Origin of the sequence: Nostoc sp. ChiQUE02, from assembly GCF_034531305.2 — a bacterium.
Lineage (GTDB): Bacteria > Cyanobacteriota > Cyanobacteriia > Cyanobacteriales > Nostocaceae > Nostoc.
Map to the genome: position 1 here is coordinate 1 of NZ_JAVRBN020000044.1, position 53658 is coordinate 53658.

Below are 53658 nucleotides of genomic sequence, written 5' to 3' on the forward strand. Positions count from 1 at the left end.
TAAAAAGTATGAGCAAGTAATTTTGACAATTTGTGGACTAGTCAGATTGCGAATTGGAGCGTTAATATTGCCAACAACAATAGCTCCTTTGCCATCAAGCTAAAATCAACGTATATAACTACATATTTTTGCCTCGTTATTATCAAGAAATATCTCAAAGCCTTATTTTATCGTATAGACTAGCTAGTTAGCGAGCCTTGCGCTTGGATATTATGAGCTAGTCACAGCAAAGCTTTGATAGTTTTTGGAGATGTCTAATAATTATGAATTATGGTTACTCCAAAAAAATAAATTACTCAATTCCTCTATCTAAGACGACTATCAGATATCTTCTTCCCCTGCTCCCCCTGCTCACTCCACGATTGATTATTTTTTTATTTGAAAGTCCCTATCTTGGTGGGTAATACTGGGGATTCATAACTGGAGATTGATAACCGTTTGTGGGTACAGTACTTCCCATACCGTTGGGTACAGGACTCACAACAGGAGACTGATAACCACTGATGGGCACTGTGCCTGTTGTAGCGTTGGGTAAAGCAGGACTCACAACCTGGGGCTGATAACCATTTGCGGGTATAGTGCTTGTGGTACTGTTGGGTGTGACAGCATTCTGGCTAAACTCTTGGTAGGCAGCACGAGAAATTGAGCTAATCAATTTTTCGGCGCGAGGGTCGTTATTTGGACGTTGTACCATGACAGCAGCTACATAGCGTTTGCCAGTCGGAACAACAATTAAACCTGCATCTGCCAACATTGTGCCAATATCGCCCGTTTTGTGGTATACTCTGGCGCCTGTTCCCAAACCCGATGGCAGCAAAGTGTCTCTCTGGGTGCGACGCAAGATATCGAGCATGAGATCGCGTGATGGCATACTTACTAAATTTCCCTGACTCACGATCGCCATCAAATTCCCTAGTTCCTTGGGACTAGTGGTGTTTGTGCCTTGCAAATCTGGGAGTTGATTGCGAATTATGGTGGCTGTCAATCCCCAATTACGGAAACGCTGGTTTAAAGCATCGATGCCTCCCAGTCGGGCAATCAGCATATTTGTCGCCGTGTTGTCGCTGATGGTAATCATTTTAGTGACAACTTCCAAAGCAGCGTACTGGGTTCCAGCTGGTTTGTATTGCAGATTTCCTGAACCGCCTGCTACCATATCCTGTTGCATGGTCAGCATTTCATCCAGGCGAATTTTCCCTGCGTCCACATCCTGGAAAAAGGCAATCAGAATCGGCACTTTAATTGTGCTAGCCGCCGGAAAACTGGTAGAGCCATTGACATCTACATAATTACCAGTATCCAAATCTACTAAGAAAACTCCAGGTGTAAGATTTGGGTTGGTAGCCGCCAAATTTTGCACGGCATTTTTCAAAGGGGTAATTTCCTGGGATAAATACAGACTCGAAGTTGCAACTGTAGGAGTTTGAGTAGGTTGTGGCTGCGATCGCGCCACGTTACTATTAGATTGCGGTGCCGAATTGGTGCTGATGCGATTAGCCGGGTCTAATACTGACAACGCCGTACCGACAATTGCACCCATCCCAACACCTACAATCAATAACCGCACAACATACAATATGGTTTTGGCCATTGGCTTTAACCGCGTCTTCCGCGATGAGCGCCTGCCTGTTTTTGGCTTTTCCATTCGCACTGTTTTGACCATCACAGCACCTGGCCGGAAGGGAGGAATTTTTCCTTTCACACTAGGTGTTGGTTTTACTGCCGCTGGCATGACTAACCCTGATTTTACCCTACGTGTACCACCAGGGATTGGGGGAGGACTGATTTGATTTTTTGGGCGTGTTAGCGCTGCTTGTCGTCCATTTGCAGCTTGCTGCTGGCTATTAGCTTTAACTTTCTTTTGTACCACTTTTTGAACTTTTTGTGGCCGCTGGCGGCGATTTAAGGGTTGACGCCGCGAGAAAGCTGTTAGTTCGTCACTTGACTCTGACACCGTTACTCCTTGTGACCCACTTGACTGTTTTCTTGCAGACTCCTGACCCCAAACTTAGTCTTTAAGCAATATTAATACTCAAATTCCACTTTGCCACTAAGTAGCATTTTTGTGTTTAGTTTAAGCCATATTAATCATTTTGGGGGGATGATTGCGTACATATTAAACGAATAATTACAAGTTTTCACTATTCTTCTGGTTTTTAAGGGCCCATTCTACCTGCTGTAAAATCCCTCGCAGCATGGCGACCTCCCCAGTTTTCAAGTGAGCGCGATTATACAATTGGCGAAATTTTCCCATACGACTAGCTGCCGTATGGGGATATACATAACCAATTTTCAGTAATAGTGATTCTAATTGCTGGTAGTATCCTTCCACAACATCTAAGGGTGCAAGTTCAGTTTGGGGTAAGGTCTGAGTGTCAGTTTGTTGAGTACATTGTGACAATTCATAACAACAGATTGCTACGGCAGTAGCCAAATTTAGGGCTACATAATCTTGACTAGTGGGAATGCCAACAAACCGCTGTGCATAATTTAATTCTTCATTGCTTAATCCCCGGTCTTCCCTGCCAAAAATCAGTGCTGCGGGTTTTTCTGGTTCCTCCAGTAACCAGGGTAGTGCAGTGCGGGGATTTTCTAAGGGTGTTTCCCAACTGCGAACGCGACCAGTTGTAGCGATCGCCCTGACACATCCATGCAATGCTTCTGGTAAGGTCGCCACTAATACCGCAGATTCTAAAATTTCCTTAGCATGAACAGCCATCATCAAAGCTTCCTCTGATAGCGGATCGCATTTGGGATTCACTAATACTAAATGATATAGCCCGAAATTTTTCATTACCCTGGCGATCGCGCCGATATTGATGGGCCCAGCTGGTTCTACCAACACAATTCTTAATCCAGCCAAGCTCATGTTTTGCCTCCTGCGATCGCACCAGATAATACTTACAGGCTAATTTTCAGCGTTGCGGTTCTGCTGAAGAGTTTCCTTAAAATCATTTTAGCTGTGTAAGTGAATGCCTGCGTCAGGTCTGAACAGTTCAGCGCAATCTCCGCCGTTCAGCTAGTCGTTCGTCGCTATTTATTTGTAGTAATCTAATCGTTGTAAGTCCTGTAGGCGTTAATCCCAGCAGATACAGTTCTAAAAAGGTGAAGTGTTCAGCCCATTTCTGGGTGCGTGGGTTGAAGAGAAAACTAAGAGCAACTGTTTCTGGATCAAAAGATCCTAAGTACCTTTATGACGATTACATCGCCAGCAGGTTAGGGCTAAATTATCAGCATTTGTTACACCGCCGTGCTTTTGAGCAATAACATGATCAATCTCATGGGCAAAAAAAGCAACTCCTGCGGGTAACTGGCAATATTCGCATCTGTAGTTTGCGCGTTCTTCTACGAGTCGGCGAAGAACAATCGGAATATAGTTTACACTCACGGTCAGCTTGTCAAATAAGATAAGTTACCTGCTTTAATCATCACAACTAAGTGTTCAATACGTTCATATTCATCTAGTTCTTTCAACTCCGTGGGTGTGAGTTCACCTGCGCTACTGCGTGTTAGCAAGGTACGCAAACGTTCTTGCATTTCGGGAGTAGGTTTAAATTCAGCAATTTGTTCAGGAGTGGGGTTGCTGGCCAAAAAATCTAAGATATATCGGTAAACTTGTGCTGGTACAGCTGGTTGTTGGAGGCTCAAAGCAAGCAGTTCGGGTAAGCGATCGCCTACTTGTGCTAGTTGTTGAGATAATTCCTCTGATACTTCTAGGGTGATTCTTGGCATGGGGATTGCATTGGCAATTTACTTATTATTAAATGATATATCTCGAAATTTTTCATTCCCCTAGCGATCGCGCCGACATTTATCGGCCCAGCTACCTCTACCAACACAATTCTTAATCCAGCCAAGCTCATTTTTGGCCCCCTGCCTGGTTGTTGAGCGTAGTCGAAACACTACCTCACTTCGACTAAGCTCAGTGACCACCTGCCTTCTGCCTTTCTTCGCAATAACAGACTAACAAAATATGTCTCACATTCTTGTCGAAAATCTCAGCAAGACTTTCTTTGTGTCTGAACGTTCCTCTGGGCTTTTCGGTTCAATACGAGGGCTTGTGCAGCGAAAAACTAGACAAGTTTATGCCCTCAAAGGAGTTTCGTTTTCGCTGGAGCGGGGAGAACTTGTAGGATACATTGGCCCAAATGGAGCTGGTAAATCGACTACGATTAAAATTTTAAGTGGTATTCTCGTACCTTCCAGTGGAAAATGCATAATTGGCGGCCGAACTCCTTGGAAAGATAGAATCGGGCACGTTAATCGTATCGGTGTAGTGTTTGGTCAAAGAACGCAACTCTGGTGGGATCTGCCAGTGATTGAGTCTTTCGATTTGCTACGGGATATTTATCGCGTTCCCCAATCAGAGTATCGCCAGACACGCGAAGAAATGATTGATTTGCTTGGTCTTGCAAGTTTTCTCTCGACTCCGGTGAGGCAGTTAAGCCTTGGTCAAAGGATGCGATGTGACTTTGCAGCAGCAATGCTTCACAGACCGGAAATTCTTTTTCTTGATGAACCTACCATCGGGCTTGATGCAGTTTCAAAGCTTGCAGTCAGAAAATTTATCAAAGCGCTGAATAAAACTCATCAAGTAACTACCATCCTGACTACCCATGATATGGATGATATCGAGGCATTGTGCGATCGCATAATTATTATTGGTGGAGGTGAGATCCTTTGTGATGGAACTCTAGCAGCACTGCGTTCTCAAGTTTCCTCGCGTCGGTACTTAAGAATTGACCTAGCAAACGATGATTTCTTCTTTGAAGAAGAAGGAGTCAGTATTATCTCTAAAGAAGGTCGCACCGTAACTCTGGCCTTCGATCCCACAAAGCTTTCTGCTGCGTCTTTGATTAGCCAAGTTACCTCACAACATGAAGTAGAGGATCTTTTTGTAGAAAATCCACCTATTGAAGAGATAGTTGCTGAACTTTATGCAATTTCAGCAGGAATTGTCCCATGAAAGCATATTGGTCACTCTTTGTTGCTAGATTTACACTGCTGTTGCAATACCGTACTGCTGCTTTGGCAGGCGTTGTAACTCAGCTTTTTTGGGGGTTCGTGAAAGTAATGGTTTTACAGGCATTCTTTACTCATGCAACCTCTGCTCAACCTATGACTTTTCAACAGGCTGTAGGATATGTGTGGCTGGGACAGGCGTTTCTGATGGCAATTGTCCCTTGGGGAGGTGATAGAGATATTCAAGAACTCATCCGATCTGGTGCCGTAGGATACGATCTTCTCCGACCCACAGACCTTTATAATTTTTGGTTGACTCGCGCTTTGGCACTTCGCACAACGCCCCTGATACTTCGTGCTATTCCGCTTCTTTGTGTGACAATTTTTCTTTTTCCCCTTTTGGGGCTTGATGAATGGTCGCTTTCTTTTCCACCATCCTTTGCTTCTCTTGTTGCCTTTTTTCTCTCTTTTCTTGGTGCAATTTTACTTTCGTCTGCATTAACTATGCTTTTCACTGTATCAATGATGTGGACGATTTCTGGCGAGGGAATTAATAGTATCCTGCCTACTCTAATTATTATATTTTCTGGAATGATTGTTCCTTTGCCACTTTTTCCTGAGTGGAGCAAGCCTTTTCTGAATGCACTTCCTTTTTCAGGACTAATCGACAAACCCTTTCGTCTTTTTACTGGTAATCTTCAACCAAATGCCCTGTTTCATGTTTTGCTCCATCAAACTTTATGGATAGTTGTCATCGTTATCCTTGGGCGTGTTCTTGTGAAATATGGCATAAGAAAGCTTGTAATTCAGGGGGGATGAATGAGGAGGCAGGAGACAGGAGGTAAACCCCATAAATAAATTTACAGTATGAACGATTTTTTACTTTACCTTCGATATATTTCTGTATCTTTCAAGTCGCAAATGCAGTACAAAGTTTCCTTCTGGCTGCAAGTCATAGGGCAGCTTTTAGGAACTGCTGTTGAATTTTTTGGAGTCTGGGCACTTTTTACTCGTTTTAATAGTATTGGTACGTGGACTTTGAATGAAGTTGCTCTCTTTTATGGAATAGTTAATATTTCCTTCGCCTGTGCTGATGCCCTTGGAAAAGGGTTTGACTCATTTTCAACAATAATTAAAAGCGGAGACTTCGACCGTTTACTTCTTCGTCCACGCACCACAGCACTTCAACTTTTAGGTAAAGAGTTTACTTTGAAACGAATCGGAAGATTTTCTCAAGGAATTGTTGTTATGGGGTGGTCACTTTCATCTCTCCACATCCCTTTAACTTTTAAAAATTTCTGGCTTTTAGGCACTTCATTTTTTGGTGGGGTTGCACTCTTTGTTGGCATTGTCATTATGCAAGCAACCCTCACATTCTGGACTATTGAATCTCTCGAAATTATGAATATCCTCACTTATGGAGGAGTAGAAACAGCTCAGTACCCTCTTGCAATTTATAGCAAGTGGTTTCAGCGATTCTTTACTTTCTTGATACCGCTTGCTTGCGTCAGCTATTTTCCTTTGCTTGCAGTACTTGAAAAAGAAGATGCTTTTTTAGTGCCTTTGTGGTTTTGTTATGTTTCGCCAATCGCAGGCATTCTCTTTCTGATGGTTGCACTCAAGCTTTGGAAAATAGGAGAGCGATACTATTGTTCTACTGGCAGCTAGGACAACAAAATTTTAGCTGTGTAATCAGGCGCTTTTAAATGGGCAGATCGCACTTTTCTGAAGATTTTGATTAAATACCTTGTAGTATTGTCTGATTTCACTAAACAATGCCACGGGAAGCTCAAATGAAAAACTCCAGGAAAGGTTGGTTACGTAAAAGACTTAGAATTACTCTGATTTTCCTGTTAGTGCTAGGGCTATTGTTAGTGGGATTTGCCACCTACACTGTGCGCCAATCCTTTCCGCAAGAAAGTGGCACAATTCAACTACCTGAACTGAAGGCTGAAGTTAAAGTCCAGCGCGATAAATGGGGAATTCCCCATATTTATGCTGCCAACTCCCACGATTTATTTATGGCGCAAGGTTATATCCACGCCCAAGACCGCTTTTGGCAAATGGATTTTTGGCGACACATTGGTTCTGGGCGACTCTCAGAAATGTTTGGTTCTTCTCAAGTTGACACTGATAAATATCTGCGGACAATGGGTTGGGCGAGGGTGGCGCAGCAAGAAATTCAGGAAATTAATGCAGAGATGAAGGCATACCTGGAAGCTTATGCAGATGGTGTCAATGCCTATCTGGCAGAGCATCAAGGCAGCGCCCTGAGTCTAGAATACGCTGTGCTCAAGTTCCTCAATCCTGGGTATCAGCCAGAACCTTGGCAAATACTGCATTCCCTGACTTGGGGGAAGGTAATGGCTTACGATTTGGGCAGAAATTTCCAGAGCGAAATTGAACGTGCCATTCTGCTCAAAACCCTTGCCCCAACTCAAGTAGAGGAACTTTTTCCACCATACCCTAAAGACCTGCCAGTGATTTTGCCTGAGTTCCAGAAGAAAAAGGACACGGAGACAAGGGGACAGGGGGACAAGGAGAGTTATTTCCCCCCATCTTCTTCACTTCTCGACTCTCCAGATATATTACCTGCTTTAGAGTCAATTACTAAGCCAATGATGGCTTTGGAACAACTTATAGGACCCACAGGAATAGGTATTGGCTCGAATAACTGGGTGATATCTGGTCAGCGGACAGCTACAGGTAAGCCAATTTTGGCGAATGACCCCCACTTAGGTGTGCAAATACCTTCTATCTGGTATGAGGTCGGTTTGCATTGCACACCCAAGAGTGCAGAATGTCCCTACAACGTTACTGGCTTTTCTTTTGCAGGAATGATTGGGGTAATTATCGGTCATAGCGATCGCATTGCCTGGGGTGTCACCAATGTACAATCTGATGTGATGGATTTATACATTGAGAAAATCAATCCAAAAAACCCCAATCAGTATGAGGTAAATGGCAAATGGGTTGATATGCAACTCGTGCAAGAGACGATTCAAGTAGCCAGAAATCAGCCAATTGTGCAAACGGTACGCTACACCCGACATGGGCCGATTCTCTCTGATGTTTCGCCCAATCTGAAGGGGTTCAAACCAAGTCAGTCCTTAGAATTACCGCAAAACTACGCCGTAGCCCTGCGCTGGACAGCCCTAGCACCTTCCAAACTAGGGTATGCTATTCCCCAAATCAATCGCGCCCAAAACTGGCAGGAATTCCGCACTGCTGCCAGTAACTATGATGTCCCTGCTCAAAATTTGGTCTACGCTGACATTGATGGCAATATTGGCTACCAAATGCCTGGTAAATTCCCTATCCGCGCTAAGGGAGATGGGCGTTATCCCGTCCCTGGTTGGACGGATGAATATGAATGGCAAGGCTATATTGACTTTGAACAGTTGCCCAAAAGTTTCAATCCATCCCAAGGTTATATTGCTACTGCCAATAATTTAGTCGCGCGTGAATATCCTTATTTAATTACCGCCGACTGGGTTTATGGCTATCGGGCAAAGCGCATCGTTGAAATAATTTCACAACAAACGCAACTGATTTCTGTAAAGGATGTGCAGCAGATACAGGGTGACGATCGCAATCTCAATGCCCAAACACTAGTACCACTATTACAATCTATCACTGTTGATACACCCCGCTTGCAAGCAGCCCAAAAACTACTACAAGATTGGAATTTGCAGTTAGGAATGACATCGCCCGCTGCTGCCTTATTTGAAGTCTTCTGGAAACACTTGTTAGCAGATACGTTCCACGATCAGTTGCCTGAAAAGTACTATCCTAATGGAGGCGATCGCTGGTATGCTGTGGTAGCAAATCTGGTAAACCAGCCCAATAGTTCTTGGTGGGATAATCGCAACACCCCAAAAGTTGAGAACCGCGACCAAATCCTGCGACAATCCTTCACAAAAGCGGTGGATGAATTAGAACGTATTCAAAGCAAAGACCCGAAAAACTGGAATTGGGGCAAGCTGCATACTATTACTTTTCGTAATGCCACTTTGGGTAAATCTGGGGTTGCACCGATTGAAGCTTTATTTAATCGTGGTGCATTTGCCACGCCTGGTAACGGCGAAACAGTGAATGCTAACCGCTGGAGAGCAAACAAATCCTTTGAGGTGACTGATATTCCTTCACTGCGGATGATTGTAGATTTGGGAAATTTGGATAACTCGGTAGCGATTCACACCCCTGGACAATCAGGACATGCTTTCCATAGGCACTACAACGATATGGTTGACTCCTGGCGCAAGATTGAATATCACCAGATGCTATGGGAACAAAAGAATGTTACAGGTAATACTGCGATATTAAAGTTAGTTACAAAATTGGCAGAGTAGAAGGCAAAACAACTATAAAATTTAAAATTTATTTATTTAAGTGAAATTACATACACGTTGTGGCAAAAATGAATTATAAAGTAGCAGGGATAAAAGAAATTCAGCAGCAGAAATAGAGATTCTTTTGAGAAAAAAGTATTTTTGCCTCAATCTCCTTTGTCTAACTTTTGCCAAACATAGTCGGAGAAAATAGAACGTATGCAAAGCATATTTAAACAAAGTTTTATGATTTCAGCAACTACTGCGATCGCATTATTATTTGCAGGTTGTGGAGAAAGTAAAGTTGCCCAATGTAACAAAGTCATCAAGGTTGCCAACCAGGCATCTACTCTAGGTCAAGAATTTGCTAAAAATCCCAATCCGGCAAAAGGTTCTAAAGCTTTAACTGAACTAGCTGGTAAGATAGACCCACTTGCCAAACAGATGAAAGCACTGGAAATTAAGGATGAAAAGTTACAAGGTTTCCAAGGACGCTTTCTCACACTCTATCAGAACATCAGCAAGGAATTGAATAATGCAGCAACAGCCATAGATAAAAAGAATCTACCAGCAGCAAAGGGCTTTTTGGTATCTCTGCAAAAGAGTAGTACCGAAGAAAGTTCAATAGTTAAGGAAATTAATAGTTATTGCTCTGGCAAATAGCCAATTTTGAACGAAATCCTGATAACAAAGATAGCAGTTAAACTTAGATTCAATACAATTTCACCGTAATCGCTAAAGTAATTTTATGCCCTTGATGTATTGCAGTCAAGTAGAAACTGCTCTCTTTGATCTACTGCTTTAATATTTTATTGCTCAGAATTAAAAACTCTCCAAATGTTCATTATTTAATTTTTAATAAAGGTAGTACTTTCTGTTTTAAAAACTCAATTAAAGCTGGTTCCATATACTCATATTCATCTGGTATAGCTAAACAGATAATTTTTTTATCTTTAAAAAATGGCTGAAAGTTTTTGGATAGCTTCTTTTTATGGGGTTTTTCCATCACAAAGATAATATTAGCCCATTGAATAGCCTCTGTTGAAACTGGTACTTGGGCATAGCGATCTAAACCTGCCGGGTCCGTTTCAAGTCCTTCATATTCAGAAAATACAGCCTCAGCAGTAGGACTTCGCAATTTATGTTGACTACAGATAAATAAAAGCTTTTTCACTAACTAATTTTACAGAATATCTGACTTTCTGTCGAAGCGATCGCTGTTAAATTCGGAATTATAAAACCGCAGATTTTGCCTAAGATACTTTTCTAGCTGGTAAGGTTTCTTTTTTATCAATAATTTTTTAGGCGCTGCTGAGTGTTAAGTATGAATTCACCTCATGCAGAGAGAAGTTTGAAATATAGAATTTTTGAATTTCATACTCATATTCAGCAACGCCCCAATTAGACACTCAGAGGGTATTAATGGGGAAACACTTCTTCTCAAGTCAAGCCCAAGCATGAAGACTTTCCCAGATCACACTATAGCTTACTACTTGATAATCTCCAGAGAACCACTGCTTGACGTACCGAGACTAGCATAGCTAGTAGGCAGATTCGCAAAATTTGTCCCATCTAAGATAACGCTGCCCGAAACCTGTGCATCGCGAGAGGAACCAGTATAGCGATAACTTGATGTGTAGCCTGGACTTTGATAGCGGCTTTGGGATTTACCACGGTAGGTATCACCTGTGCCCGTCCAGGTCAAATTGACTGTTGCAGTTTTGGAAGTCCCCAAATAGTAATCGTAAACTGTGAAGCTGCCATTCAAAGTAGCTGAGTTGAGCTTATTACTGGTGAAGGTAACGTTTTCACTAAAGCCGTCACCATACGACTGCGTTCCGGTGCAGTAATTATAGCTTGAATAGTAGAAGTAAGCCCCTGTCTGGGAAGTAGGAGCGCCAGGCCCGCTTTTAGTGACATTATCAAAAGCAGAAACAGAAACGTCAGTATAGCTGCAATCATCAGATTGGGAAAAAGAGGCATAAGCATTCTGCCCCTTGAATTGGTATTTAGTAGCTGTAGCAGCTAGGGCTGGGACAGTGCTTAGACTCAATAGTGTCAAAGCGGTTGCAATTGCTGTTGCAGTTTTCATCGTTTATTCTCCATTGGTGTTTGCTTTTCACAACATTTGGACTTATACACAGCACAAATTGACATTCCATGAGTAATGGAACTCGCTCGCTTGAGACTAATGAGATCACCTTCAGGCATTTATTTACTTGTACAAGCAAGTAAATAATCAAACATTAATACCTGAAAAATACTGCATTATTCTTAAGTATTTGTAGTACTCTGTAAACCCAAAAGATGTTTTTTTAAACGGAATTGGTTGAATGTTAAGGATGTGCTTACTATTTAAGTTCATAGCACAAGATTAAAAATCGGCTGTAGTGCTTATACAGGAAGACTTTTGCTGATTAGAAAAAGTTTTAAAGCTGTATGCCGAGACTAATTACCAAATATATCAGCCTCCTTCTAACTTGATTGATGATACTTGATAAAAGTATAGTACCATACTACTTGCAGGATAAAATATGCAAAATACATAATTTGTAATCAGCATGTAATCAGCAATTTTACAAAGAAAGGCAGAGGGCAGTTCTTGCAAAAGGCACTAAAGAATAAGTATTAATAGAAACTGTAGTTGTAAGTATATAGCCGGGCTAGTAAAAAATCGTATCGAAACGCCCTCTTCCGTGATGCAAAGCGTCGACAGCCTAAGTAAAGATCAGTTGCGCGTGGTTACCCCCAGCCTCCTGAATGTCAATCTCACCGCTCACAATAACCCTCTTTAATGACTCTGGCTAGAGAATAAAACAGGCTCAACATTTCAGCAAAATCCAGAAAACACTGTTTTTCAAACGATGTATCAAAGCGCAAAAGCGCTAAGAAATCTTTGCCTCTTAGCGCCTTTGTGTGAGATATTTTCTCTAACTTGCTACACCATCTCAGACGAAGCCTGCATCATTGGCTGCGGTTGTGGCTGGAACATAAACAACGAGTACACTACATCTCGGCGAATGTTAACCATCATATCCAAGAAGAGTTCGTAACCCTCGCTCTTGTATTCAATCAGCGGATCTTTTTGTCCGTAACCACGCAATCCTACCGATTCGCGCAAGGCATCCATTTGTTGCAGGTGTTCCCGCCACAGGGTATCAATGCGTTGCAAGATAAAGAAACGTTCAGCTTGGCGCATAAGTCCAGGTTGAACTTGGTCAATCTGCGCTTCTTTGAGATCGTAAGCAATTCGCACCTGTTCGTGGAGGAAGGCTTTAATCTCAGTAACAGACATATCCTCTAATTGATTTGGCTGTAAGTCTGCTAGCAGATAGACGAATTCTTTGACTTTCTCAACCAACTTTTCTAACTCCCACTCTTCCGAGGGCAAGTCTACGTTGATGTAGTAGTCAACGATGTCATCCATCGTTTTTTCAGCGTACTTGATTACCTGTTCTTTTAAGTCTTGACCTTCTAACACCCGGCGGCGTTCAGCATAAATAGCACGACGTTGATTATTCATCACCTCGTCATACTCAAATACCTGCTTACGGATATCGTAGTAGTAGGTTTCAACTTTTTTCTGTGCGCCTTCCAAACTGCGGGTGAGCATCCCAGATTCGATGGGCATATCTTCTTCCACTTGGAAGGCATTCATTAACCCAGCAACGCGATCGCCACCAAAAATCCGCAGTAGGTTATCCTCTAAACTGAGGAAGAATCTCGTGGTTCCAGGGTCACCTTGTCTTCCTGCACGTCCGCGCAACTGGTTATCAATCCGCCGCGATTCGTGGCGTTCTGTACCAATTACGTGCAAACCACCGATTCCCACTACCTCATCATGTTCGCGGGTAGTAAATTGTTCGTATTCGTGCTTAACGCGGTTGTAAGCTTCGCGCAGTTTCTGAATCACAGGGTCGTCGATGGGAGCTTTTTCTGCTGCTACAGCTACCTTTTCTTCAGCTTCCAATTCTGGTAAACTGCGATCGCCATACTCACGCACTGCAATTTCTACTGCGTCTTTGAGTAGTTTTTCTGTTTCTTTTGTTAATTGGGTCGGGAAAATTTCTGGTGAAGCCCGCCAAGTTTTGACTTTTTTACCAGGGACAAAGCCTTGACCACCACCGTGTCCTGTTGGTAATCCGGCTGGTCTTTGAACGCTAAATGCATCTTCATCTTCTGGCATGACGATTCGGGGCATGAAGTATTCCCGCAGCTTCAGACGCGCCATGTATTCGGAGTTCCCACCCAAAATGATGTCTGTGCCTCTACCAGCCATGTTAGTAGCAATGGTAACAGCACCTTTTCGCCCGGCTTGGGCGACGATTTCTGCCTCACGTTCGACGTTTTCCGGTCGGGCGTTGAGTAATTCGTGGGGAATTTCTAGTTGCTTCAGCAGCCGACTGAGAAGTTCGGATTTTTCTACACTAGTGGTTCCTACTAATACAGGTCTGCCGAGTTCGTGCATTTCGGCACATTCTCTAGCGATCGCACCCCACTTGCCTGGTTCTGTCTTAAAGACCATATCAGACAAATCTTCGCGTCTGCGATCGCGGTTGGTGGGAATTACCGCAACTTCCAATTTGTAAATTTTTTCAAATTCCGGTTCTTCGGTTTTTGCCGTTCCGGTCATTCCACCAAGTTTTGGATACAGCAAAAACAGGTTTTGATAAGTAATTGTCGCTAGAGTTTGAGTTTCTGGCTGAATATCTACGTGTTCTTTGGCTTCAATAGCCTGGTGCAGTCCATCGCTCCAACGCCGTCCAGGTAGCACCCGACCAGTAAATTCATCTACAATTACCACTTCGCCATTGCGGACGATGTAATTTACATCCTTGAGGAAAAGTTCTTTGGCTTTAATCGCATTGAAAACGAAGTGCGCCCAAGGATCTTCGGGGTCAAATAAATCTGTGACTCCCAAAAGATTTTCGGCTTCAGCAAAGCCTTCATCTGTCAATAGCACGTTACGAGCTTTTTCATCCACATCATAATGCTCGTCTTTTTTGAGTGTGAATGCGATTTCAGCGGCTTGCAGATACTTTTCTGTAGGTCTTTCCACCTGCCCGGAAATAATCAGCGGTGTCCGCGCCTCATCAATTAAAATCGAGTCTACCTCGTCAATTACACAATAATTGAATGGGCGTTGTACCACATCTGCCATTGATGTCGCCATGTTATCCCGCAGGTAGTCAAAACCGACTTCGCTGTTGGTAACATAAGTGATGTCGCACTCGTAGTTTTTCTGGCGTTCGCTGGGAGTCATGCTTGACTGGATTAGCCCCACACTCAGCCCCAAGAACCGATGCACCTGTCCCATCCATTCAGCATCCCGACGAGCCAGGTAATCGTTCACGGTGACAACGTGTACACCTTTACCAGTCAGGGCATTTAAGTAACTTGGCAAGGTGGCGACTAGTGTTTTACCCTCGCCGGTTTTCATTTCGGCAATTTGCCCTACGTGCAAAATGATCCCGCCAAGGAGTTGGACATCAAAGTGCCGCAAGCCTAAGACTCGTCGTCCTGCTTCCCGAACAACGGCATAAGCTTCTGGCAATATGTCATCCAGGGTTTCGCCTTTGGCGAGCCGTTGTTTAAATTCGACGGTTTTACCTTTTAACTCATCATCGGAAAGAGCCTTAATTTCTTCCTCTAAAAGGTTAATTTCAGTAACAGAAGGTTGGTATTTTTTAAGCTTACGAGCGTTGGGGTCACCCAACAAAAGTTTTAGCATGGCAGATTATAGAACTGAATCAAGGGGGATGGGAATTAAAGGGTTGGCATTGATTATAAACATTTAACCCAGCCCAACCGTCTTGGTCATGGATGGGTGTGAAAGGAGAATTAACTCAAAAACAGGAGAAAAACTAGACAATCAGTTTACTAAATGATTGGTTTTAACTCTTATCTTATATTTAGTCTTTCTTCATAGTATCATTTTGCCCCCAGATGGGGCCAGAGAAGGGGTGGGGGAATAAAGTGAGGAGTTATGAGTTAAGAGTTATGAATTTTTTAACTCCTAACTTCTCACTCCTAATTCACTTCCACTCTGGTGTCAGGCGGCGGAAATTGTAATCACTAGCACTGGGATGACAGCTGACACAACTGCCAAGCTGGACGGGACGTGGTAACTTAACTCCTGGATGCAAAGCTTTGAAATAACGTGAGTCGTTAAGGCGATAGGGTGTTTCTTCGTCATCTAGCTGGACACGGGAAAAAGTTGAAAGATATTTCCACACCAAGATGCGCGGTGGATCGACTAAAGGCTTGAGTTGTGCGCCGTAGTGCTGGGAGTCTTGCAAGAGATTTTTCCAAGTTTGGGTGGGTAAAACTGCTGGTGGTAAGCCGATGTGGCATGTGGAGCAGTTTTCCAAATACAGTTCTTGCCCCAGTTGGTACTGTGCAGGCACTACGTCAACTGTGCCAATTTCAGCGGTAGGAGTAGCACTCTGGGCGTTAGTTGCCAAGGCTAAAAGCCAGCCCATAGCTAAACTCCACGTTACAATTACCAAAAGTAAACCGAAAAATTGGCGTTTGAATTCACGTTCGGCGTTTTGCTGTAGCACTTGGCGATTGCCTAATAGCGATCGCTTTTCGCCATTGCGGGATTTGCGCTTAACAAAAATTGACATTCCTCACATTCCCAGATATTTAGAAGTAGCGCTTGTGCTAATCATAAGACTTACGCAGTATTAGAAGTGTTTCAGATTGTGCGTAAGTATTTTCGGCAAGCAATATAGCGATGCCTATTGGCAAGCCTCTCTGCATCTACATCTCTCTAACATGCATAACAGTAAAGTCTTAATTTTCTAAGCACTTTAGTGTTTACTACAAACCCTCAAAACTAACTTGACAAAATATTAAATTTGTGAATTAATTTGCCTGACTACCGTTAGCGCTGAATAACTCACCCCAGCAGTACCTTCACCTGGATGGGTAGAGTCACCAACTAACCACAGATGCTGGATGGGTGTGCGATTGGCAAAGCCAAAGGGGCCAAAAGTGGGTATTCTTTGACCTATGCCACCGACTATACCGCGATCGCGCCCTGTGAAATGGGCAAATGTGCGGGGTGTTGCCGCTTCTTGATAAATAATAGTTTCTGGTTTGAGATAAAAGTATTCAGCAAGACGAGCGATCGCTTCTTGGGTAAACTTTTGTTTTAGCCCTTCATAATCATCAGTCTGCCACCACTGTGCAGGATCGACAAATGAAGAAGCGATAATTGTTGCTTTCCCCTCCGGTGCGCGACCGTCTCCAGGATGACTGACGGAAACAAATAGGGAATTATTCTCGCCAATCGGGCCATCAGCATCGTACAGAAATTGGAGATGGGGAGGACATCCAGGCGGAATAGCACTGGCGTCTACACCCAAATACACCACAAAAGCACCCGATGCTTGGGGTAGTTTTTCCACTCTGTTTTTATAACCAGATGGCGCTTGTTCTCCCAATAACTGCACCAAGTTTTGCACAGTGACGTTGCTAACTATGTGGTCGGCTGTTTCTGTCCAGACTTCGCCAGTTTTCTGATTTCTAATGACAACAGCACTGGCTTTGCCGTTTTCTACTTTGATTTTTTCTACAGTGTGGCGCATCAATAATTTGCCGCCATCTCTTTCTAGGGATTGTACCAAGCGATCGCTTAATACTTGCATACTTCCCTGGAGGTGAAACAATCCTTGGGGCAGTTGGGATACACTCAACGCTGTGGCGGCGTAAAGTAATGCTGTTTCTTCTGCATTTACTTGGGAATACAACTTCAGTTGCAAATCTAAAAAAGTTCTTAGTCGTCGGTTATTACCCAGTCCACATAACCGTAAAGCATCTCCGACTGTAAACAAAGTGAAGGGTACGGTAATTAATGTACTGGGACGCACCGCCTGAGTTAGCTGCCACAAATCCCATAAATTACGCGGCGGTAGAACCGGATCGCGTCCTTGAAATTCCCAACTGGCATCGAATAAAGTTGCCATCAACTGCCAAAAGGGTTCGCTACCAGGAAATTGTTTTTGCTGTTCCTCTTGCCATTTCTCTTGGTCGCGCCAAACATTAATTGGTGTACTTTCCCCAGGTAAATACACTGCACAAGCAGGATCGCAAGGTGTTGCTTCTGGTAAATCTATTTCCAATTCTGAGAAAATGCGGTGGTGAATTCCCCCTGGTTCTAAGCCTGCAACTTGAGTTGCTCCTACATCAAAGGTAAATCCCTGACGTTTAAACGTCGAAGCACAGCCTCCTGGTACAAGGGCTTGGTCTAGAATGAGGATGCTGTAACCTCTATGAGCTAATAATGCTCCAGCAGTCAGTCCACCTATTCCTGCACCAATGACCACTACACGAGATTTACTTTTGTCAATAGAAGTGCTGGACATTGATATTTATTTTTATAATTCTTAACATTGCTATTCATAATTTTACAGCGTTATCGACATTAATGAATTCATCGTTAAAGAAAGTAGTCAGCATACGGTGATGTGGGGACACGGGCAGTGTTACGGAAGCTGCAACCAAGTGAAAACTAAACCGTATATATTAGAGTGACTTTATACAAAGTACTGAATTTTGTTATCCGTCGGAAATTAGAGACTTTAAGAATGAATATAACTATGTATTTCTGTGGTTATCCACTATGAAAACAGAAAAGACGCAAGATAAGAAGAAGCAGGGCTGGCTTGCAAAAAAGCACAAATTACTAATAGGACTTGCTATTGTTGGAGTTATTGCGATTCTATATCGAATTGATGGGGCGGGGTTTGGATCAGACTTGAATATATCAGTGACTACAAAGAAAGTAGTAAATCCCAAAGATGGAAAAATCATCGATCTCACAGAGACAACTGAGCATTTTCAATCAGCCAAAACACTTTGGGACTGGTTGGGACTGGCTGGTACACTTGCAATTCCGATTGTGCTATATCAGTTTCAGCGTAGTGAAAAAGAACAGGATGATACTATTTCACGTGAAGAAGCTTTGCTGGCTTACTTTAAGCATATATCGGAGCTATTAATTGATAAAAAATTGAAAATATTGATTAATCAAAAATTAGAAACTACAGACCCTGACTACTCCATGCTAGATGCAGCACTAGATGTAGCACGCGCATGTACGTTGTCAGTACTACGAAGACTAGATAAAGATGGGGAACGTAAAGGGCGTGTTATTCGCTTTTTAAGCGATACGGAGCTTGTAAGTGAGTTGGACTTGGAGTTGGCTGACTTAAGTTATGCAAACCTGAGTAATGTCAAGCTAAAAGGTGCTAATTTGGGTTATGCAAACTTGAGCAACGCCGACTTGAGTTTGAGCGATGAGCGCATTACAAAGAAAATAAAAAGGGAGTTCGCATCATTGCGCCCAGCTATCAAAAATATTGACCCAGAAGCTTTTTGCTCCTATAGCGATCCAAATCAAAATGTTAACCTGAGTGATGACCAGAAAGCTTCATTAGAATTTGTTGATAGCGGAATAAAACTATACTGTGCAAATTTGAAAAATGCTAACCTCAGCGATCGCTTCTTACTAAATGCCTGCCTAAAATATGCCATCCTAAGAGATGCCAACTTAACAAATGTCAAACTGAACAGTGCCAACTTGAGCTATGCCGACCTGAGAAATGCTAACTTGAGCGATGCCGACCTCAGCGATGCCGACCTCAGCGGTGCTGACTTAAGCGGTGCTGACCTCAGCGGTGCCAACTTGACTAACGCTACTCTACCAAACGGCAAAAAATACGAATGTCCAGAACAGCTTAAGCAATCTGGAATTGAAGCTAACTACTTGCCAAAACTGCCAGACGCACCCGAACCAGTGTCAACAGAACCGCTGTGTCAAAGTTCTGTTATTACATAGAGTCGGAATAATACCCTTACGTTCCGCTCCCAATTGCTTCTAAATTTCTCAGCGTTCTGTGTTAAAAGTGGTCACTGTGCCAACTCCGATAGAAAATTCGCTACTTTTCTCAGAGTGTTCATACCAATAAAATCGTCATGTCTCTAAACTAAACAGTTTAATTTGCCCCTGGTCGCAGTTTCCGTTACACTACCCCGATATGGGAAAATTCTTCTTTGGGTTCTCTTCTTGATGCGTTCGCCCTACAGCCCTTCAGGCATCCTACGGTAGGCGTTCGCGTTGGCGGAGCCTCTGGTAGAGAAGCGATCGCAGTGCTTATTTTAAGTCGCAGATAAGATAAAGGAGTAACATCGCTCCTCACACACAAGTAGCAATGACCTCAACCCTGCGGAAATTTCCCCGTCTTAATGCTCCGACGCTGCACCACTTGCCCAATGGTTTGACAATCATTGCCGAGCAAATGCCAGTTGAAGCCGTAAACCTCAATTTGTGGATTAAAGTTGGCTCCGCTGTAGAACCTGATGCCATTAACGGTATGGCTCACTTTTTAGAACACATGATTTTTAAGGGAACAGAACGACTAGCTAGCGGCGAATTTGAACGTCGAATAGAAGAGCGGGGTGCTGTTACCAATGCCGCTACTAGCCAGGACTATACTCATTACTATATAACCACTGCGCCCAAAGATTTTGCTGATCTTGCGCCACTACAAATAGATGTAGTATCTAATGCGAGTATTCCTGATGATGCCTTTGAACGTGAGCGATTGGTAGTTTTGGAAGAAATTAAGCGTTCAGAGGATAATCCCCAACGGCGGACATTTCGGCGGGCGATGGAAACAGCCTTTGATCAGCTACCCTATCGCCGTGCGGTATTGGGGCCAGAATCGGTGATTGCCGAACTTAAACCCCAACAGATGCGAGATTTTCATACTAATTGGTATCAACCCCAGTCAATTACTGCTGTAGCTGTGGGCAATTTGCCCGTGGAAGAACTAATCGCAACTGTTGCTGAAGGATTTACAAAAGCGACTAAAACTCAGCACTCCCCACTCCCCAGTACAGACGCGATTAATCGCGTCTCTGCCCACTCCTCACTCAGCCCTGAGTCACCATTTACAGAAATTGTCCGTCGAGAATTTATCGATGAAAGTCTGCAACAAGCAAGACTAGTGATGGTTTGGCGAGTTCCAGGAATGACGCAGTTAGATCGCACCTATGGACTGGATGTTTTAGCAGGAATTTTGGGACACGGACGGACATCAAGACTGGTGAGGGATTTACGGGAAGAACGGGGATTGGTTTCTTCAATTTCTGTGAGCAACATGAGCAATCAGCTGCAAGGGATATTTTATATTTCAGCTAAATGTGCAGTGGAAAATTTACCAGTTGTAGAGGATGCGATCGCTCAACACATTGGCAAAATACAAACAGAGTTGGTCACAGAATCAGAAATTGCTCGTGTGCAGCGACGAGTAGCTAACAGATTTATATTTGGTAACGAAACACCAAGCGATCGCTCTGGGTTGTATGGTTATTATCAATCTTTGGTGGGAGATTTGGAACCCGCCTTTAACTACCCAGCGATAATTCAGAGCCAACATACAACAGACTTGATGCAAGCAGCCAAAGAGTATCTATCTCCAGATGCTTATGGTGTAGTTGTCCTCAAGCCGTAAATTAAGTATGGGGAATGGGGCATTGAGCATGGCGAAGAGGAAAATAATTAATAACCAGTATCCAATGCCCAGTTACTAATCCAAAATCTAAAATCCAAAATCCAAAATTGCATGATGTGGACTCAAATCGACGCGCATATTAGCCAGGTGACTGGCGAAAAATTTCAGAGTCAGCAACGGCGATCGGTTGGTGGCGGCTGTATCAACCAAGGTTATGCTGTCTCTAATGGTGAGATAACCTACTTCGTCAAACTTAACCAAGCCTTCCAAGTTGCGATGTTTGAAGCTGAAGCGTTGGGTTTAGAGCAAATGCTGGCAACAGCTAGTATTCGCGTCCCCAAACCAATTTGCTGGGGTACTGCTGATAATTCTAGCTACATCGTCCTGGAATGGTTGGAACTTAGTAGCGGTAACAGCAATTCGTCGGAAGAGATGGGGCGCAAGTTGGCGACAATGCATAAAGCTAGCAGCAGTCAAGGATTTGGTTGGAAAATTAACAATACTATTGGTTTCACACCCCAAATCAATACTTGGACAGCAGACTGGGCAGAATTTTATATTAAACATCGCCTGGATTATCAATTTCAGTTGGCAAGGCGGCGGGGAGGTAATTTCCCTAAAGAAGATAAGTTATTAGCGGCGATTCCTGAACTATTGGCGGATCATCAGGTGCAACCTTCGTTGGTACATGGCGATTTATGGGGCGGAAATGCTGGGTGTACTGCGTCGGGAGAACCAGTGATATTTGATCCAGCAACTTATTTTGCAGATAGAGAAGTTGATATCGCCATGACAGAATTGTTTGGTGGGTTCCCAGCAGCGTTTTATAAAGGTTACAACGAGGTGTTTCCGTTAGATGCAGGCTATGAGCAGAGAAAAACGCTTTATAACCTCTATCACATTTTGAATCACTTCAATTTATTTGGGAGTAGTTACGATTCGCAAGCCAATAGGATGATTGACCAGATTTTACGATAAGGGATGCGGATTGTGGTTGATTGGCTTTTTTGGTTGATTACTTTGTCCTGGTGTCACAGACTCGATTGCGAGATTAATGGTAGTTTATTTTTGCACAAACTCCTTTATCCCAATCGCGATACAAGCTATGACACTCAATTTATATTTACTGCGACATGGAGAAACTACTTTTAGTCAAAGTGGTAATTTCTGCGGTGAAACTGATGCGGAGTTGACAACAGAGGGGATGGAGATGGCATCCGCTTTTGCCGATGTTTATCAACAATTGAAGTGGGAAGGGGTTTATGTTAGCCCAATGAAGCGCACAATTGCAACTGCCAAGCCATTTTGTGATGCTATCGGTATGGATATGCAGTTGCGTGACGGACTTAGAGAAGGTAGTTACGGCGAATGGGAAACTAAGAGTAAATCGTTTGCTCAAGAGAATTACGCAGAAAACTATGTAAAATGGGTGACAGAGCCAGCGTGGAATGCACCCAAAGGTGGAGAAACTGCGGTAGATATTGCTAACCGTTCTATGCCTGTAATTGCTGAAATTCAAGAAAAACATCCCCAAGGTAATGTTTTAGTAGTTTCTCATAAAGCTACGATTCGGATTATGCTTTGCAGTTTACTGGGAATTGATTTGGGACGCTATCGCTATCGGGTGAATATTTTGGTCGCGTCGGTAAGTATGGTTAAATTTGACGTTAATGGCCCTTTGTTAGAAATATTAGGCGATCGCCATCATATACCCGATCGTATTCGCTCTCGTCCGGGAACATAATAGTCTCTTAGGGACTTGCAAAAAATAAATTATCCCAAATTATTTCTAGATTTATAGGGGCGGTAAGGCCTTGCGCCCCTACAATTGGATTATTTTTTAACTGGAAGGCGCTGCTTCGCCTGCTTTAAGAGCGATGGCGTAACCGCCCGCGGTAGGCGATCGCGTGGGTTGACAAAGCCCTCAGTAAATAGGAAATTAATTTGATCGGGTATGAGGATTTATGCCCTGCCGAACCGATTTATTCTCATAGGTTCTAGCCTATATTAGGCAAGATGCCTATCCCACAAGACTTAACTCCTGGTTTCGATATCGTATAACTGGCATAGGGTGAGGAGTTTTTGTTTAAGGCGATCGCGCACATTCTCCGGCGATATCACTATACAATCTGGCGCATATTGCATAACTTCGCGGCTAAACCAAAATGTACTAGATACTCGCCTAACAACTCGCCGGACTCTTGCTTTATCTAATAACCATTCATTGATATCATCTTCTGGTTTAGCTTGATAGGCAAAAGCCAAGCCAGCAAATAAGTGCATCTCGACTTCGATCCGATCTAAACTTGAGTGCCATTCTCCCTCAATTGGTACGATTGCTGCTTCAGGGATGCGGTCTAGACGTAAGCACCAATTATGAATCAGTTCTGGTAAGTCCTGATTACCTTCCGTCTCATCACACCAACAGTCTAAATATTGTCGTCGCTCGTGCAAGGTAATTTGAGCATAACGAATACTGAAGCTCCAAAAGCGATCAGCAGCATCGTGGTAGGAAATCTGAAAGGGTTGCTGACGAAGGATATAACGCTCAATTTCCAGCCGCCAAGGTGGAGGCGGAGTTTTTAAGAAACGTTCTATTTCTTTTCGTAGAGGAAGAGAAACTTCACTACGTTCTAAGAGCAAACTAGCAATGACTTGGGCCTCTTCAAGCTGTCCTGTATCCGTTAAGGTTTGGATAGCTTGGGCTAATACTCGAATACGGCTTTCTGACCAGTTGTTATTTGGGGCAACTAGAAATTGCTGACGAGCGATCGCTTCTACCAATGCAGAAATATTCGGGCGCTCACCCCGCATCACACCTAACTCACGGGCGATCGCTTCAAGCTGAGATTTGTCTTCGTCAGAAATAGACAAAGTAATAGACTGACCTTTGCGGCTCATTAGCACTCCTTTTGCCTCCTACACGGACAATTTTATATTTTGCCCTTGTCATTTTTTATTTTGTCTGCAATATTAGGTAAATAAGTTTAATACGGATAAACAAATTTTTTACACGGACAAAAGCATGGAATCTAAATATCGTATTACTCTCAAGCCTGTTTACTCGCAAACCGTCCCGACACCTGACGGGGTGAAATTGCCTAAAGATTGGTTACTTTCTTGGCATCAAGCCGCAACTTTAGAAGCGTTGCGCGATCCAAATATTGATGTCGTGTTCAACACTGCGATGACTGGCGATGGTAAAAGTCTAGCGGCTTACCTAGAAGTTCTTCAGGGCGAATTTTCTGCGATCGGACTTTACCCAACCAATGAACTCGCCCGCGATCAAGAAACGCAGATTAAAGGATATGTTGAGAAATTTCAGCCAAAAAATCAGCCGCGTGTAGTGCGACTCAGTGGGGCTGATTTAGAGATTTATGCTGAAAATGAAGGATTGAAAAAAGGAGCTGCGATCGCAACTCTCACTAATCAGAGAGAAGCATTATTAACTAACCCTGATATTTTTCACTACCTACATCGAGGTGCTTATATAATTCACGGCGATAGCCCAGATAAGTTATGGGGCAGAATTGATAAAGATTTCGACTTATTTATTTTTGATGAATTTCACGTTTTCGCTGCTCCACAAATTGCTAGCGTGATTAACACAATGTTGTTAATTCGCTGTACCAATCGCCGTAAGAAATTTCTGTTTCTCTCAGCCACACCAGATACAAACTTAATTGAGCGATTAGAAAAAGCCGGATTTCGTTGTAAAGAAATTGATCCTCTAAAACAAAAAAAATATAAATTCCCTGATACACCTGAACAAGGGCAGCAACTGCAAACACAGGGCTGGAGGCAGGTAGCACGAACAATTACGCTGAATTTTATTCCTTTGGAACCATCGTTTAAAGCTTCGGAAACCTGGCTAAAAGAAAATAGTGATTTAATTTTGGCTCAGTTTCAGCAGTATCCAGGAAGTAAAGGCGCAATCATCCTTAACTCAATTGCAGCAGTCAAACGCCTCACTCAATTTTTTCGGGAAATATTACAGCCTTACGGCTTGAAAGTTGGAGAGAATACAGGGCTATCGGGAAAAGGAGAAAAGGAGCGAAGTCTTTCTGCTGACTTGATTATCGGTACTAGCACAATTGATGTTGGAGTTGATTTCAAAATCAATTTTCTAATTTTTGAATCATCCGATGCAGGTAACTTTATCCAACGTTTAGGACGCTTAGGAAGACATGACGAATATGACAAAGATGGCCAGATAGTTAAGTTTGAGAATTTTACAGCTTTTTCTCTAGTTCCTAACTTTTTGGTAGAGCGATTGTTTAAGGGGGATACTCCACCGTTAGAAGTGAATAGTATTTGCGATCGCCCCTTTTTTCACAATACAATTACTGAGAATTATCGACAAATCAACGATTTTCGTGGTTATTATCGTCGTTGGGGGGTTGTGCAATCATTTTGGCTGTTTTATCAGTTGAGCGATCGCACAATTAAACAACAGTATGCACAAAGCCGAGACAAGTTTCAAGAAGCCTGTGAACAAGTATTTGAAACTAGTCTGAAGTCACAAGCTGGACGTATTCAAGGATGGGCGAAAGATTGGCAAGCACTTTCAGGTAAATCAGCAAATCCTATTGCTGAGGATGCTGCTAGTTTTCGAGGTTCAAGTCCTTTGCAATGTGGTTTATACGACTTAATGGAAGAAAACGAGGCAGATAGGTTTAAAACCTACGATTTACCGGGTATTTTGGGCAATTTAGAAATTGAAATGTGGACGGAAGCGGCATTTATACGGACACTCAAAGAAACCGCAGAACGCACGGGACAACCCATAGCCAAAGGCAGATTTGCTCATTGTCTAGCATTTATGAAGTTGCGTTCCTACCGAGAGGAACGGCTGAACTGGAAGTTTACCTATTTTGGAAACTTGCAGCCAATTGCTGACGCTTGGAAAGTTCAGGTTTTGACTGGTGTGGAAATTTGGCAACCTGACAACTATTGGGTTGGGGAAATTAACAAACGCTTAAAAAAGGAAGGTTTGGTTTGTTACGTGATTCGCCGTCCTCTTGCTGAAGTGTGGATGCGGCTAAGGCTACCGATGAATTTTCAGATTTATGGCATCAGCGATCAGTATAGCTTTCATGATGCTACTGCGCCCTATGCGATCGCTTTTGGTCACTCGGCACTGCTGCTGGATACGCTTGCTTATAAGTTTAAAAGCAAAGGAGATGAGATATGGGTTGCTTGAAGTTTCAATCCCTGATAGGGATTTTGGTTACTGATTTACAGTAGGAGGGCGTAAGCCTTCAAGTGCAGAAAAGGAGATTTCAATCCCTGATAGGGATTCTAGTTTGCTCAATACTTTATCGCTCTCCACCCTCAATGATATAGGAGAATTCACAAGAATTTTATAAGGTCTTTGAATTTATTGTCAGAAAACTTTCATGTGCTATTCTTTACTTGTTGGTGTCAGCCTACAAGGACAGAGAAGGAGATTCGTTGTACCGATGCTTGCATCCGTCTGACGCTATGCTTCTCCCGTAGTTGAACTGATAATTACAGCCGTCCAACTAATGTTTCGCTTCTTTATGAAGCAAGCAGAAGCCCAAAATCTAAATGGAGGTTCTGACGTAATAAAAGACCTTTTAAATCTCATTTTCTTGAGAAAACATTCCTAAAAATTAAGTGGAGGTTCTAACTGATGGACAACTATGTTCAGTTGGAACTCTTTGACCTGCAACCTTACACCTCAGAACAACCTTCTGTAACTGAGGATGTACCGGAATTGGTTGAAGAGATTCAGCAATCAAGCAAGTATGAGCAACTTGAACTTAATCTATTCCCGCAGCAAATCTGTATTACTCCTCTTGAGTTTATGAAATTGGCTGCTTAGTTAGTTAAGGAGTTAGTAAATAATAATTTATTTGTTTACCAATCTCCTTAATTTCAGACTTTATGAATATCTATTAGGGCAGGCATTCTGCCTTAATAGATAGTAGAAATTCTTATATCTAATTACAAACAAGTTAATAAAAATAGAATTTAGGAACTTCTATAAATTGGAGTTAAGTATGAGTAACCCCATTTCAGACAATTACAGAGATTTGCTCATGGAAATAAAACAGCGTATTCGTTCAGCCCAGTACGAAGCACTAAAAGCAGTTAATCGGGAAATGATTAACCTCTACTGGGACATTGGACAGATAATTGTTACTCAACAACAGGGCGCTACTTGGGGAAAATCCGTAGTAGAACAGTTAGCAAAAGACTTACAAGCAGAGTTTCCAGGAATTAGCGGATTTTCTGCTGCTAATCTCTGGCGGATGAGACTTTTTTATGAATCTTATGTCAACAATGAAAAACTCGCACCAATAGTGCGAGAAATTGGATGGACTCACAATCTGGTCATTGTAGAGAAGTGCAAAGATGACCTAGAACGAGAATTCTATATCAGAATGACTCGTAAATTTGGCTGGACAAAGAATGTTTTGATTCACCAAATTGAAAATCAAACCTATGAAAAGACTCTGTTGAATCAGACTAACTTTGATAAAACTGTTCCAGCAGAGATCCGTAACCAATTAAAACTAGCCGTCAAAGATGAATATACTTTTGATTTCTTGGAACTAGCAGATGAACACAGTGAACGACAGCTAGAACAGGCGATTTTGGCAAGAGTTGAACCATTCTTACAAGAAATGGGTGGGCGGTTTACTTTTGTTGGCAGTCAGTATCGCTTAGAAGTTGGCGATAAAGAATTTTTTATTGACCTGTTGCTGTATCACCGCCAATTAAAATGTCTAGTTGCGATTGAGTTAAAAACTGGAGAGTTCCTACCTGAGTATGTGGGAAAAATGCAATTTTATCTGGCGGCTTTAGATGATTTATCTCGATTCCCAGACGAAAATCTCTCAATCGGAATTATTCTTTGCAAATCCAAGGATAAAACTATTGTTGAGTATGCACTGAGAGAATCGAATAAACCAATTGGTATAGCAACTTATAAACTGTTTTCTACGTTGCCTCAAGAACTAAAAAATCAGCTTCCGGCTCCAGAGCAAGTTGCCAAGTTGCTAGAAGGCGTGGAGTAAAAAAATGGAGTTTGAAAATGTCTAATGATGATTGGTTATCAGGTGATTTTGGTTTTGATGGTGATTCTTCAGACCATACTATTGAAACTGAAGGTGAGTTATTAACACTCAAGTTATTACGAGAAGCAATTCAAGCTCAAAATCCAGATGATAAGGTAATGGCAGACTTTGCCGAGTATGTTTTACCAAATCTGTTGCGGATAGCCATTGGTGTAACGGCGAAAGGCGGTAAGTTTTTTGATGAAATTGACCAGCAGCGAGAAGCTGAAGGGAAAACTAAAGTCAGACGAGATAACGCTGCTGACCAATCACTGAATACTCATTTACTCAATGGATTATTCCCAGCTAATTTAATTGAGAAACGTTTAGAAAAACTCAATACCACAGTGCAGCGAGTGGTGAAAGAGCGAGAGCGTAGGTTAGTAATTGCTGGCTTTATTTTACATGATTTTGAAAAGTTTCCTGATGTCCCTGAAAACTGCCGCAAGTTGCCGTTAATAGAACATCGTAAAATTATTGATAAAAAAGTTCACCAGTTAGGACTAGATAACTTTATAAATCCAGAAAATCCTAAAGCTTATCAAGAGTATCTAGATGATTTGTTGTGCATGGCTTACAATGCTCAACGTCGCTGGGATACTAACTGGAATTTTTCTGAATTTGGGTTAAATCCTATTCTCAAAGACCGCACCCTTCGCAGTCTATCTGATTTAACTTGTTTGGCTGATTCTCTCGCCTCAATTGTTAAACATCCTCAGGACGCAGAACATCCTAGACTCAAAGAAATCATCCACAGCCTCAGTGATGGACAGTTGAAATTTACCTATCACAGTATTGCTGAGAATCGTGGTGTTTTAACTAATGTGGTGAATAATGCTTTAATTCAGGCTCATACTAGTCTCAATACTGATGAACATACCTACTATGAACCTTTGTTATATCTGCCAACAGGTGTAATTTACCTGGCTTCGCGCAATGCTCCAGCTATCTCGCCGGAACATTTACCAGACCGTGTAGTTGACAGTATTAAATTGCTTTGTGCAGGTCAATTACGCCTCAGACAAACAGGATTTGGTAGAGATGGCAAAGGCATGAAATATGCCGAATATTACAACTTATTTTTTAATGACATAGGCTTGATGAAAGTAGCCTTAGATGCAACATTACGCATCTTAAACCCTAATAAAGGCTCTGTTGCTAAAAGTCGCAGCGAAAATCTAAATAAGTTTCAGCAACAAAATGTTTTATCTGCTGATTATGATTTCAAATTTGAAGACGATATCCGTATTGACCAAATAGCAGAGTTTGGTGATTTAGTTAGCCGGAAGATTTGGGAAGAAACAGTTAATCGCGTTGATTATGCTCGTAAAAAAGATAAAAAGCTGCCAGCAGTTCCCGATTTTGATTTAACTCACAAAGTTGCAGAATTTTGGAATTTAGCAGAATGTTTACCCCAAATTAGAGAAATTCAACACATTAACGAAAGTCTCAAACAAAATAAGTTAAAGGGAAATACGGGAGGAGTACCTTATGAATGGTATTATCTGGCGGCGAAATATTTAGAACATCATCCAGGAATTGAAGATGTACGCGAACCTTGTCAGCAAGTCATTAACTATTTGACAACCTTAATTTCTCCGATAATTTCTCAGTATGAATTACCTGATGGTTGGGATGATTTAAGGCTTTGGGTAAAACGAGTTGTGATGTTACCAGGCACTAATCAAGAGCCATCTGTTAAAACTCAAGTTGAAACATTTCTAAATGAGTTAGACAATTACAATGCTGCGAAAAAAGCAGGGCGAGGGAAACAATTAATCTGCTCAATTTCTCATTCTGCTTACACGGTTACTGAGCAAATGGAATCAGCAGTTTTATTTACGCCACAAGTTTATACAAACAAGCAAATGTTAGGAGGTTCTAACGCTAAACGCAATATCTCCAGTATTGCAGGTGTAGAGATGATGCTAAGGCAAATCTTGATGAATCAAACTCAAGCTGTAGGTAAGCGATTTGAAGATGGTAAATATCGCTATCTCTACTTTTATCCTACTTATTACTTTACTCCAGAGACTAATAAATTTTTGCAGAAAGCATACAATGGTATTGCTCAAACTCGCTTTGATACCAGCGTTCGCAATCATTTTATCAGTAAAGATTTACAGGCGGATTTGGGGCGCGATCGCTACCAAAGTGTAGATAGTTTCTTAATTGATGAAAACCTCCAGCGTTACCAAGACCGCACCTTTAAGCTTTCCTATCCTGAAGACCAGCCTTTAACATTTTACTTCATGGCGCTCCCGCCAGGAAGAGATAGCACCGATACAGAATCTTGGGTAATGCCAACTTGGTTAGCGTTTGCTTTCCCGATGATTTTAGATGTTAAAACTGTGGTTTCAGAGTCACCAATTCCACCTTTTAATGATGGGGCTGAATTTGAGGAAAGCGTTTTCCTTGATAGTGCGCCTCATGCTTTCCGTGCATTAGTAAGGCGCGATCGCTTCCGTCTTGACTACATCCTCGAAGGTTGGAACGAAAACGGTATCCAATACCCAGCCCCTTTAAATGTGCTTACCGCCGCTTATGCCATTCATTTAGATGTGAATGCGCGACAAGGTAAGTCTGGTTACGATGCCAATTGGGGAAGATTTACAGAACTGGCTAAAGATTTTGAAACCAGTCCCCTGTACGTTTTTTCTTACCTTAATCGCTGGGTGCGTAACCAGGGTTCGGAAACAGCGCGAATTGAAAAAATCCGGCTTTATGCCTATCATTTTTACCCTTGTTTTGACCCTTATGTGAAATATGACACTAATATGGAGCAATTAATTGTGGGAGAAGCATCAAGTCTGAATCATCCTAAGAAATTAACAGATTTATACCGCAGATTTTACCGAGCTAATAAGCGTTATAATCCTAAGTCTAATGCTGTGTTGAAACCAGTTGATATTGCGGCTGAAACTATACTCAAAGCTGAGTCAAGTGTGTTTCAGGGAGAAACATTAGTTGTGGCTGTTGCAGCAGAAGTTTTTAAACTCATGGATCGTGTGCATTCTTCTACTGCTGAAGGACGCTGGATTATGAGCAAACGAGAAGAAGAACGGCAAGCTGTTCTCGATTTTGCAAAGTATTTTGTAGTGGAGGTATTTGATAACTCATTTGCAGGCGATCGCGCTCGTTTAGCTGGTCGTCAACTCAACTTAATTCGTGATACTTGCGAATTTCTTTATCGTCTTGAAGATGACAAAGAAAATGCAGGAAAAAATGAAAATATTCCTGTAATAGATGATCTTAATGAACCAGAATAAGTTCTTCCTCTAGAAGTAAACAAGTAGTAAACAATTTTTTGGAGAAAATCATGGCAATTTTAAAAACTATTCAATCCAAATTTTTTCAAGCTGAGATTCCTTACAAACCAATGGGTAAATATGTTCATTTTTTAACTATTCGCATTACTGAATCTTACCCACTATTTCAGACAGATGCAGAACTGAATAAAGCACGGGTAAGAGCAGGAGTTAAAGACAAAACCACAATTAGCCGTTTGTCAATGTTCAAGCGCAAACAGTCTACTCCAGAACGTTTAGTTGGTCGGGAATTACTGCGTAACTATGGCTTAATGACGGCTGAAGAATGCGAATACAATGTGAATTTTGCAATGGATAATCCTGATTGCATCATTTACGGATTTGCTATTGGTGACTCTGGCTCTGAAAAATCGAAAGTTGTAGTAGACACGGCATTTTCAATTACAGCTTTTGATGAATCACACGAAACATTCACCCTCAACGCTCCTTATGAAAATGGCACAATGGCTTCCAAAGGTGAAAATGGTTCTAAACCTGGTGAAGTTACCAGTCGAATTAACCAGCAAGACCATATTAGACCGCAAGTTTTCTTTCCTAGTATTGTTACCTTAAAAGATCCCACTGAAGCTAGCTTCCTTTACGTTTTTAATAACATTCTGCGAACTCGTCATTATGGAGCGCAAACCACCCGTACAGGTCGCGTAAGAAATGAGTTAATTGGTGTTGTATTTGCGGATGGAGAAATTACCAGTAATCTGCGTTGGACTCAAGCAATATATGACCAAATGAAGGCTAACAATACTTTAAACAGTACTTTAAATCCACCTCAACCCTTGGATGAAGATGATGTAATTAGTGCTGCAAAAAATGCTATTGAGGCGTTAATGGCTGATGAGTTTATTGTTCACACAGATTTCATTGGTGATGCTTTTACATCCCTAATTAATGAAGTCAAAACTTTAACAGGAAGTGAGAAAGGTATTCAGACAATTTTGCAGAAGGCTGATGCAGAAGCTAAGGATTATGCCAAGAAGCATATCAGCAAAAAGAAAACTGCTGCTAAAGCGGGGAAAGAGTAATGGTGTTTATTTATCGCTGTCAATTAGAGTTGCACGACAGCCTATATTTTGCAACTCGTGAAATCGGGCGATTGTATGAAACAGAGCCAATAATTCACAATTATGCTCTTTGTTATGCACTGGGTTTAGTTGATAGCCAAATCTACTCTACTACCGTTGCTGAAGAACATTCCTATCGCTATTTTTGCCCCGAACAAGTGCCAAAATATGAGGAGCATCTAACACCACTCAATCAACAGCAAATTTACGTAACTCCGGCGCGATCGCTCAATCATTCTTCCATCCTCAACACCTGGAAGTATGCTAACAATAACTACCATGTTGAAATGGAGAAAACACAGAAAAATATTCCCAGTTTTGGCAGAGCAAAAGAAATAGCAGCAGAAAGTAGATTTGAGTTTTTTGTTATATCTCAAAAAGAACTCAAACTACCAAAGTGGATTCGCTTGGGTAAATGGATGAGTAAGGCTGAAGTGACGGTAAAACAATTACCAAAACATAAAATTTCTGAAGGTATATTCACTTGTACACATCCATTAAATCCTTTAGATGTCATGTTCACGAATCAAGTGATTAGCTATGATGTTGTGAATATGCCTCCAGTCAGTCTAATTCAGAATGTCCAAATGCGAGGTCAATACTATCAATTTGATGGCATTCAAAACTTAAAAATCCCAGTTTGGATAGAATATCGTTTTCGGAGTTAATTACTTCCCAAAGCCTTTACCACGTTTTTTCTTTTTCGCAGGTTCTAGCGTCCAGCCACAAATTACGTTATAATTTTTAGCCCCTGTTAGTTCTGTACGCTCCCCACACTCATCGTGAAACACTATCAACAACAATCCAACGCCTTCCCCAGTGATTACCTAAACAACTTGTGGGGAGAAATCCAAGCTTGTCCTTACTTTGCTATCAACAACCTCAACCGCGATTTTGTCGCCACTAAAGGATTTTCTGTAGTATTTCAGCGTTCTGGATTAGCAAAAGTAGAACAGCAGTTTCCTTACTTCAAACCTTACCTGGATTTGGCTCTCCAGCCCAATTGTAATGCTTTTTACCTGAATCCTTTACAGCTAAAGGAAGGCTCCCGCGTCGATCCGCATATCGATCGCTCCTTACGTTCCTACTCCAAAACCATTGAACCGCCTGCGGTTGTCAGTGTTCTCTATGTGCGCGTACCTGCGGATATGGAAGGGGGAGAACTGGTATTGCGATCGCACAAACGCCAACTTGGGCAAATTAAGCCCCAATTCAATACTTTAGTTTATTTTCAAGGTGATTTAACCCATTCGGTTAACGCTGTCAAAACCCCAGGAAATCGCCTAAGTCTCGTTTGTGAGCAGTATAGTTTGAGTGATACTGAACTCCAGGAAATCCCTGAGTTTACTGTAGAGTCAAGAAGCACTCAGTCTACAACCAAAAAGAGAAAGTATGCCTCATAGTTTAGTGTTGAATTTGCTACCTCAATCGCCCATTCCACCACAATATCTCACAGGTAGACATCTCCACGCCTTATTTTTAACCCTCGTTAGTTCTGTAGATAGCACATTAGGCGATCGCTTGCACGATTCCACTGCTGACAAAGCTTTCACCCTCTCCCCTCTACAAATTAGTAATACAAACTCTCCCCTTTTGAAAGGTGGTAAAGGGGGATCTAAATTGCAATACTCACATCAACAACCCATTCCCGCCGGAACTCCTTGTTGGTGGCGCATCTCTTTATTAGATGACACTCTATTTGGCAAACTTACCCAACTTTGGCTAAATCTTAATCCCAATCGCCCTTGGCATCTTGGCCCGGCTGACTTGTATATTACCAGCATTCAAGGCACGCCCCAATCTATTCAACCTTGGGCAAATGCCACTACTTATGCTCAATTATACGAAGAAGCTAGCGATGTCTGCGACGGGCTACGCCTACGCAATTCTTCCATTAATCTTACTTTTTCCACGCCTACCGCCTTCCGTCAAGGACAGTATGATACTACTCTTCCTACCAGAGAATCTGTTTTTAATTCCCTACTTTCGCGGTGGAATAAGTACAGTGGCATAGAATTCCCTCAGATTGCGATCGAGTCAATATTTCCCTCATTTGTCAATATTCACACAGAAATATTAGCTGATTCTCGCAGCAAATTTATTGGCATTATTGGCGAAGTTACCTATAAGATTTTAGGGGCAGTTGAACCAATACAAATTAAGCGAATTAACGCTTTAGGTGACTTTGCTTTATATAGCGGTGTTGGGAGAAAAACAACTATGGGTATGGGGATGATGCGGCGGCTGTATTCTCCATGATTTCAAACATCATTTAAAAACCACCTCAGTTATGAATCAAACCGAATATATTTCCATTGCGGCATTGAATCAATATGCCCATTGTCCGCATCGCTGTTGGCGGATGTTTTGTGCAGGCGAATTTAGCGATAATCAATACACAATTGAAGGCACAACTTTACACGATCGCGTCCACACCACAAGCGATGTACAGCGAGGAGAAACTTGGCAACTTCGGGCAATTTGGCTGAAGTCAGAGCAATATAAACTCATCGGCAAATCTGATTTAATTGAAGCAGAATCTGGTCAAGTTTATCCAGTCGAATACAAACGGGGACGTAAAGGTGAATGGGATAACGATGAGTTGCAAGTTTGCGCCCAAGCCTTATGTTTAGAAGAGATGACAGGACAACCAGTTAACACTGGATATATCTATTATGCCCACTCACATCAACGGCAATTAGTAGAGATAAATGAAGAGTTACGGAAAAGTGCGATCGCTACCATTGAAGCTGTAACAAATCTATTAGAAACAGGCATTATCCCAAAAGCATTTTATAGTAAACGCTGCAAAGGATGTAGCCTTTATTCACAATGTTTACCCAAGGCATCAGAGAAAGTGAGAACTTATCAAGAGTCTAACTAATTTCTGAACTTTCGCTTTTTAAAATCCGTGCATTATTCTGGCTAATTAGTCCACACAAGTCAATACGCTTGGGTTAAGAAGAATTGTAGGTTGGATTGAACGAAGTGAAACCCAACAAAGCCTTGAAAATGTTGGGTTTCGTTCCTCAACCCAACCTACACCAGTTTTATTTTTTAGCCTTAACTGAACCGTATTGCCACAGAAGTAGACTTTATTTTAGAGCCAGCGACTTTTTTTTAGTTTGAAACAATGTTGTTAATTTAGAGATAAAAACATGGGAACAGTTTACATCACACAAGATGATTCATTTATCGGTAAAATCGATGAGCGTCTAAATGTAAAATTTGATAAAAAAACTATTTTAGACATACCACTGATTAAAATTGATGGCTTAGTAATCATGGGACGAGCTAGCATTTCTCCCGCCGCTATTACTGAACTAATCGACAAAAAAATTCCTCTGACTTTTCTCACCAATAATGGAAAATATCTCGCTAGTCTAGAACCCGACATGGGTAAAAATATCTTTGTGCGTTCTGCTCAGTGGAAAGCTGCTGGAGAATCAGTACAAGCTATTCACGTTACTCAAGGTTTTGTGAGAGGAAAACTGAAAAATTATCGCCATACTTTATTGCAATCACAACGCCGCTACTCTGAACTAGATTTGAATGCTGGAATTACTCAATTATCCAATGCGATCGCATCCCTTGAACAAGTGAATGTAATTAATTCTATCAGAGGCTTAGAAGGTGCTGGGAGTGCTGCTTATTTTGGTTGTTTTAATCAACTAATTCGCGTTGATAACTTCAACTTTGCCACCCGTAACCGTCGTCCTCCTAAAGATCCAATAAACTCGCTTTTGAGCTTAGGTTATTCCTTATTGCGTCATGATGTCCAAGGAGCTTTAAATATTGTTGGCTTCGACCCTTATTTAGGATACTTACACACAGAGCGATATGGACGACCTTCTTTAGCACTAGATTTAATGGAAGAATTCCGACCTTTAATAGTAGATGCTGTAGTCCTCACAGCCATTAATCGCCGGATGCTTGCACCAAAAGACTTTACTACCGAACCTGTTAGTGGTGCAGTCTCACTCACTAAAGAAGGTCTACATATATTCCTACGACTATATCAAGAAAAGAAGCAAGATAAATTTAAGCATCCTGTCATGCAAAAGCAATGTACCTATCAAGAATCTCTAGAAATTCAAGCACGCCTACTAAGTAAATATCTCCTCGGAGAAATTGACAAATATCCACCTTTAGTTCTGAAGTAAATCATGAAGTTAGGAGAGAGGCGATTAATCGCGTCTGTACAAGAGTTAGGAATAAGATTTATAACTTTTCACCCTAACTTAATAACTCTCTCCTTCTCTACTCCTCACTCTCTACTACCATTTCTCATGTACATAGTGATTTCCTACGACGTACCAGAAGACAAGCGTCGCACCAAAATTCATAAGATTCTCAAATCTTACGGACAGTGGATGCAGTATTCCGTATTTGAGTGTGACCTGACACAGACTCAGTATGCTAAACTGCGATCGCGTTTAGCTAAATTGATCAAACCAGACCAAGACAGCATTCGCTTTTATTTGCTCTGTGCTTGTTGTCAGCCAAAGATTGAGCGCATCGGCGGTGAAATGCCAATCGATACCACAGTGTTTTTTGCTTGAGCCTAGCGTCAACCAGTAGGTGTTTTGCAAAAGGAATAAAATTTTGTGCCCCAAATGCTTATCCCCTGTGCTTTTGAACCCTCTAACACCAATATTGAGGTTGACGCCAACGCCCCAAACCCTTGTTATCAGTCACTTTGAGCTTATTTTCTAAAATGTCATCATTGACAGCCCATTACTTGAAAAGGTATATTGTCTTCAGGTTGACGCAACTGCACCTTGAAAACCAAATATATACAGGCTTTCAGCACTGGGCGGTTCCAATTAGCTAAAATCCCTATTAGGGATTGAAACTTAAACTTTCTACTAACTTGTTAACTGTGTGTGGGTTCCAATTAGCTAAAATCCCTATTAGGGATTGAAACGAGAAAGATGATCTACTTACTCTCTGGCACAATTGTTCCAATTAGCTAAAATCCCTATTAGGGATTGAAACAGGTTGCCAGTAGCTTTGATTTCTTTCGTGAGAGCGTCAAATGTTCCAATTAGCTAAAATCCCTATTAGGGATTGAAACCTGTTGTTGTTTCCATTGAGGGATTATTAGAAAAAGTTCCAATTAGCTAAAATCCCTATTAGGGATTGAAACAAGTCTCAAGTAGTGATCTCGAATAACTTCTTCAGTTCCAATTAGCTAAAATCCCTATTAGGGATTGAAACACAAATAAGTTCACTGAGAGTGTTATCAGAAACACAAAGTTCCAATTAGCTAAAATCCCTATTAGGGATTGAAACCTTCTTATATAGCTCAAAAGCCTGTTTTTTATGGAGTTCCAATTAGCTAAAATCCCTATTAGGGATTGAAACACGCATAACAAAATACCCCACTTTACAGCAGGGTGAGTTCCAATTAGCTAAAATCCCTATTAGGGATTGAAACACTTTAATTGTTTTAACTGCTCCTGAAGCTACACGTTCCAATTAGCTAAAATCCCTATTAGGGATTGAAACGACCATTCAACCCAGGACGACCAGCTAAACCCGGGTTCCAATTAGCTAAAATCCCTATTAGGGATTGAAACTTTCCAGGGTGATTGGAACTCTATACATTAATTTTGTTCCAATTAGCTAAAATCCCTATTAGGGATTGAAACGTTTGTCAACGAGAATATGACGCTAGAAAAAACAGTTCCAATTAGCTAAAATCCCTATTAGGGATTGAAACAAGAGACGTTGAACGCCTCCGAAGGTGTCTACACGGCTATAGTTCCAATTAGCTAAAATCCCTATTAGGGATTGAAACCTCTTGCTGCTTTATCTAAAATGTTTGCAATTTTGGTTCCAATTAGCTAAAATCCCTATTAGGGATTGAAACTCAGCGCAATCATTGCAACAATATCCAGGGTAAGTTCCAATTAGCTAAAATCCCTATTAGGGATTGAAACGTTGCTGTATCCCCGGTAACACAGGTGTAGGTAATGGTTCCAATTAGCTAAAATCCCTATTAGGGATTGAAACTTAGAAGTACTTCAATCAACAATTTCTACAAAGGTTCCAATTAGCTAAAATCCCTATTAGGGATTGAAACACACGACTAGTGAAAAATCAGATTTTAAACTATTGTTCCAATTAGCTAAAATCCCTATTAGGGATTGAAACAAGATAAAATATTGCATTTAAGACTTAATTCAAGTTCCAATTAGCTAAAATCCCTATTAGGGATTGAAACAAACATATTTCTAAATCTCATATAACTTTTGAACAAGTTCCAATTAGCTAAAATCCCTATTAGGGATTGAAACAAAATATTTCAGAGCCTATCAACTATAAACGGATGTTCCAATTAGCTAAAATCCCTATTAGGGATTGAAACGTATACACATTCTTTCATTCTTTTTGTTAATTTTGGGTTCCAATTAGCTAAAATCCCTATTAGGGATTGAAACCCCAAATCCGCTGCCAGGTATCGCGATCCAGAGTTCCAATTAGCTAAAATCCCTATTAGGGATTGAAACGTAAACAGAGAATAAGTAATTGTCAGCGGCAGTCGGAAGTTCCAATTAGCTAAAATCCCTATTAGGGATTGAAACTCTGACTTGTGCAGAGACAGCAGCTAAGATTCTAGTTCCAATTAGCTAAAATCCCTATTAGGGATTGAAACGAAACAAAAACACCATTAACAACAGTCGCACCTTGAAAGTTCCAATTAGTTAAAATTCCTGTGGTTTCAAATTTGATCCTGAAAGCAACATAATAAGAATATGATTTGATTCCTGAACTTACTTGCGTAGGAACAGGAACACTTGACCATATTACAGACCAATATCAATGGATTATTGAATGCAAGATTGGAACACACAACTCGATTAAGTCATACATTTTGCCAAGATTTTGCGTAATCAAAAAAACGATCGCGCAACACATTCATCTTGACTTATTTTTGAAGCCTAGCTAATTCTGAAACTTCAGAGGATAGTGAATTCTCAGATATTCTCGCATTGTCAGCCTCTAAAGAACGCAGCAATTCCCGAATCACATCAGTAGCGGGTCTTCCTGTTTTTGCACAGTATTCTTCCAGTTTCTGCGCTTCTGTTGACGTGAGATTTACTGTCAGTCGTTTGACAGCCCATTTTTTATTGACCATTTACTCTTGTGCTATATTACTCTTCGTGGAAGAAATTATACCTTTGTTTCTAAACCTATCCTAATGTGGGTTTTAGCCTATTTTAAGAGCATTAATCTGGATTCGCACATAATTGACGAAACTTCTACCTTCATCTATTGTTTATAGTTTCTACGCTGTTTTTTCTACCTGTTTCCACATTATTTGCTGCCATAGTTATTGATACCGCTTTCTGTATTACCAGAAATAGTACTGTTAGCTAGACTAAGGCTGCCGTAGCTATTGATGCCACTTCCGCTATTGTCACAGACACTGCTATTGGTGAGGCTGAAAATGGTATTGCTATTGCAATACGCTTGGGTTAGCGCCAAAACCCTAAAATTGCGTAGGTTGGGTTGAGGAACGAAACCCAACATTTCTAGGGCTTTGTTGGGTTGCGCTTTGCTTAACCCAACCTACAATTTTTCTTAACCCAAGCGTATTGATTGCTATTGAGTACAATACCACTGTCATTCGTATTATTACCATTAGCGATCGCCAAACCATCAATGCTGACATCTGTTCCTATTCCCGATACCTCGATTAATGGTCAGTTGCCCAGAGGTAAGGATAATTACCTCAAGGGGTGGTATCAATATTTTTCGGTTAAGGGGGAAAGGGAAAGGGTTTGAATTTAGCTTTCCCCTTTCCCCTTTAACCTTTACCCAGACCAAAAGAGAGATTATTGGATTTATCCGAAAAGTATTGGGGGTGGTATTGGTGAACACGCTTCCAAATGCTTCTAGCACGGGGCTTTAAACCCATTTTCTCGGTAATAAGTATCTGTAGAGAAAAGGAGACGCCCTCCGTAGGATGCCCAAGGGCGATCGCACAGCCTCTTCTCTACGAAAGGCTACGCCAAGAGTCCCGATCAACTCTTTGCTGTCCGGCTAAAAACTCGATAGTATAGCCACGTACTAGTTTCCTTTAAGGGAAATAACAAATAAGTGAGAGGATTTATCGTCACAATAATATTTCGGAAGTCTCGCCGTGCCAAAAATAAGATCGCACGAGCAACTTGCTGTGCAGACATCACTCCATAAGGATTCAGTTGACTTTTAAATGGGCCAAGTATTAACTTGCGAATTACACAATCTCCATCCAAACGCTTGAGGGTAACAATATCTCCTAGCGATCGCTTGCTGAGTTCATAAAGCGGACTTAGCGCTGGAGAAACCTCAGCCTCAGAAGTGTTTACCCAGATTTCCTTGGTTGCTTTTGCTTGTGGCCCTGTTACAGTTTTCGAAAATATATCCATCAACCGCAATGCTGAAAAAGTATTCACTTCATAAGAGGAGTTGATAGCCTCCGGTGTGCGGCTGGCGTAGACATTGATTCCGTGGTTGATAATTAAAATATCTACTTTCTCTAAACTATCCCTCAGTTCGGCTTCGTTGCCCAACTCCCAGGGAACCACCTTCACCCCAACTTGCTCTCCTAATTTTTCTGGATTAGTGGTTAATGCCACGACTTTAGCATTATTCTTTACAAGTTCAGCCGCCAACGCTTGTCCCAGCGCTCCTGATGCTCCGGTTAAAGCGATGGTTTTACCCTTGAGAGACAGTCCTGTACCTAGAATTTTATCCACTAGGGGAAAGACACCACTGTAGTAAGCGTTGACATCATCAAAATGATGCCGCCAATGGTAAGACCGATTCACCCACCAAATGGATGGTATTGTCTCTAAAGGGCCGGGTAGGTGGTTGTAGTCTGTATCAATTTTTCCTTGGAAATATCGTACAGACGCGCCATACAAGAAGGTGCAAGCATAAGCTACTCCCAACCATAACCCCATTTGCTGGACAACTAAGGCAATTACCACCAATACCACCAGCAGTAGACTCGACTCTAAAATGTCGTGATAGAGCTGGGATTCTTGATAAACTTTCAGGGAAACTATCGATAAATCGCGGCGATAGGCCATGTGGTGCTTGTTGTGCCATTTAGCAAGCCAATTAACTTGGTGACACAAGGCATGGTAGCTGTCTCTCAAGACCTCAGCGAGTAAAAATGAGAAGAGTGCCCAACTAGCAAACTGTAAGCTGGCATTTAGCCAAACCCAATTAATTTGTAATCTTGCCTCAATTCCAATCAAGTTTTCAGCTAGCATTTTTATCATATTTGTCTATACTCGTTTTTCTTAATCATTCTTCATGATCTGATAAAGATGCATTAAGGTCGAGTCTAGAGCAAATAAAAATTAAAGTAGGGACTGGGGACTGGAAAACAAATCTTATCCTAATACCCAATACAACTCTTGGAGAGGCTTCTCTTTCAGAGACGCCAACGGCTCCCTTCCCTACGGGACGCTACGCGTAGCTTGCTTCCACGTTCGCGTCCCGTAGGGAAGTGGTACGACTGCGCTACCTCGGCTTCTCTGCGAGACGCTGCGCGTTAGCGGAGCTTTCGCTTTAGCGATACGCTCGGCACAAGTCAGGGCAAGTCGCTCAGTACAAGTCCCCAATCCTCAATTACGCATTAGTTATAATACAATACGCTTGGGTTAAGCTAGAAAAATAAATTTGCGTAGGTTGGGTTGAGGAACGAAACCCAACATTTTCGGGCATTCGTTGGGTTTGACTTCGTTCAACCCAACCTACTATTCTTCTTAACCCAAGCATATTGAGTTATAATATCCCAGTTGACTTTTACATAGCCAGGTTCAATGTGGGTAAAGTGTTTGCTCAATTGCTGATGTGCTTTTGGTAGGGCGTGGAAGGGAATTGATGCATACAAATGATGCTCTGCATGAAATGGCATATTCCACATAAAAAATCGCACAGGCCAGAACGTTAGGGTTGTGCGGGTATTTGTGAGCAGATTTGCGTCAAGAGTGCAACCTGTATGTTCTGCTAGTAGAATAAACCGGAGAATCGGCTGACCGACAAGCAGGGGTAGCAGCCAATAGAGGAAAAACCAAGGCTGATTAACTACAATTGAAAGAGCGATCGCACCTGCATAAATACCTAATTGCCAACGTGTGGAGCGAATAACTTCGGCTCGTGCGGCTTCTGGTACGAATGGAAAATCGTGAAATTGACCAGTTGCAACCTGAAAATGCCCACGTATTTTACCCCACCACCACGGTAAACCGCTAATTATCAACAAGTATTTGCCCAAGTTGCTCGGTTTGGGATCGGTCAGTTCTGGATCTTTGTCAGGAACGCGAGTGTAACGGTGATGCCACTTATGGTAACGACGAAAAAACGTGCTGTTGTAAAATGAAAGCAAGCCGGAAAACCAAGCCACAACCTTATTCAAACGATTGTTAGCGAAAGCTGTTCTGTGAACGCATTCATGCATTGGTGCAAACATCGAAGCCAAACTGAAGCCGTAGATTACCAATGCTGGTATAGCCAGCGACCAATTGCCAAAGTTTGTTGCCCACAGGTAGCCACTGCAACCCATAACTGTGAGATGCAAAGCCAGTTGAACCAGCCCTTTGTTGTTGGAGCGATCGTTTAGAAGACTTAATTCTTGTACACTGAGAATCTGGCAGATGTTTTGCTTGTTATTAGCTTTGTGTTCTAATAATTCAGATTGAATAATCGCATCAGACATAATTGAAACTCTACATAATGTTGTTGAAATTAAGTATAAATTTGCTTCTTTGACAATCCAAAATCTAAAACTCAAAATCCAAAATGGTATTAGCTGACCACACCAGCACGAAAAATTTGTTCTGCGCTTAAATTCAACTCTGGGAAAGTTGGTGATTGGATACGGTCATTACCTCGAAATTTATTAATTAGATACTCACCTTCTTCTAAACAGCAAACCAAGATAGTAGGTTGTTTTGGCTTGCCAATGAATTCCCTACCGCCCAATGCGGCATAATCAACAATCCAATATTCAGGAATTCCCATTTCTTCATAATCAGCGTATTTTTTGTGATAATCATCACGCCAATTGGTACTCACTACCTCCACCACTAAAGGAATAGATGCGGCAAGGCTTACAGTCGATGCTTTTTTCCATAAAAGTTCGTTTACTAAATTAGGCTGATTTAGTATAAGGACATCTGGTGAATAAGCTGATTCGTTTTCAAGTGGTTTAACAAATACTGTTTTTGGGATGAGATAGGCAAGATTTAAACGATCTAATTCAACACTAAGTTTTCTGACTAAAAATCCAACGACCTCTTCATGGTCGCCCGTTGGTTGTGCCATCTCAACAATTACTCCATTATGCAGTTCATAATGTCGTTGTGGGTTATCTGGATATTGAGCAACAAATTCATCGAATGTAACTAGTTTGCGTAAGGCTTGAGTCATGGTTTTATTCCTTAAAGCAAAACTGATATTGCAATCTTAAATCAATTGTGACAAAGAAGCTCCCCGACTTTTTTGCTCCTCGCGATCGCACCAAGCACCCAACTCAAGCGATCGCAATCATAGTAAAGTTAAGCAAGTTAAAAATTAACTTCTGCCTTCACGTTTCAGTGTTTTGCGCAGCCTGTAGCAGCTTCCGTCTTCCCTGTAAGAACTTCTGCCTTCACGTTTTGGTGTTTCGCGCAGCCTGTAGCAGCTTCCGCCTTCACGTTTCAGTGTTTCGCGCAGTCTGTAACAACTTCCGCCTTCCCTGTAGCAGCTTCCGCCTTCACGTTTCGGTGTTTCGCGCAGTCTGTAGCAGCTTCTGTCTTCCCTGTAGCAGCTTCCGCCTTCACGTTTCGGTGTTTCGCGCAGTCTGTAACAACTTCCGCCTTGAGAATAACTACGAGTATCAGATGGCTGGAGGTATTTGTAAAAGCGATGTCTACGACGGGCTACGCCTACGCAAACACAGGTTCCAAAAAATATAGGTAAATGGGCTTTGCTAACCAAAACTACCTCAATACTTTTTGGTTAAGGGCAAAAGGGAAAGGGAAAGGGTTTAAATTTACCCTTATCCTTTGCCCTTTAACCTTTCCCCAGACCAAAAGAGAGATTGTTGGGTTTACCCGAAAAGTTGGGAGTTTCAAATTGGCTGTTTGCGCCAGCTGCGTTTTTTGAGCTTGGTTTGCCAAGACTCCATATAGGTGTAGAAAACAGGTGTTAAATAAAGTGTGAGAAACTGCGAGAACACTAACCCCCCAACTACTGCTAAACCAAGGGGACGGCGTGTATCTGCTCCGGCTCCCAAACCAAGGGCGATGGGCAGCGTACCCATGAGTGCTGCTATTGTCGTCATCATGATTGGGCGGAACCTCACTAAACAAGCTTCATAGATAGCATCATAAGGAGTTTTGCCATTTTGACGGGCAACGATCGCAAAGTCAACCATCATGATCCCGTTTTTCTTCACAATACCAACCAGCAGGATAATGCCCACAAAGGCGTAAATATTCAAGTCAACTTGAAACAGCAACAGTGTCAGCAGTGCCCCAAATCCAGCGGACGGTAAGCTAGAAAGGATAGTCAACGGGTGAATGAAGTTCTCGTAGAGAATCCCCAACACGATATAAATCACCAAGATGGCAACCAACAGTAGCAATCCTAAACCCTGAATCGATGATTGAAATGCCTGCGCTGAACCTTGGAAGCCTGTACTAATTGTAGGTGGCAGTGTTTGACGGGCGAGTTCCTCAATTTTCCCAGTTACGTTACCGAGTGATACTCCTGGCTTCAGGTTAAAGGAAAAGGTGACAGCAGCAAGTTGCCCTTTGTGGTTAATGGTCAAGGGGCCGACATCTTTGCTCAAGGTAGCTACAGCGTTGAGAGGTACAAGTTGTCCACTGGGGGCACGAACTGAGAGCAAATCCAGGGCATTGGAATTTTGCTGATATTTTGGTTCCACGCCCATAATTACTTGGTACTGGCTATCAGGGGCGTAGATGGTGGAAACTTGGCGAGTGCCATAAGCATTACTCAGGGCAGTTTCAATTTGATTAGCCGTCAAACCTAGAGCCGAAGCTTGATCGCGGTTGATGTTTACTTTTACTTGCGGATTTTTGATTTGCAAATCGCTGTTGACATCTTGTAAATCTGAGAGCGATCGCAATTTCTCTTCTAAAGCTGGAGCGTACTGGTAAAGTTCCTGAATATTAGGAGTTTGCAGAGTAAATTGATACTGCGCTTTTGTCTGTTGTCCACCGACATTAATAGCTGGGGGATTTTGCAAGAATACCTTGATTCCAGGCACACCAGACAATTTTGGTCGGAGTTCTTGCACAATTTCATCAGCATTGAGACGGCGTTCATGGCGGGGCTTGAGTTCGATTAAAATTCTTCCGGCATTGGCGGAAGCATTAGGCCCACCAGCCCCGACGCTGGAGTTGATGGAATCGACATTCGGATCGCGATAAGCGATCGCAGCTACTGCCTGTTGATGTTTTACCATTTCATCAAAGGATATATCTTCTGATGCTTGAGTAGTTGCAGTAATTTGTCCAACATCTGCGTTGGGAACAAACCCTTTAGGCACAACTATAAATAGATACACTGTTGCTAAAAGAATCGCTCCCGAAATCACCATCGTTGTGCGGTGATACTTGAGTGATTTCTTCAAACTCCAATCGTATCCGCTCAATATCACATTAAAGATATTTTCCGAAAAGTTGTAGAGACGACGGTTGAAATTTTTGATTCGGGAGTGGGGAGTGGGGAGTGGGGAGTGGGAGTTCAGAATTTCTTCCCCTGCTTCCCCTGCTTCCCCTGCTCCCTCATCTCCCTCACCCTCTTGCTCATGATGAGGTGGGCTTAAGAATCTGGAACACAGCATTGGCGTTAAGCTGAGGGAAATTACGCCAGATACCAAGATTGCAACGCTGATAGTAACGGCAAACTCACGGAATAATCGCCCCAGAATGCCTTCCATGAAAAGGATAGGGATAAATACTGCGACCAGAGAGATGGTCATAGATAAAATCGTGAAACCAATCTCTTTAGAACCATTGAGAGCTGCTTCCATGCGGCTTTCGCCCATTTCCATGTGGCGAACAATATTCTCCAGCATGACTACGGCATCATCAACAACGAAACCCACTGAAAGGGTCAACGCCATCAGTGACAGGTTATCAAGCGAGAAGCCCAGTAGCACCATGACTCCAAAAGTCGCTACTATCGAAAGCGGCACTGCCAAACTGGGAATGACTGTAGCAGAGATATTGCGGAGAAACAGAAAGATTACCAGCACCACCAGGGCGATGGTGAGTAACAGCGTGAATTGTACATCATCTACCGACTCCCGAATTGACTGGGAGCGATCGTAGAGAATATCCATGTTCACCGCCGCCGGAATCTGTGTCCGAAAGGTGGGTAGCAGTTTCTTGATTGCATCCACTACTTGAACGGTATTAGTTCCCGGTTGGCGCTGAATTGCTAAAACGATCGCCCGCACGCCAGAATTTTGGACTTCGGCTCCGCTCAGTCGAACGATTTTGGATTTCTCCCCTGCTCCCCTGCTCCCCTGCTCCTCTGCTCCCCTGCTCCCCTGCTCCCCTGCTCCTTTACTCTCCTTCTTAACAGGAAAATACCAACTCGCAATCTTATCATTTTCCACGCTGTCCAGGACTTGACCTAGTTCACCTAGCTGCACTGGTGCGCCGTTTTGATAAGCCACATTCAGGGAACGATAGCTGGCGGCATCGTTGAGTTGACCGTTTGCTTGGATAGTAGAATTCTGCTGCTTTCCGTAAAGTGTCCCGGTAGGTAGATTGACATTTCCATTTGCGATCGCATCAGCTACTTCATCGATTCCTATTCCCTTTACACTCAGCGATTCGGGGTCAAGCTGAATTCGTACCGCATACTTTTGGGAGCCAAACACCTGCACTTGCGCCACCCCATCCACCATTGATAGACGTTGTGCCAGCAATGTCTCAGCATACTTGTCTACAGTTGATAGGGGCAGAATGGACGAATTGAGGGATATATAGAGAACAGGCTGATCCGCCGGATTTACCTTTCGGTAAGATGGGGGATTAGGCATATTAGTAGGTAACTGCTTCGCTCCCTTAGAAATAGCAGATTGCACATCTTGTGCTGCGCCGTCGATATCTCGATTCAGGTCAAATTGCAGTGTCAGCTGTGTGGTACCCAAAGAACTGGTAGAATTCATCGAACTCAATCCCGCTATGCTAGAAAACTGCTGCTCTAAGGGGGTTGCTACTGAGGCAGCCATTGTTTCTGGACTAGCTCCGGGCAGGTTAGCTGTTACCTGGAGTGTTGGATAATCCACATTAGGCAGGTCGCTAACGGGTAGCTGTTGGTAACTTATCAGCCCAAATATCAAAATGCCAACCATAACTAAGGTTGTCATGATTGGACGCCGGATAAATAGCTCGGAAATGTTCATTGCGTTCCCTTGAATGAGTCCTGTTAGCGGATAGCTAAGGTTGAGCCAGTGCTGAATAAGGAGTGTTGAGTGAGAAATTTACCTTTCTCCTCCTGCTCCCCCTGCCCCTCTGCCTCCTACTTCCGGTTTTACTTGGACTGTGGCACCAGGCACTAGGTTGAATTGTCCATCAGTGACTACTTGCTCACCTGGTTTCAACCCTTGCTTAATCACCGTTTCGTTCCCAACGGTGTCACCTACCGTAATTGGACGCATTTCTGCTGTTTTGTCAGGTTTGACTACATACACAAACTGCCCCTGTTGTCCACTTTGTACCGCCTGGGAAGGAACAGTAATAGCATTTGGTTCTTCGCTCAGTTTGAGTACTACATTGACAAACTGCCCCGGAAATAGGCGCTCATCAGCGTTAGCAAAAGTACCCTTAAGTTGAATGGTGCCTGTTTGGGTATTAACTCCACTATCGACGAAGGTGAGTTCGCCTCGTACTGGATGCCCTGCATCTTTAGGAGGTAAAGCATCGACTTCTAACTTGCCGTTATTAGCACTGTATTTTTTTATGTCTGGCAGCAATCGCTGGGGAATGGAAAAGTTGACATAAATCGGGCGGATTTGGCTGATTGTAATTAGCGGATCATCAGCATTCGCACTCACTAGATTGCCTTGAGTTAGCTTCAGGCTACCTGTACGTCCAGCAATTGGTGAGTAGATGGAACTGTAAGAAAGCTGAACTTTGGCATTGTCGATCGCAGCTTCATCTGATGCTACTGCTGCCTTGGCATTTTGTACATCTGCTTGGGCTGCCGCCACTGCTGCCTGAGCATTTGCCACTCCACCTTGATCTGCCTCCACCGTGGCCTGTTGAGCATCAGCACTAGTCTGATACTGTTCGGCCTGTTCTTTACTGATTGCCCCTTCCTTAAGCAAACTAGCATAACGTTGAGCTTGGACATCTGCGTTTGTTGCCTGGGACTTATCCTTCACTACGTTCGCTTTTGCCTGGTTCACTTGAGCGATCGCTTTGAGCACATTTGCCTGTGCCTGTTTCACCTGCGCTAAATCTTTGGCTTTGGCAGCATTAGCTTGCATCAGCGCGGCTTGTAGAGGGCGGGAATCAATTTTAAATAACAAGTCTCCTTTCTTAACGTTCTGTCCTTGCTGAAAATAGACGCCAGTAAGTTGTCCACCCACTTGAGACTTGACAGATACCGTGGAATATGCTTCCACCGTTCCCGTAGCAGATAACTGTATTGGAATTGTTTTTTGAGTCGCAGTAGCAACTACCACTGGCACAGCTCGTTTTTTTCCTGCTTCTTTGCCACTTGATTGGGCTTCGGAAGCATTACAGGCACTACACAAGTAGGCTAGACCTAACATAAGTAGCGAGAACCGCCCTCTTTGAATAACGCTCTGAAAACCAGGAACAGTTTGAGCAGCCAAGGACGAAGGCTTTATCGTCTGAATAGGGGCTAAACAGCGCATATCATCAACAATCTGGGGGAAAGGGGGAAGCACAGACACGTACTAGCTTGTCATTAGACATCGCATTTTCCGCAAAATGGTTGGTTGCGATGAATTCTAATTAGAGAAGCGTAATATTAGCTAAACTAAACATTAGTGTACTAATAATTGCTGTTTTAGCCTACCCCTTTTAGGAATAAATTGTTGTTAAGCTGTTGTGACTTTGGTATTAAGTTCTAGTGACTTTATCTGTATATATAGGGTTGTGTGGCAAAAATTGTTTGATAACAAATGAAATAGCCAAAGCAACAACTTTATTTTACGAAGGCAATCGCTGTTTGTCTTTCAGCCAAAATAAATATTTTGACTCATCCCACCGCTACAAAAAACATCGCTTGTCTTTCCGACACGCTGCCGCGATCGCGACACTCGTAGACTCGTTAACGCTCCGCTATCGTTTTCATAAAAAGCCGTGCGAAAATCGAAGTCATTAGTACCAATGACTAATGACTAATGACTAATGACTAAATTTAAGCAGCCCAAAAAATCGGGGCAGGTGACAAACCCGCCCCGATCGCTTCTGATATACTGCGTCCAACGGCTGTTGCTACAGGCTTTAAACTATCAACTAAATGCACCATGTCTTCTAAAGAAAGTGCTTGACGGGCATCAGAAACAGATTTTTCTGGTTCTGGGTGACACTCAATAATTAATCCATCTGCACCGCAAGCGATCGCAGCCCTAGCCACAGGAGCTACTAACTCCCGTTTACCGACAGCATGGGAAGGATCTACAATCACAGGCAAGTGAGTGATTTGCTTGAGTGCTGCCACTGCCCCTAAATCCAGGACGTTGCGAGTGTAATCATCGAAGCTGCGGATACCTCTTTCACACAACACTACATCCGGATTACCGTGGCTGAGAATATATTCAGCAGCCATGACAAATTCTTCAATTGTCGCTGCTAAACCACGCTTGAGTAGTATTGGTTTACCAGCTTGTCCCAAAGCTTTGAGCAAGTCGAAGTTTTGCATATTGCGGCTACCAATCTGAAGCATATCAGCGTGAGCGGCGACTACTTCAATTTGGGAAATTGACATCACCTCAGTGACAACTGGCATATTGTAATGCGATCGCACCCTTGCCAAAATCTCCAATCCTGACTCTCCCATACCCTGGAAAGCGTAGGGAGATGTGCGGGGTTTGTAGACACCGCCACGCAACCCCTGTACCGATGCAGTAGATAGCTTTTGGGCAACTATCTCCATTTGTTCTAAACTTTCAACAGTGCAGGGGCCGCCGATAATTACTAGTTCTTTGCCGCCGAAAGCGACTTTTTCTGAGATTTTAACGATTGTCTGGTGGTTTAGATGGGATTGTGCAGCAAGTTTGGCATTAATCATGGTTTCATTCTCCTAAAAATTAAGTATTGGGCACTATTTTGCGATCACAAAAAAGCCCGAAACCTTTGAAGAGTTCCGGGCGCGTTCTGATTCATCGACATGACGCTACTTACCCGGAACTTAGTCTGGGCCAAAAGTAAAAGCCATAAAACCAGCTACTGAAATAAGTCATGACGATGAAATTCTCCTTAAAAAAACAAAAACCGCAGAGTTCGCTCTGCGGTTCACCGGGCGGTTTCCGTTAGGAAACTCGATTCACTCCCGGTGAACCACCCTAAACCAAAAATAAAAGTAGGAATTTGTGTTAAGCATTTGCGAGGCTTTTACTGGAAACTTAAGAAATATACCTATGTAAGGTAACATTAGCAGGAAGAGTAGGCAGTGTCAAGACCTCCACAAACCATAAAAAAGCGATAGACTCAGTACAACTGTGGGGATCAAGACTATTAACGCTTTGTGGAATTCAAAATCACGCCCTGTTCTGATTGTCTGGTGAAGTACTAGTTGCTTGTTTGCGTAGACGAAGAAAGCGGCTAGTTATATAAGTTTACAAATATTGTTGTGTGATGACTAATGGGTAGTGTAAATGATTAAAAATCAATGGTGAAAAATCTAAAAATCCAGAATATGACCATTTTCTAACGAATAGAATACAACCAACTCAAGGAAATCAGAGAGAAGTCTAAGCGGTAGCTTCCGTCCCTCATAAGTTCAAAGAGCCAGGATTGAGAAGTTAAAATATATAATTCTCCTGACTTATGACCTCATCTTGTGAAAGCTTATTGCAGGCAATTGACAATCGCCATACATTATTCTTACCCAAGTCCTCATTGACCAAATTAACTTTTTAGGATCGTTACTCTCATTATGCCCAGTTCCAAAATCTTAGCCCAATCTTTCGACTATCATGGAGTTTACCCCTGCCCAGTCTGTCGGATAGGTAAGATTTATCACATGCCATTGATGGAAGCTATGGCTTGTGACTTTTGCCAAGAGATTTTTACAGTCAACTTAGAACTACAGCAAATCAAGATGCCTTCGAGACAACCACCCTTAACTTGGCGTTGGAATGGGTTTAGTTGGACAGAAGGCCAGTTGGAAGGTGTGGAATTAGGTTGGGGTTATGGACTAGCAGCAGCAGTTTTTGTAATTCTTCCCACTACTCTAATTGGCATAGTAGCTTACTATTTTCCTGCTAATCTCAAGGAACCCATTACCTGGATGCCATATATTTGGACTATATTAACTTTCTTATCACATTTATCAATTATTGTTTGGATTTTTATTGAAGTCTATCAGATTCCAGTTGCAGCATATTTGAGAGCGATCGCTCGATGGAGAAATGGGGAGATGGGGAGATGAGAAATCAATTAAAAATGAAAAATGAAAAATTAAAAAACTTCTGCCTCCTGCCTCCTGCCCCCTGCCTCCTGCCCCCTGCCCCCTGCCTCCTCTTTCCCAATGCCCCACGATCAATGACATAATGATGCAGCGAATACATGGCTCCATCACTCATAATTAAGTTGATTGTCCACCAAAATATCGTATGAGCGATCTGGAGCGGTACTATAGAGTTTTGGAATTAGAGCCTGGGGCAACACTTGAGGAAGTGAACCAGGCTTACAAAGATTTAGTCTTTGTTTGGCATCCCGATCGCATTCCCAAAGACAATCTCCGTTTACAGCAGAAAGCACAAGACAAGCTGAAAGCCATAAATGAAGCTCGTGAAAAGTTGCGCTCTCTAAAAACCAAACATCAAACTCAAACCACACATCACTCACCGTCACCTCAACAGGAAAAACCATCTCAAACAAGCCAGAAGCCACCAAAGCAAAACTCAGACTTGAGTGGTAAAGACTACAGTCGGGCAAATTTGAGCAATAAAGACTTATCTGGTAGAAATCTGAGTTATGCCAATTTGAGTGGTGCTAATCTTAGCGATACTTTTATGCACAAAGTCAACCTCAGAGGAGCGAATTTATCTGAAGCAAATTTATTTCGGGCAAACCTACTTTTAGCCGATCTCAGAGAGGCGAATTTACGCGCTGCTAATTTGATTGGAGCGGATCTAAGTGGGGCCGACTTGCGAGGAGCCGACTTGACAGGAGCGCGGATTCGCTCTGGTGAACGTCTTCTGGTTAAACTAATTGGTACTAACTTAGCAGGGGCAATTATGCCTGATGGTTCAATTTATCAATAATTGAGGTTGTGCTATAACACAGAGTACATAAATTACTCAAATGAACAAGCATTCAAGCATATTGCTTTCTCAATATGCTTGAATACTTGCCCAAAAGACCAAAATGAATACGCGATTTACTGAAATGAGCAAACAAACCCCAGTTTGCTTGCTGAATCTACCGAAATGAGAAAGCATTTAGACCAAATGAGTAAGCAAACCCCAGTTTGCTTGCTGAATCTACTGAAATGAGAAAGCATTTAGACCAAATGAGTAAGCAAACCCCAGTTTGCTTGCTGAATCTACTGAAATGAGAAAGCATTTAGACCAAATGAGTAAGCAATCAAGCATTTTGAGAAAGCAATCTGCAATTTTAACGATCAGCAGTATCCTTTAAGAAGTCGGGAATCTGACCTAGCTTCATCCATCCCTACAACCTGCCTGTAAAATTGAATGTGATACCTCAAGGCTTTTAGGCACTGTGAACTTTTTTATCGGTTGTGCTGTTTGGGCATATAAAGGTTGGATGGGCGAACTCTATCCCCAAGGCACTCGCAATGCCGATTTTCTCCACCTCTACAGTCGCCGCTTCACCACTGTAGAAGGTAACACCACCTTTTATGCCGTGCCTAATCAAGAAACTGTAACCCGTTGGGCTGCCGAAACCCCAGCAGGGTTTGAATTTTGTCTGAAATTACCGCGAGATATTACCCATCAAGGATTGCTACAACCTTATATTCCGGCTGCTTTAAAATTTTTGGAAGGGATGCGCCCTTTAGGTAAGCATCTTGGCCCAATATTTGCCCAGTTACCACCTAGGGCGTGTCATCAATTGAGCCAGATGACAGAAGCAGCCAGATAAATTGCACCTAGAAAGTTGGTTGCCCGTTTA

The 53658-nt window shown here is 42.3% G+C and carries 42 protein-coding genes, 1 pseudogene and 1 CRISPR repeat array; of the genes and pseudogenes, 25 read left to right on the forward strand and 18 right to left on the reverse strand.

Annotated features, from left to right (window positions below; genetic code table 11):
* Window positions 1-388: 388 nt before the first annotated feature.
* The 5 genes from RM347_RS29200 to RM347_RS29220 form a co-directional block, all read right to left on the reverse strand.
* Window positions 389-1954, reverse strand: coding sequence for a serine hydrolase (locus RM347_RS29200; protein ID WP_322719625.1), 1566 nt, complete (start codon window positions 1952-1954; stop codon window positions 389-391).
* A gap of 174 nt (window positions 1955-2128) precedes the next feature.
* On the reverse strand, window positions 2129-2869 hold the full coding sequence (locus RM347_RS29205; protein WP_322719626.1) for an RNA methyltransferase: 741 nt from the start codon (window positions 2867-2869) through the stop codon (window positions 2129-2131).
* Between the two features lie 312 nt (window positions 2870-3181).
* Window positions 3182-3388 (reverse strand): HNH endonuclease, encoded by a 207-nt coding sequence (locus RM347_RS29210; RefSeq protein ID WP_322719627.1) that lies wholly within the window; start codon window positions 3386-3388, stop codon window positions 3182-3184.
* Window positions 3389-3390: 2 nt separating this feature from the next.
* The gene (locus RM347_RS29215) at window positions 3391-3732 is read right to left on the reverse strand and encodes a hypothetical protein (RefSeq protein ID WP_322719628.1); all 342 of its coding nucleotides are present in this window, start codon (window positions 3730-3732) and stop codon (window positions 3391-3393) included.
* Window positions 3714-3863 carry a hypothetical protein gene (locus RM347_RS29220; RefSeq protein WP_416211911.1) on the reverse strand — a complete coding sequence of 50 codons (150 nt, stop codon included), beginning with the start codon at window positions 3861-3863 and terminating at the stop codon, window positions 3714-3716. Before RM347_RS29220 ends, RM347_RS29215 begins: the two co-directional genes overlap by 19 nt.
* Window positions 3864-3973: 110 nt before the next feature.
* Here RM347_RS29220 and RM347_RS29225 point away from each other — a divergent pair, with 110 nt between their 5' ends.
* The 5 genes from RM347_RS29225 to RM347_RS29245 all read left to right on the forward strand — a co-directional run bounded on the left by RM347_RS29225 (window position 3974) and on the right by RM347_RS29245 (window position 9956).
* The gene (locus tag RM347_RS29225; RefSeq protein ID WP_322719629.1) at window positions 3974-4966 is read left to right on the forward strand and encodes an ABC transporter ATP-binding protein; all 993 of its coding nucleotides are present in this window, start codon (window positions 3974-3976) and stop codon (window positions 4964-4966) included.
* Window positions 4963-5781 carry an ABC transporter permease gene (locus tag RM347_RS29230; protein ID WP_322719630.1) on the forward strand — a complete coding sequence of 273 codons (819 nt, stop codon included), beginning with the start codon at window positions 4963-4965 and terminating at the stop codon, window positions 5779-5781. Before RM347_RS29225 ends, RM347_RS29230 begins: the two co-directional genes overlap by 4 nt.
* Before the next feature lie 48 nt (window positions 5782-5829).
* Window positions 5830-6630, forward strand: coding sequence for an ABC transporter permease (locus RM347_RS29235; RefSeq protein WP_322719631.1), 801 nt, complete (start codon window positions 5830-5832; stop codon window positions 6628-6630).
* A gap of 125 nt (window positions 6631-6755) precedes the next feature.
* Window positions 6756-9314, forward strand: coding sequence for a penicillin acylase family protein (locus tag RM347_RS29240; RefSeq protein ID WP_322719632.1), 2559 nt, complete (start codon window positions 6756-6758; stop codon window positions 9312-9314).
* Between the two features lie 198 nt (window positions 9315-9512).
* Window positions 9513-9956 (forward strand): hypothetical protein, encoded by a 444-nt coding sequence (locus RM347_RS29245; RefSeq protein ID WP_322719633.1) that lies wholly within the window; start codon window positions 9513-9515, stop codon window positions 9954-9956.
* A 181-nt stretch (window positions 9957-10137) separates the two neighbouring features.
* Here the strand turns inward: RM347_RS29245 and RM347_RS29250 are convergent, their stop codons facing one another.
* From RM347_RS29250 to crtD, 5 genes are all read right to left on the reverse strand, one after another.
* Window positions 10138-10467 (reverse strand): low molecular weight protein tyrosine phosphatase family protein, encoded by a 330-nt coding sequence (locus RM347_RS29250; protein ID WP_322719634.1) that lies wholly within the window; start codon window positions 10465-10467, stop codon window positions 10138-10140.
* 315 nt (window positions 10468-10782) lie between these two features.
* Entirely contained in the window at window positions 10783-11385 is a 603-nt protein-coding gene (locus RM347_RS29255) for a hypothetical protein (RefSeq protein WP_322719635.1), read from the reverse strand.
* 846 nt (window positions 11386-12231) lie between these two features.
* The gene (secA, locus tag RM347_RS29260; RefSeq protein ID WP_322719636.1) at window positions 12232-15024 is read right to left on the reverse strand and encodes a preprotein translocase subunit SecA; all 2793 of its coding nucleotides are present in this window, start codon (window positions 15022-15024) and stop codon (window positions 12232-12234) included.
* A 304-nt stretch (window positions 15025-15328) separates the two neighbouring features.
* Window positions 15329-15922, reverse strand: a complete 594-nt coding sequence (locus tag RM347_RS29265; protein WP_322719637.1) for a cytochrome C — start codon at window positions 15920-15922, stop codon at window positions 15329-15331.
* Window positions 15923-16150: 228 nt separating this feature from the next.
* Window positions 16151-17665 carry a C-3',4' desaturase CrtD gene (gene crtD, locus RM347_RS29270; protein WP_322719638.1) on the reverse strand — a complete coding sequence of 505 codons (1515 nt, stop codon included), beginning with the start codon at window positions 17663-17665 and terminating at the stop codon, window positions 16151-16153.
* Between the two features lie 404 nt (window positions 17666-18069).
* Between crtD and RM347_RS29275 the strand changes: the two genes are divergently transcribed.
* The 4 genes from RM347_RS29275 (at window position 18070) to RM347_RS29290 (ending at window position 22562) form a co-directional block, all read left to right on the forward strand.
* A complete protein-coding gene (locus RM347_RS29275) occupies window positions 18070-19140 on the forward strand; it encodes a pentapeptide repeat-containing protein (RefSeq protein ID WP_322719639.1) in 1071 nt (356 codons plus the stop codon).
* A 373-nt stretch (window positions 19141-19513) separates the two neighbouring features.
* A complete protein-coding gene (locus RM347_RS29280) occupies window positions 19514-20818 on the forward strand; it encodes a M16 family metallopeptidase (RefSeq protein WP_322719640.1) in 1305 nt (434 codons plus the stop codon).
* A 114-nt stretch (window positions 20819-20932) separates the two neighbouring features.
* Complete coding sequence (locus RM347_RS29285; protein WP_322719665.1) at window positions 20933-21796, forward strand: fructosamine kinase family protein; 864 nt, start codon at window positions 20933-20935, stop codon at window positions 21794-21796.
* A 127-nt stretch (window positions 21797-21923) separates the two neighbouring features.
* Entirely contained in the window at window positions 21924-22562 is a 639-nt protein-coding gene (locus RM347_RS29290; protein WP_322719641.1) for a histidine phosphatase family protein, read from the forward strand.
* Between the two features lie 290 nt (window positions 22563-22852).
* On the opposite strand, the gene RM347_RS29295 is transcribed toward RM347_RS29290, so the two are convergent.
* Complete coding sequence (locus RM347_RS29295) at window positions 22853-23719, reverse strand: WYL domain-containing protein (protein ID WP_322719642.1); 867 nt, start codon at window positions 23717-23719, stop codon at window positions 22853-22855.
* Window positions 23720-23843: 124 nt separating this feature from the next.
* Between RM347_RS29295 and cas3 the strand changes: the two genes are divergently transcribed.
* From cas3 to cas2, 11 genes are all read left to right on the forward strand, one after another.
* Window positions 23844-26021 (forward strand): type I-D CRISPR-associated helicase Cas3', encoded by a 2178-nt coding sequence (cas3, locus tag RM347_RS29300; protein WP_322719643.1) that lies wholly within the window; start codon window positions 23844-23846, stop codon window positions 26019-26021.
* Between the two features lie 453 nt (window positions 26022-26474).
* Window positions 26475-26666, forward strand: a complete 192-nt coding sequence (locus RM347_RS29305; protein WP_322719644.1) for a hypothetical protein — start codon at window positions 26475-26477, stop codon at window positions 26664-26666.
* A gap of 178 nt (window positions 26667-26844) precedes the next feature.
* Window positions 26845-27864 carry a PDDEXK nuclease domain-containing protein gene (locus tag RM347_RS29310; RefSeq protein WP_322719645.1) on the forward strand — a complete coding sequence of 340 codons (1020 nt, stop codon included), beginning with the start codon at window positions 26845-26847 and terminating at the stop codon, window positions 27862-27864.
* A 17-nt stretch (window positions 27865-27881) separates the two neighbouring features.
* The gene (gene cas10d, locus RM347_RS29315; protein WP_322719646.1) at window positions 27882-31172 is read left to right on the forward strand and encodes a type I-D CRISPR-associated protein Cas10d/Csc3; all 3291 of its coding nucleotides are present in this window, start codon (window positions 27882-27884) and stop codon (window positions 31170-31172) included.
* Between the two features lie 50 nt (window positions 31173-31222).
* Window positions 31223-32251, forward strand: coding sequence for a type I-D CRISPR-associated protein Cas7/Csc2 (gene cas7d, locus RM347_RS29320; RefSeq protein ID WP_322719647.1), 1029 nt, complete (start codon window positions 31223-31225; stop codon window positions 32249-32251).
* Window positions 32251-32958, forward strand: a complete 708-nt coding sequence (gene cas5d / locus RM347_RS29325; protein ID WP_322719648.1) for a type I-D CRISPR-associated protein Cas5/Csc1 — start codon at window positions 32251-32253, stop codon at window positions 32956-32958. Before cas7d ends, cas5d begins: the two co-directional genes overlap by 1 nt.
* A 114-nt stretch (window positions 32959-33072) precedes the next feature.
* Window positions 33073-33693: a 2OG-Fe(II) oxygenase gene (locus RM347_RS29330; RefSeq protein ID WP_322719649.1), complete on the forward strand. Its 621-nt coding sequence runs from the start codon at window positions 33073-33075 to the stop codon at window positions 33691-33693.
* Window positions 33683-34549, forward strand: a complete 867-nt coding sequence (gene cas6 / locus RM347_RS29335) for a CRISPR-associated endoribonuclease Cas6 (protein ID WP_322719650.1) — start codon at window positions 33683-33685, stop codon at window positions 34547-34549. Before RM347_RS29330 ends, cas6 begins: the two co-directional genes overlap by 11 nt.
* A gap of 31 nt (window positions 34550-34580) precedes the next feature.
* Window positions 34581-35174 carry a CRISPR-associated protein Cas4 gene (gene cas4, locus RM347_RS29340; protein WP_322719651.1) on the forward strand — a complete coding sequence of 198 codons (594 nt, stop codon included), beginning with the start codon at window positions 34581-34583 and terminating at the stop codon, window positions 35172-35174.
* A gap of 274 nt (window positions 35175-35448) precedes the next feature.
* Window positions 35449-36453 (forward strand): type I-D CRISPR-associated endonuclease Cas1d, encoded by a 1005-nt coding sequence (cas1d, locus tag RM347_RS29345; protein ID WP_322719652.1) that lies wholly within the window; start codon window positions 35449-35451, stop codon window positions 36451-36453.
* A 126-nt stretch (window positions 36454-36579) separates the two neighbouring features.
* Window positions 36580-36852 carry a CRISPR-associated endonuclease Cas2 gene (gene cas2, locus RM347_RS29350; protein ID WP_322719653.1) on the forward strand — a complete coding sequence of 91 codons (273 nt, stop codon included), beginning with the start codon at window positions 36580-36582 and terminating at the stop codon, window positions 36850-36852.
* A 257-nt stretch (window positions 36853-37109) separates the two neighbouring features.
* Window positions 37110-38951: a CRISPR direct-repeat array (repeat unit 37 nt; unit sequence GTTCCAATTAGCTAAAATCCCTATTAGGGATTGAAAC).
* Window positions 38952-39224: 273 nt separating this feature from the next.
* On the opposite strand, the gene RM347_RS29355 is transcribed toward cas2, so the two are convergent.
* Window positions 39225-39434, reverse strand: a complete 210-nt coding sequence (locus tag RM347_RS29355; RefSeq protein WP_322719654.1) for a CopG family transcriptional regulator — start codon at window positions 39432-39434, stop codon at window positions 39225-39227.
* A 470-nt stretch (window positions 39435-39904) separates the two neighbouring features.
* On the opposite strand from RM347_RS29355, the gene RM347_RS29360 reads away from it, so the two are divergent.
* Window positions 39905-40084 (forward strand): hypothetical protein, encoded by a 180-nt coding sequence (locus tag RM347_RS29360; protein WP_322719655.1) that lies wholly within the window; start codon window positions 39905-39907, stop codon window positions 40082-40084.
* A gap of 239 nt (window positions 40085-40323) precedes the next feature.
* Here the strand turns inward: RM347_RS29360 and RM347_RS29365 are convergent, their stop codons facing one another.
* The 5 genes from RM347_RS29365 to RM347_RS29385 form a co-directional block, all read right to left on the reverse strand.
* Window positions 40324-41571: a bifunctional sterol desaturase/short chain dehydrogenase gene (locus RM347_RS29365; RefSeq protein ID WP_322719656.1), complete on the reverse strand. Its 1248-nt coding sequence runs from the start codon at window positions 41569-41571 to the stop codon at window positions 40324-40326.
* 467 nt (window positions 41572-42038) lie between these two features.
* Window positions 42039-43013, reverse strand: a complete 975-nt coding sequence (locus RM347_RS29370) for a fatty acid desaturase family protein (protein ID WP_322719657.1) — start codon at window positions 43011-43013, stop codon at window positions 42039-42041.
* Window positions 43014-43102: 89 nt separating this feature from the next.
* Window positions 43103-43726 carry a Uma2 family endonuclease gene (locus RM347_RS29375; protein WP_322719658.1) on the reverse strand — a complete coding sequence of 208 codons (624 nt, stop codon included), beginning with the start codon at window positions 43724-43726 and terminating at the stop codon, window positions 43103-43105.
* Between the two features lie 682 nt (window positions 43727-44408).
* Complete coding sequence (locus RM347_RS29380) at window positions 44409-47726, reverse strand: efflux RND transporter permease subunit (RefSeq protein WP_322719659.1); 3318 nt, start codon at window positions 47724-47726, stop codon at window positions 44409-44411.
* A 78-nt stretch (window positions 47727-47804) separates the two neighbouring features.
* On the reverse strand, window positions 47805-49244 hold the full coding sequence (locus RM347_RS29385; RefSeq protein WP_322719660.1) for an efflux RND transporter periplasmic adaptor subunit: 1440 nt from the start codon (window positions 49242-49244) through the stop codon (window positions 47805-47807).
* A gap of 221 nt (window positions 49245-49465) precedes the next feature.
* On the opposite strand from RM347_RS29385, the gene RM347_RS29390 reads away from it, so the two are divergent.
* Window positions 49466-49678, forward strand: coding sequence for a hypothetical protein (locus RM347_RS29390; protein WP_322719661.1), 213 nt, complete (start codon window positions 49466-49468; stop codon window positions 49676-49678).
* A 36-nt stretch (window positions 49679-49714) separates the two neighbouring features.
* On the opposite strand, the gene aroF is transcribed toward RM347_RS29390, so the two are convergent.
* Window positions 49715-50587, reverse strand: a complete 873-nt coding sequence (gene aroF, locus RM347_RS29395) for a 3-deoxy-7-phosphoheptulonate synthase (RefSeq protein WP_322719662.1) — start codon at window positions 50585-50587, stop codon at window positions 49715-49717.
* Between the two features lie 867 nt (window positions 50588-51454).
* On the opposite strand from aroF, the gene RM347_RS29400 reads away from it, so the two are divergent.
* The 3 genes and pseudogenes from RM347_RS29400 to RM347_RS29410 all read left to right on the forward strand — a co-directional run.
* Entirely contained in the window at window positions 51455-51949 is a 495-nt protein-coding gene (locus RM347_RS29400; protein ID WP_322719663.1) for a hypothetical protein, read from the forward strand.
* 184 nt (window positions 51950-52133) lie between these two features.
* Window positions 52134-52787, forward strand: a complete 654-nt coding sequence (locus RM347_RS29405) for a pentapeptide repeat-containing protein (RefSeq protein WP_322719664.1) — start codon at window positions 52134-52136, stop codon at window positions 52785-52787.
* Window positions 52788-53247: 460 nt separating this feature from the next.
* Window positions 53248-53583 (forward strand): annotated as a pseudogene (locus RM347_RS29410) (DUF72 domain-containing protein); the annotation flags it as partial.
* Window positions 53584-53658: the final 75 nt, after the last annotated feature.

Bases quoted from the DNA above. Each gene is read 5' to 3' on its own strand.
- RM347_RS29205 (WP_322719626.1), bottom strand. From the start codon at position 2,869: ATGAGCTTGGCTGGATTAAGAATTGTGTTGGTAGAACCAGCTGGGCCC.
- RM347_RS29405 (WP_322719664.1), top strand. From the start codon at position 52,134: ATGAGCGATCTGGAGCGGTACTATAGAGTTTTGGAATTAGAGCCTGGG.
- RM347_RS29305 (WP_322719644.1), top strand. From the start codon at position 26,475: ATGGACAACTATGTTCAGTTGGAACTCTTTGACCTGCAACCTTACACC.
- cas7d (WP_322719647.1), top strand. From the start codon at position 31,223: ATGGCAATTTTAAAAACTATTCAATCCAAATTTTTTCAAGCTGAGATT.
- secA (WP_322719636.1), bottom strand. From the start codon at position 15,024: ATGCTAAAACTTTTGTTGGGTGACCCCAACGCTCGTAAGCTTAAAAAA.
- cas10d (WP_322719646.1), top strand. From the start codon at position 27,882: ATGTCTAATGATGATTGGTTATCAGGTGATTTTGGTTTTGATGGTGAT.
- cas1d (WP_322719652.1), top strand. From the start codon at position 35,449: ATGGGAACAGTTTACATCACACAAGATGATTCATTTATCGGTAAAATC.
- RM347_RS29285 (WP_322719665.1), top strand. From the start codon at position 20,933: ATGTGGACTCAAATCGACGCGCATATTAGCCAGGTGACTGGCGAAAAA.
- RM347_RS29255 (WP_322719635.1), bottom strand. From the start codon at position 11,385: ATGAAAACTGCAACAGCAATTGCAACCGCTTTGACACTATTGAGTCTA.
- RM347_RS29375 (WP_322719658.1), bottom strand. From the start codon at position 43,726: ATGACTCAAGCCTTACGCAAACTAGTTACATTCGATGAATTTGTTGCT.
- RM347_RS29355 (WP_322719654.1), bottom strand. From the start codon at position 39,434: ATGGTCAATAAAAAATGGGCTGTCAAACGACTGACAGTAAATCTCACG.
- aroF (WP_322719662.1), bottom strand. From the start codon at position 50,587: ATGATTAATGCCAAACTTGCTGCACAATCCCATCTAAACCACCAGACA.
- RM347_RS29220 (WP_416211911.1), bottom strand. From the start codon at position 3,863: ATGAGCTTGGCTGGATTAAGAATTGTGTTGGTAGAGGTAGCTGGGCCG.
- cas4 (WP_322719651.1), top strand. From the start codon at position 34,581: ATGAATCAAACCGAATATATTTCCATTGCGGCATTGAATCAATATGCC.
- RM347_RS29295 (WP_322719642.1), bottom strand. From the start codon at position 23,719: ATGAGCCGCAAAGGTCAGTCTATTACTTTGTCTATTTCTGACGAAGAC.
- RM347_RS29370 (WP_322719657.1), bottom strand. From the start codon at position 43,013: ATGTCTGATGCGATTATTCAATCTGAATTATTAGAACACAAAGCTAAT.
- cas6 (WP_322719650.1), top strand. From the start codon at position 33,683: ATGCCTCATAGTTTAGTGTTGAATTTGCTACCTCAATCGCCCATTCCA.
- crtD (WP_322719638.1), bottom strand. From the start codon at position 17,665: ATGTCCAGCACTTCTATTGACAAAAGTAAATCTCGTGTAGTGGTCATT.
- RM347_RS29400 (WP_322719663.1), top strand. From the start codon at position 51,455: ATGCCCAGTTCCAAAATCTTAGCCCAATCTTTCGACTATCATGGAGTT.
- cas2 (WP_322719653.1), top strand. From the start codon at position 36,580: ATGTACATAGTGATTTCCTACGACGTACCAGAAGACAAGCGTCGCACC.
- RM347_RS29215 (WP_322719628.1), bottom strand. From the start codon at position 3,732: ATGCCAAGAATCACCCTAGAAGTATCAGAGGAATTATCTCAACAACTA.
- cas5d (WP_322719648.1), top strand. From the start codon at position 32,251: ATGGTGTTTATTTATCGCTGTCAATTAGAGTTGCACGACAGCCTATAT.
- RM347_RS29225 (WP_322719629.1), top strand. From the start codon at position 3,974: ATGTCTCACATTCTTGTCGAAAATCTCAGCAAGACTTTCTTTGTGTCT.
- RM347_RS29280 (WP_322719640.1), top strand. From the start codon at position 19,514: ATGACCTCAACCCTGCGGAAATTTCCCCGTCTTAATGCTCCGACGCTG.
- RM347_RS29230 (WP_322719630.1), top strand. From the start codon at position 4,963: ATGAAAGCATATTGGTCACTCTTTGTTGCTAGATTTACACTGCTGTTG.
- RM347_RS29265 (WP_322719637.1), bottom strand. From the start codon at position 15,922: ATGTCAATTTTTGTTAAGCGCAAATCCCGCAATGGCGAAAAGCGATCG.
- RM347_RS29380 (WP_322719659.1), bottom strand. From the start codon at position 47,726: ATGAACATTTCCGAGCTATTTATCCGGCGTCCAATCATGACAACCTTA.
- RM347_RS29240 (WP_322719632.1), top strand. From the start codon at position 6,756: ATGAAAAACTCCAGGAAAGGTTGGTTACGTAAAAGACTTAGAATTACT.
- RM347_RS29235 (WP_322719631.1), top strand. From the start codon at position 5,830: ATGAACGATTTTTTACTTTACCTTCGATATATTTCTGTATCTTTCAAG.
- RM347_RS29290 (WP_322719641.1), top strand. From the start codon at position 21,924: ATGACACTCAATTTATATTTACTGCGACATGGAGAAACTACTTTTAGT.
- RM347_RS29310 (WP_322719645.1), top strand. From the start codon at position 26,845: ATGAGTAACCCCATTTCAGACAATTACAGAGATTTGCTCATGGAAATA.
- cas3 (WP_322719643.1), top strand. From the start codon at position 23,844: ATGGAATCTAAATATCGTATTACTCTCAAGCCTGTTTACTCGCAAACC.
- RM347_RS29245 (WP_322719633.1), top strand. From the start codon at position 9,513: ATGCAAAGCATATTTAAACAAAGTTTTATGATTTCAGCAACTACTGCG.
- RM347_RS29365 (WP_322719656.1), bottom strand. From the start codon at position 41,571: ATGATAAAAATGCTAGCTGAAAACTTGATTGGAATTGAGGCAAGATTA.